The organism is Pseudoalteromonas sp. CNC9-20 (assembly GCF_022347875.1).
Lineage (GTDB): Bacteria > Pseudomonadota > Gammaproteobacteria > Enterobacterales > Alteromonadaceae > Pseudoalteromonas > Pseudoalteromonas ruthenica.
Genome location: NZ_JAKRFS010000003.1, coordinates 461,372 through 519,042, shown reverse-complemented (window position 1 = coordinate 519,042; position 57,671 = coordinate 461,372). Strand labels below are relative to the sequence as shown.

At 44.0% G+C, this 57,671-nt stretch carries 56 protein-coding genes and 2 pseudogenes (2 of these 58 running past the window's edge); 35 read left to right on the top strand and 23 right to left on the bottom strand.

Features of this window, described 5'->3' with window-relative positions; translation table 11 throughout:
- Nucleotides 1-1,360 carry the 5' portion of a bifunctional [glutamate--ammonia ligase]-adenylyl-L-tyrosine phosphorylase/[glutamate--ammonia-ligase] adenylyltransferase gene (glnE, locus tag MHM89_RS09535; RefSeq protein WP_239408667.1) on the bottom strand. Its footprint begins 1,454 nt before the window's first position, so the window shows 1,360 of its 2,814 coding nt (coding positions 1-1,360); the start codon lies at nucleotides 1,358-1,360; the stop codon falls past the left edge of the window.
- 71 nt (nucleotides 1,361-1,431) lie between these two features.
- On the opposite strand from glnE, the gene MHM89_RS09530 reads away from it, so the two are divergent.
- The 6 genes from MHM89_RS09530 to ruvX are packed head-to-tail and all read left to right on the top strand — an operon-like array spanning nucleotide 1,432 to nucleotide 5,567.
- Nucleotides 1,432-2,322, top strand: a complete 891-nt coding sequence (locus MHM89_RS09530; protein WP_022946309.1) for a hypothetical protein — start codon at nucleotides 1,432-1,434, stop codon at nucleotides 2,320-2,322.
- A gap of 18 nt (nucleotides 2,323-2,340) precedes the next feature.
- Complete coding sequence (locus MHM89_RS09525; protein WP_138588413.1) at nucleotides 2,341-2,769, top strand: hypothetical protein; 429 nt, start codon at nucleotides 2,341-2,343, stop codon at nucleotides 2,767-2,769.
- Between the two features lie 37 nt (nucleotides 2,770-2,806).
- Nucleotides 2,807-3,541, top strand: a complete 735-nt coding sequence (gene rsmE / locus MHM89_RS09520) for a 16S rRNA (uracil(1498)-N(3))-methyltransferase (protein ID WP_239408666.1) — start codon at nucleotides 2,807-2,809, stop codon at nucleotides 3,539-3,541.
- A gap of 54 nt (nucleotides 3,542-3,595) precedes the next feature.
- The gene (gshB, locus tag MHM89_RS09515; protein ID WP_045979570.1) at nucleotides 3,596-4,549 is read left to right on the top strand and encodes a glutathione synthase; all 954 of its coding nucleotides are present in this window, start codon (nucleotides 3,596-3,598) and stop codon (nucleotides 4,547-4,549) included.
- Nucleotides 4,550-4,563: 14 nt separating this feature from the next.
- A complete protein-coding gene (locus tag MHM89_RS09510) occupies nucleotides 4,564-5,121 on the top strand; it encodes a YqgE/AlgH family protein (RefSeq protein WP_022946313.1) in 558 nt (185 codons plus the stop codon).
- The gene (gene ruvX / locus MHM89_RS09505) at nucleotides 5,118-5,567 is read left to right on the top strand and encodes a Holliday junction resolvase RuvX (protein WP_022946314.1); all 450 of its coding nucleotides are present in this window, start codon (nucleotides 5,118-5,120) and stop codon (nucleotides 5,565-5,567) included. Before MHM89_RS09510 ends, ruvX begins: the two co-directional genes overlap by 4 nt.
- Here the strand turns inward: ruvX and MHM89_RS09500 are convergent.
- The 3 genes from MHM89_RS09500 to MHM89_RS09490 are packed head-to-tail and all read right to left on the bottom strand — an operon-like array spanning nucleotide 5,527 to nucleotide 8,624.
- On the bottom strand, nucleotides 5,527-6,450 hold the full coding sequence (locus MHM89_RS09500; protein ID WP_239408665.1) for a hypothetical protein: 924 nt from the start codon (nucleotides 6,448-6,450) through the stop codon (nucleotides 5,527-5,529). The genes ruvX and MHM89_RS09500 overlap by 41 nt on opposite strands.
- A complete protein-coding gene (locus MHM89_RS09495) occupies nucleotides 6,428-7,561 on the bottom strand; it encodes a PilT/PilU family type 4a pilus ATPase (protein WP_239408664.1) in 1,134 nt (377 codons plus the stop codon). Before MHM89_RS09495 ends, MHM89_RS09500 begins: the two co-directional genes overlap by 23 nt.
- Nucleotides 7,562-7,574: 13 nt before the next feature.
- On the bottom strand, nucleotides 7,575-8,624 hold the full coding sequence (locus MHM89_RS09490) for a type IV pilus twitching motility protein PilT (RefSeq protein WP_022946317.1): 1,050 nt from the start codon (nucleotides 8,622-8,624) through the stop codon (nucleotides 7,575-7,577).
- A gap of 30 nt (nucleotides 8,625-8,654) precedes the next feature.
- Between MHM89_RS09490 and MHM89_RS09485 the strand changes: the two genes are divergently transcribed.
- From MHM89_RS09485 to MHM89_RS09450, 8 genes are all read left to right on the top strand, one after another.
- A complete protein-coding gene (locus tag MHM89_RS09485; RefSeq protein ID WP_045979572.1) occupies nucleotides 8,655-9,341 on the top strand; it encodes a YggS family pyridoxal phosphate-dependent enzyme in 687 nt (228 codons plus the stop codon).
- A 45-nt stretch (nucleotides 9,342-9,386) separates the two neighbouring features.
- Nucleotides 9,387-10,208 carry a pyrroline-5-carboxylate reductase gene (gene proC / locus MHM89_RS09480; RefSeq protein ID WP_239408663.1) on the top strand — a complete coding sequence of 274 codons (822 nt, stop codon included), beginning with the start codon at nucleotides 9,387-9,389 and terminating at the stop codon, nucleotides 10,206-10,208.
- 20 nt (nucleotides 10,209-10,228) lie between these two features.
- A complete protein-coding gene (locus MHM89_RS09475; protein WP_022946320.1) occupies nucleotides 10,229-10,762 on the top strand; it encodes a YggT family protein in 534 nt (177 codons plus the stop codon).
- A 104-nt stretch (nucleotides 10,763-10,866) separates the two neighbouring features.
- The gene (locus MHM89_RS09470) at nucleotides 10,867-11,304 is read left to right on the top strand and encodes a DUF4426 domain-containing protein (RefSeq protein WP_053910609.1); all 438 of its coding nucleotides are present in this window, start codon (nucleotides 10,867-10,869) and stop codon (nucleotides 11,302-11,304) included.
- Nucleotides 11,305-11,314: 10 nt separating this feature from the next.
- Nucleotides 11,315-11,899 (top strand): XTP/dITP diphosphatase, encoded by a 585-nt coding sequence (locus tag MHM89_RS09465; RefSeq protein ID WP_138590297.1) that lies wholly within the window; start codon nucleotides 11,315-11,317, stop codon nucleotides 11,897-11,899.
- A 3-nt stretch (nucleotides 11,900-11,902) separates the two neighbouring features.
- Nucleotides 11,903-13,048, top strand: a complete 1,146-nt coding sequence (gene hemW, locus MHM89_RS09460) for a radical SAM family heme chaperone HemW (RefSeq protein WP_239408662.1) — start codon at nucleotides 11,903-11,905, stop codon at nucleotides 13,046-13,048.
- A 44-nt stretch (nucleotides 13,049-13,092) separates the two neighbouring features.
- The gene (locus tag MHM89_RS09455) at nucleotides 13,093-13,611 is read left to right on the top strand and encodes a DsrE family protein (protein WP_239408661.1); all 519 of its coding nucleotides are present in this window, start codon (nucleotides 13,093-13,095) and stop codon (nucleotides 13,609-13,611) included.
- 101 nt (nucleotides 13,612-13,712) lie between these two features.
- Nucleotides 13,713-15,551: a DUF885 domain-containing protein gene (locus MHM89_RS09450; protein WP_138547971.1), complete on the top strand. Its 1,839-nt coding sequence runs from the start codon at nucleotides 13,713-13,715 to the stop codon at nucleotides 15,549-15,551.
- An 81-nt stretch (nucleotides 15,552-15,632) separates the two neighbouring features.
- On the opposite strand, the gene MHM89_RS09445 is transcribed toward MHM89_RS09450, so the two are convergent.
- Nucleotides 15,633-16,349: an SIMPL domain-containing protein gene (locus MHM89_RS09445; protein WP_045979577.1), complete on the bottom strand. Its 717-nt coding sequence runs from the start codon at nucleotides 16,347-16,349 to the stop codon at nucleotides 15,633-15,635.
- A 68-nt stretch (nucleotides 16,350-16,417) separates the two neighbouring features.
- Between MHM89_RS09445 and MHM89_RS09440 the strand changes: the two genes are divergently transcribed.
- On the top strand, nucleotides 16,418-19,093 hold the full coding sequence (locus MHM89_RS09440; protein ID WP_239408660.1) for a bifunctional acetate--CoA ligase family protein/GNAT family N-acetyltransferase: 2,676 nt from the start codon (nucleotides 16,418-16,420) through the stop codon (nucleotides 19,091-19,093).
- A 6-nt stretch (nucleotides 19,094-19,099) separates the two neighbouring features.
- A complete protein-coding gene (locus tag MHM89_RS09435) occupies nucleotides 19,100-20,047 on the top strand; it encodes an ion transporter (protein WP_045979579.1) in 948 nt (315 codons plus the stop codon).
- Between the two features lie 6 nt (nucleotides 20,048-20,053).
- Here the strand turns inward: MHM89_RS09435 and MHM89_RS09430 are convergent, their stop codons facing one another.
- From MHM89_RS09430 to MHM89_RS09420, 3 genes are read right to left on the bottom strand one after another with little or no spacing between them, the layout of a single operon-like run.
- The gene (locus tag MHM89_RS09430) at nucleotides 20,054-24,511 is read right to left on the bottom strand and encodes an EAL domain-containing protein (RefSeq protein ID WP_239408659.1); all 4,458 of its coding nucleotides are present in this window, start codon (nucleotides 24,509-24,511) and stop codon (nucleotides 20,054-20,056) included.
- Nucleotides 24,504-24,932: a GNAT family N-acetyltransferase gene (locus MHM89_RS09425; RefSeq protein WP_151173153.1), complete on the bottom strand. Its 429-nt coding sequence runs from the start codon at nucleotides 24,930-24,932 to the stop codon at nucleotides 24,504-24,506. The genes MHM89_RS09430 and MHM89_RS09425 overlap by 8 nt, the downstream gene beginning before the upstream one ends.
- Nucleotides 24,929-25,138, bottom strand: a complete 210-nt coding sequence (locus tag MHM89_RS09420; RefSeq protein ID WP_026111308.1) for a DUF3283 family protein — start codon at nucleotides 25,136-25,138, stop codon at nucleotides 24,929-24,931. The genes MHM89_RS09425 and MHM89_RS09420 overlap by 4 nt, the downstream gene beginning before the upstream one ends.
- A gap of 218 nt (nucleotides 25,139-25,356) precedes the next feature.
- On the opposite strand from MHM89_RS09420, the gene MHM89_RS09415 reads away from it, so the two are divergent.
- Nucleotides 25,357-26,064 (top strand): transporter substrate-binding domain-containing protein, encoded by a 708-nt coding sequence (locus MHM89_RS09415; protein WP_162197075.1) that lies wholly within the window; start codon nucleotides 25,357-25,359, stop codon nucleotides 26,062-26,064.
- Here the strand turns inward: MHM89_RS09415 and MHM89_RS09410 are convergent.
- From MHM89_RS09410 to zntR, 4 genes are all read right to left on the bottom strand, one after another.
- Nucleotides 26,059-26,307 (bottom strand): DUF1289 domain-containing protein, encoded by a 249-nt coding sequence (locus MHM89_RS09410; RefSeq protein ID WP_053910619.1) that lies wholly within the window; start codon nucleotides 26,305-26,307, stop codon nucleotides 26,059-26,061. The two genes, MHM89_RS09415 and MHM89_RS09410, sit on opposite strands and share 6 nt — an antisense overlap.
- 154 nt (nucleotides 26,308-26,461) lie before the next feature.
- Nucleotides 26,462-27,574, bottom strand: a complete 1,113-nt coding sequence (locus tag MHM89_RS09405) for a 1-acyl-sn-glycerol-3-phosphate acyltransferase (protein ID WP_022946335.1) — start codon at nucleotides 27,572-27,574, stop codon at nucleotides 26,462-26,464.
- 103 nt (nucleotides 27,575-27,677) lie between these two features.
- A complete protein-coding gene (locus MHM89_RS09400; protein ID WP_239408658.1) occupies nucleotides 27,678-28,844 on the bottom strand; it encodes an SO_0444 family Cu/Zn efflux transporter in 1,167 nt (388 codons plus the stop codon).
- Entirely contained in the window at nucleotides 28,828-29,241 is a 414-nt protein-coding gene (zntR, locus tag MHM89_RS09395) for a Zn(2+)-responsive transcriptional regulator (RefSeq protein WP_045979585.1), read from the bottom strand. The genes MHM89_RS09400 and zntR overlap by 17 nt, the downstream gene beginning before the upstream one ends.
- 165 nt (nucleotides 29,242-29,406) lie before the next feature.
- On the opposite strand from zntR, the gene MHM89_RS09390 reads away from it, so the two are divergent.
- On the top strand, nucleotides 29,407-30,351 hold the full coding sequence (locus MHM89_RS09390; RefSeq protein ID WP_239408657.1) for a D-2-hydroxyacid dehydrogenase: 945 nt from the start codon (nucleotides 29,407-29,409) through the stop codon (nucleotides 30,349-30,351).
- 139 nt (nucleotides 30,352-30,490) lie between these two features.
- The gene (locus MHM89_RS09385) at nucleotides 30,491-30,868 is read left to right on the top strand and encodes a DUF3192 domain-containing protein (protein WP_022946339.1); all 378 of its coding nucleotides are present in this window, start codon (nucleotides 30,491-30,493) and stop codon (nucleotides 30,866-30,868) included.
- A gap of 30 nt (nucleotides 30,869-30,898) precedes the next feature.
- Here MHM89_RS09385 and MHM89_RS09380 read toward each other — a convergent pair whose 3' ends face one another.
- Nucleotides 30,899-31,801 (bottom strand): diguanylate cyclase, encoded by a 903-nt coding sequence (locus tag MHM89_RS09380; RefSeq protein ID WP_022946340.1) that lies wholly within the window; start codon nucleotides 31,799-31,801, stop codon nucleotides 30,899-30,901.
- A gap of 170 nt (nucleotides 31,802-31,971) precedes the next feature.
- Nucleotides 31,972-32,229 (bottom strand): annotated as a pseudogene (locus MHM89_RS09375) (PhoH family protein); the annotation flags it as partial.
- Between the two features lie 85 nt (nucleotides 32,230-32,314).
- Between MHM89_RS09375 and MHM89_RS09370 the strand changes: the two are divergent.
- The 7 genes from MHM89_RS09370 (at nucleotide 32,315) to MHM89_RS09340 (ending at nucleotide 40,358) form a co-directional block, all read left to right on the top strand.
- Complete coding sequence (locus tag MHM89_RS09370; protein WP_016708217.1) at nucleotides 32,315-33,805, top strand: site-specific integrase; 1,491 nt, start codon at nucleotides 32,315-32,317, stop codon at nucleotides 33,803-33,805.
- Nucleotides 33,789-36,560 (top strand): hypothetical protein, encoded by a 2,772-nt coding sequence (locus MHM89_RS09365; protein ID WP_074988938.1) that lies wholly within the window; start codon nucleotides 33,789-33,791, stop codon nucleotides 36,558-36,560. The genes MHM89_RS09370 and MHM89_RS09365 overlap by 17 nt, the downstream gene beginning before the upstream one ends.
- Nucleotides 36,557-38,641, top strand: coding sequence for a hypothetical protein (locus MHM89_RS09360; RefSeq protein ID WP_016708219.1), 2,085 nt, complete (start codon nucleotides 36,557-36,559; stop codon nucleotides 38,639-38,641). Before MHM89_RS09365 ends, MHM89_RS09360 begins: the two co-directional genes overlap by 4 nt.
- Complete coding sequence (locus MHM89_RS09355; protein ID WP_016708220.1) at nucleotides 38,638-39,102, top strand: hypothetical protein; 465 nt, start codon at nucleotides 38,638-38,640, stop codon at nucleotides 39,100-39,102. The genes MHM89_RS09360 and MHM89_RS09355 overlap by 4 nt, the downstream gene beginning before the upstream one ends.
- Nucleotides 39,103-39,324: 222 nt before the next feature.
- On the top strand, nucleotides 39,325-39,702 hold the full coding sequence (locus MHM89_RS09350; RefSeq protein ID WP_016708221.1) for a MerR family transcriptional regulator: 378 nt from the start codon (nucleotides 39,325-39,327) through the stop codon (nucleotides 39,700-39,702).
- Nucleotides 39,703-39,762: 60 nt separating this feature from the next.
- Nucleotides 39,763-40,152, top strand: a complete 390-nt coding sequence (merC, locus tag MHM89_RS09345) for an organomercurial transporter MerC (protein WP_016708222.1) — start codon at nucleotides 39,763-39,765, stop codon at nucleotides 40,150-40,152.
- On the top strand, nucleotides 40,140-40,358 hold the full coding sequence (locus MHM89_RS09340) for a GDCCVxC domain-containing (seleno)protein (RefSeq protein WP_119854000.1): 219 nt from the start codon (nucleotides 40,140-40,142) through the stop codon (nucleotides 40,356-40,358). Before merC ends, MHM89_RS09340 begins: the two co-directional genes overlap by 13 nt.
- A gap of 1 nt (nucleotide 40,359) precedes the next feature.
- Here the strand turns inward: MHM89_RS09340 and MHM89_RS09335 are convergent.
- The 7 genes and pseudogenes from MHM89_RS09335 to cadR form a co-directional block, all read right to left on the bottom strand.
- Nucleotides 40,360-40,921, bottom strand: a pseudogene (locus MHM89_RS09335) (manganese efflux pump MntP family protein).
- Nucleotides 40,922-40,972: 51 nt separating this feature from the next.
- Nucleotides 40,973-41,704, bottom strand: a complete 732-nt coding sequence (gene qatD, locus MHM89_RS09330) for a Qat anti-phage system TatD family nuclease QatD (protein WP_016708224.1) — start codon at nucleotides 41,702-41,704, stop codon at nucleotides 40,973-40,975.
- The gene (qatC, locus tag MHM89_RS09325; RefSeq protein ID WP_239408656.1) at nucleotides 41,701-43,035 is read right to left on the bottom strand and encodes a Qat anti-phage system QueC-like protein QatC; all 1,335 of its coding nucleotides are present in this window, start codon (nucleotides 43,033-43,035) and stop codon (nucleotides 41,701-41,703) included. Before qatC ends, qatD begins: the two co-directional genes overlap by 4 nt.
- Nucleotides 43,028-43,915 (bottom strand): hypothetical protein, encoded by an 888-nt coding sequence (locus tag MHM89_RS09320; protein WP_016708226.1) that lies wholly within the window; start codon nucleotides 43,913-43,915, stop codon nucleotides 43,028-43,030. Before MHM89_RS09320 ends, qatC begins: the two co-directional genes overlap by 8 nt.
- 1 nt (nucleotide 43,916) lies before the next feature.
- Nucleotides 43,917-45,677: a P-loop NTPase fold protein gene (locus tag MHM89_RS09315; protein WP_082079326.1), complete on the bottom strand. Its 1,761-nt coding sequence runs from the start codon at nucleotides 45,675-45,677 to the stop codon at nucleotides 43,917-43,919.
- 11 nt (nucleotides 45,678-45,688) lie between these two features.
- Nucleotides 45,689-46,264, bottom strand: coding sequence for a recombinase family protein (locus tag MHM89_RS09310; RefSeq protein ID WP_062566150.1), 576 nt, complete (start codon nucleotides 46,262-46,264; stop codon nucleotides 45,689-45,691).
- 131 nt (nucleotides 46,265-46,395) lie between these two features.
- Entirely contained in the window at nucleotides 46,396-46,785 is a 390-nt protein-coding gene (gene cadR / locus MHM89_RS09305; RefSeq protein WP_016708229.1) for a Cd(II)/Pb(II)-responsive transcriptional regulator, read from the bottom strand.
- 82 nt (nucleotides 46,786-46,867) lie between these two features.
- Here cadR and MHM89_RS09300 point away from each other — a divergent pair, with 82 nt between their 5' ends.
- The 7 genes from MHM89_RS09300 (at nucleotide 46,868) to MHM89_RS09270 (ending at nucleotide 55,042) form a co-directional block, all read left to right on the top strand.
- Nucleotides 46,868-47,521, top strand: a complete 654-nt coding sequence (locus MHM89_RS09300) for a cation transporter (RefSeq protein WP_016708230.1) — start codon at nucleotides 46,868-46,870, stop codon at nucleotides 47,519-47,521.
- Nucleotides 47,522-47,533: 12 nt separating this feature from the next.
- Nucleotides 47,534-48,262 carry a transglutaminase family protein gene (locus MHM89_RS09295; protein WP_016708231.1) on the top strand — a complete coding sequence of 243 codons (729 nt, stop codon included), beginning with the start codon at nucleotides 47,534-47,536 and terminating at the stop codon, nucleotides 48,260-48,262.
- The gene (locus MHM89_RS09290) at nucleotides 48,255-49,154 is read left to right on the top strand and encodes a cation diffusion facilitator family transporter (RefSeq protein WP_016708232.1); all 900 of its coding nucleotides are present in this window, start codon (nucleotides 48,255-48,257) and stop codon (nucleotides 49,152-49,154) included. The genes MHM89_RS09295 and MHM89_RS09290 overlap by 8 nt, the downstream gene beginning before the upstream one ends.
- Nucleotides 49,155-49,199: 45 nt before the next feature.
- Entirely contained in the window at nucleotides 49,200-49,562 is a 363-nt protein-coding gene (locus MHM89_RS09285) for a hypothetical protein (RefSeq protein ID WP_016708233.1), read from the top strand.
- A gap of 69 nt (nucleotides 49,563-49,631) precedes the next feature.
- A complete protein-coding gene (locus MHM89_RS09280) occupies nucleotides 49,632-50,960 on the top strand; it encodes a TolC family protein (protein ID WP_029216105.1) in 1,329 nt (442 codons plus the stop codon).
- Between the two features lie 2 nt (nucleotides 50,961-50,962).
- Nucleotides 50,963-51,877 (top strand): efflux RND transporter periplasmic adaptor subunit, encoded by a 915-nt coding sequence (locus MHM89_RS09275; RefSeq protein ID WP_239408655.1) that lies wholly within the window; start codon nucleotides 50,963-50,965, stop codon nucleotides 51,875-51,877.
- 54 nt (nucleotides 51,878-51,931) lie between these two features.
- Nucleotides 51,932-55,042, top strand: coding sequence for a CusA/CzcA family heavy metal efflux RND transporter (locus tag MHM89_RS09270; protein ID WP_016708236.1), 3,111 nt, complete (start codon nucleotides 51,932-51,934; stop codon nucleotides 55,040-55,042).
- A gap of 91 nt (nucleotides 55,043-55,133) precedes the next feature.
- Here the strand turns inward: MHM89_RS09270 and MHM89_RS09265 are convergent, their stop codons facing one another.
- Nucleotides 55,134-55,274, bottom strand: coding sequence for a cupredoxin domain-containing protein (locus MHM89_RS09265; protein ID WP_229677580.1), 141 nt, complete (start codon nucleotides 55,272-55,274; stop codon nucleotides 55,134-55,136).
- An 874-nt stretch (nucleotides 55,275-56,148) separates the two neighbouring features.
- Between MHM89_RS09265 and MHM89_RS09260 the strand changes: the two genes are divergently transcribed.
- Both MHM89_RS09260 and MHM89_RS09255 read left to right on the top strand, forming a co-directional pair.
- Entirely contained in the window at nucleotides 56,149-56,670 is a 522-nt protein-coding gene (locus tag MHM89_RS09260; protein WP_008109672.1) for a DUF305 domain-containing protein, read from the top strand.
- Between the two features lies 1 nt (nucleotide 56,671).
- On the top strand, nucleotides 56,672-57,403 hold the full coding sequence (locus MHM89_RS09255) for a glutaredoxin (protein ID WP_016708238.1): 732 nt from the start codon (nucleotides 56,672-56,674) through the stop codon (nucleotides 57,401-57,403).
- 216 nt (nucleotides 57,404-57,619) lie between these two features.
- On the opposite strand, the gene MHM89_RS09250 is transcribed toward MHM89_RS09255, so the two are convergent.
- Nucleotides 57,620-57,671, bottom strand: the final stretch of a protein-coding gene (locus MHM89_RS09250) for a hypothetical protein (RefSeq protein WP_062566151.1). Its footprint extends 299 nt past the window's final position; the window shows 52 of its 351 coding nt (coding positions 300-351); its start codon lies beyond the right edge, outside the window — the gene reads right to left on this strand; it ends in the stop codon at nucleotides 57,620-57,622.

Genomic DNA, 57,671 nt, shown 5'->3' with positions numbered 1-57,671 from the left:
CGTTATGCTCCCACGCCAGGGTATAGCTGTCATCCAAGTCATCACCCTGCTCTGGCTCAAAGCCAATGACTTGTTCAAACTCATCGCGTATGCGCCCCATCGCCGCCTCAATAACTGCACGACTGTGTTCTTCGTTAGCTTGATTGAGCAATGTATTTAATCGCAGCCAATCACGTTGTGACTGCGGTAATTGCTGGGTCTGCTCATCATTAAAGGCTTGCAGATATTGTTCTATCTGGCGCAGCAACGCATAGTCTTGCCATAGTTGCTGCTGTTGCTCGTCAGTAAAAACCCCGAGCTCTGTCAGTGCAGTCAACGCTTTAGCTAAGCTTTGAGTTTGTAGTTGCGGCTCTCGACCTCCTCTGATCAGCTGTAGTGCCTGAACAATAAATTCCACTTCTCGAATACCACCAGCGCCCAACTTAATATTGTCTTGTAAGCCTTTACGGCGCACCTCTTGGGCAATCAGTGATTTCATTTTGCGCAATGACTCAATCACTGAGAAATCAATATATCGGCGATAAACGAACGGTCTTAGCATCTCGTTAAACTCATGCACATAGTTACATGGCGCGTGAATGAGTCGGCCTTTGAGCATAGCGTAGCGCTCCCACTCTCGGCCTTGCTCTTGATAGTACGCCTCCATAGCCGAAAAGCTCATGACTAAAGGACCACTGTCACCAAAGGGACGCAGACGCATATCGACGCGGAAAACTCGCCCATCTACGGTATGTTGGTCTAAGGCAGCAATCACTTTTTGCGCCACCTTAGTGTAAAACACCTGCGCTTCAATACTGCGCCGCCCACCTTGGGTGGGGGTGTTAAGGGGGTAAGTGAAGATAAGGTCGATATCGGACGAGTAATTAAGCTCCTTTCCGCCCAGCTTGCCCATACCTAAAATCATCATGGCGATCGGGTGGCCGTGTTCGTCCACAGGTGCGCCATTAACTTTAGCTACCTGAGCGAAGGCCCATCGATTGGCTGCGTCTATCAGCGTATCACTTAAAGCAGACACATAAGCCATGGAGTCAGCGATGTCGTTGCCGCATACCAAATCGAGATAAGCAACCTTTAGCCAATACTGCTGGCGGTAACGACGCAACATGGTTAATGCCTGAGTTTCTGACACATCGCCTAACTGCTGTGGCAAAGGATCCGGCACCGCACGACACTGCTGTTGCTCGGGGTCAACAAGCCACGCTCCCCACTGTTTATGGGTACTGAGTACATCGTAGGCAAAGTCGCTAAGCGCTAGCAGTTGCAACAAATCGTTATCTATTTCCGTGTCGCCATATATCTGTTCATAGCGATCTTTACCAAGTTGCTGTAATTGCGAATTAAAACCAGAAGGTGCAGTCATAGATACCGCTCTCTTTTAAGTTAGGGCCAACCGTACTAGAATGAAAACAAAGTTCCTTTTCGGCTGCCAGTATGACGTATTTTTCTTTGTCAAACGAGTCCTTATATACCTTTGCTATTAGCTTCGTAGCTATTGCTGCGGTGCTGTTCGCACTGCGTATTTACACCCAAGTCAGAGCGCGGCAGGCCTTAAAAGAAGAGCTCGCCCAGCGTGATAACTTTGCGCTGGGAATTAGCTATGCCAGTTACCTGCTCTCGTTAGTGCTGATTATCGGCTACCTAGTGGATGACTTTTCACTGACGGTGATGCGCGAAGAGCCGTGGAAAGTGCCGCTTTTGCTAATACTGATGCTACTTTTTACAAAAGTTGGCCAAGCTATTCATCGAAAATGGATTCTCAGTCGTTTTAATGAAGAGAAGGCTATTTTAAAGCAGAATGTATGCGCCGCCTTAGTCGACTCGGGAATGTTATTAGGAAATAGCATTGTGGTTATAGGTTTGGTCAGTTGGTCTCAAACTAACAGCATGTATTCTTTGCTTGTGGTGTTTGTAAACTTCTTATTTTTGCAGGGCTTATTTGCCCTAGATAGCAAAGTGCGTGAAGCTCGCTTTGCTAAGGTAAACCAAGGCGCATCGCTGCAAAGTAACTTTAACTTGGAAAATACCTCAATCGGTATTCGTTACGCAGGCAAATCTGTAGGTATGGCTCTGGCCCTTTACGCAGGTCTAGCCAGCGCCAATTACTACAGCGGCAAGATGGTAGAAAATGTCTTTACATTGGCTGTACACTGCGGTCTGATGTGGTTATTGGTCAATGCCATGGCTCGCGCCGTGTTGTTGATCGTACTTTATCGTGTCGACACCGGGGTCGAGGTTGATCACCAAGATAATGTTGGCATTGCTGCTGTGGTGTTTTCTGTATACTGTGCCATGGGCTATTTGTTGATTCAGTTTTTCGCCTAGTGGCAACGGAGAGAATGAATGGATAAGGATCTTAGCAACTATTTACTCATCGACAGCGATCCGCTGTTGAGCCGAGCCTTTTGCGCTAATCCCTATGCGCACACAGTGATAGTTGCTGGAGCGAACACCCGTCATATGGTTAAGCTTATGTTTGACCAGCAGGTAAAGGATTATTGTTATTGTGACTTTGATAACGAAATCAGTGTGGCTGAATTATCAAGTTACGCCTCGCGACACCATAGCGTTGCTGGCGTGCTGGTGTTTGCCTGCGCCTATGAAAGTGCTAGCAATTCCTTTAAATGGGTCATTGATTCGTTACATGAAAATCGGTTATTAATTAATAAGCAAGGCGCTGATTACCACCTTACACCACTGACTACGCCCTATCACCAAAATCACCTCAGCTGTAATCAGGATCCTGATATACTTGCGCATTTAGGCGACTAGTTTAGACTGTCGCAAAATCCTGATGATGGACAGCGTAATGAGAATTCCGCATATTTTCGAGCCGACCATAGGCGCTTTAGGTACAGACTTTAATTTAAGTGATGATGCAGCTGGGCACGTAGGCCGTGTGTTGCGCATGCAAGTTGGCGATCAACTGCGGCTGTTTAACGGCCACGGTGGTGAGTATCACTGTGAAATCGTTGATAGCAGCAAAAAATACGTGACTGTTCGCTGTATAGAGTTTATCGATAGTGAATGTGAATCTCCCCTCGCTATCCATCTTGGGCAAGTGATCTCCCGTGGCGATAAGATGGACTTTACCATTCAAAAGTCGGTGGAGCTCGGGGTGGCCGAAATTACCCCGCTATTTAGTGAGCGCTGTGGGGTTAAGCTCAATGGCGAACGCTTAGCAAAGAAGCATCAACAGTGGCAGAAAATCGCTATCGCCGCAGCCGAGCAATGTGGTCGTAATCGTATTACCACCATTCACCCGCCAATCGCTCTGGAGCAATGGCTAACCCAGCCGAGCGACGCCACTAAGCTTACGTTACATCCTCGCGCGCAGCACAGCATTAAAACTATGCCGGCGCCAAGTGCGGGTGTGCGCTTTTTAGTTGGCCCTGAAGGCGGCTTTACCGATGCAGAGATCCACAGCAGTCATGAGCATGGCTTTATGGATATTCGCATAGGTCCACGCGTCTTGCGCACAGAAACGGCGGCTTTAACGGTCTTAAGTGCGTTACAGATGCAGTTTGGTGATTTAGCGAATTGAATTTACTGCGCGCCAACCCCATAAAATAATTAGATTGATTAAACGAGTAGAGCAATGGCAATTAAACTGGGCATTATCAGCGACCCAATTTCTGGGTTTAATATTAAAAAAGACACCGGCTTTGCAATGATGCTGGAAGCCGAAAAGCGCGGCTATGAATTGTATTATATGGAAATGGACGATCTGTTTCTGCGCCAAGGTGAAGCTTTTGCTCACGCTGCTCGCGCCCATGTGTTTGATAATGCCGAGAAGTGGTATGACTTAGCGCCGCAACAGGACATTGCCTTGGGCGATCTCGATATTATTTTAATGCGCAAAGACCCACCTTTTGATACCGAATACATCTACGCCACCTATATCTTAGAGCGCGCAGAACTGGCTGGCGCCTTAGTCGTTAATAAACCGCAAAGCTTGCGTGATGCCAACGAAAAGCTTTATACCGCCTGGTTTAGCGAATTTACCCCAGACACCTTAGTGACCCGCTCGGCGAAGCAGATCCGCGCCTTCTTGGCTGAACATGGTGATATCATTATGAAGCCACTCGATGGCATGGGCGGCGCCTCTATTTTTCGAGTCAAAGAAGACGACGCCAATATCGGTGTGATCATCGAGACCCTGACTGAGCATGGCAAGCGTTATGCTATGATCCAAAACTATATTCCCGCCATTAAAGACGGCGACAAACGAGTGTTAGTCGTTGATGGCGAAGTGGTTCCCTACTGCTTAGCGCGTATTCCTCAAAAAGGCGAAACGCGAGGCAATCTCGCCGCTGGTGGTCGCGGTGAGGTGCGCCCTCTTACCGATGATGAGCGCCGTATCGCTGAGACACTGGCGCCAACGCTAAAGGCCAAGGGACTATTATTCGTGGGTCTGGATATTATTGGTGACAAACTCACTGAAGTGAACGTTACCGCGCCAACATGCGTTAAAGAAATAGAGGCTGAGAGCAACTTTTCTGTCACCGCATTGTTTTTTGACGCGCTTGAGCGCAATTTAACAACTTCTTAATCGTGGAGATGTCTATGCAGTCATTAACCAACCACTTTTTGGTCGCCATGCCCTCGTTACAAGAGCCATTTTTCAAACACGCAGTGGCCTATATTTGCGAGCATAACGACGAAGGCGCCATGGGTTTGGTGATTAACCAACCTATTGATGTTACGGTGGGTGAGTTATTAGACAAAATAGACATCGACAACGATAAAAACCAACAAGCCGCTGGGCGCCAGGTGTTTGCTGGCGGACCGGTGAAAACTGACCGAGGCTTTGTGCTACACACGCCCAAGCCGGGCTACGCGTCATCGCAAAGTTTAAGCTCCGAGATAATGATCACCACCTCCAAAGACGTGCTTGCGAGTCTCACCACCGAGGATGCGCCGGAGCAATTTATCATCACCTTAGGTTATGCCGGTTGGTCTGAGGGTCAGTTAGAGCAAGAGCTGTTGGAAAACTCGTGGCTAATTATGGAAGCCGACCCCGAGGTTATTTTCAATACCCCCATCAACGAGCGCTGGCATAAAGCCTTAGAACTTATGGGTATTGATGCTAATAAGCTTAGTTTGGAGGCGGGTCACGCATGAGTGAGTCCTCAAGCTCTAAAATGGGCCAGCGCAGTGTAATGGGCTTTGATTTTGGTACCAAGAGTATTGGCGCCGCCATCGGCCAAGAGTTAACAGGTACTGCTAATGGCCTGCGCGCTATCAAGGCTCGTGATGGTATTCCTAATTGGGATGATGTTCGTACCCTGGTCGATGAATGGCAGCCAGACTTGTTAGTGGTAGGCTTACCACTGAATATGGATGGCAGCGAGCAAGAGCTCACGCGCCGGGCACGTAAGTTTGCCAATCGCCTGCACAATCAAACGGGGTTGCCAGTACAAACCCAAGATGAACGACTAACCACGGCCGCCGCCAAGGAGCAGCTATTCGCCGAGGGCGGCTATCGAAACCTAAGTAAAGGCAATATTGATAATGCCTCTGCGGTGCTTATTCTGGAGAGCTTTTTTGCCGCTCAAGGGGGCTATTAAGCACTGCCATCTGCGTTAAATCAGGAATAAACCCCGCTTGCTCGTAAGCTGCTCGAATTCGGCCCTGCTCGCGCAGTTTGGCCAGCCCTTTTTGGAGTGCTTTAAAGGCCTGCTGACCTTGGGGGTGATTACGAGACACTACGAAGTGACGGCTGTCTTTTATTTGCACAACAAAGTGCGGATGCGCCTTCAGTGATATGTTATCCAGCTGGTAATGGTTATTATACTGAGGCATCAGTGGCATCAACATAAAGTCGACCCACTGCATCGACACCATGCGCGCTTGCGATAACCATTCATCTTCCTTAATGATGCGTTTTAACGGCAGTGCCTGCAAGGTGCGCCAATCACTGCGCCAGCGCGGCGTAGATACAGCGGTGAGTGCGGTCATATCGGCCAGCGATGTTATACTCTGCACCCGCGTGTTATCTGGGTGACTATAAATACCCGCATAATACTCACCTTGACGGATCACCGCATCGCTGACAAAAACCGCCTCACTGAGTATTAGCGCATCAGCACGCCAATAGGTATCAAAACTAATTAATAATTTACCTTGTTCCAGCAACCGCGTATTACGAAAATTAATCTTGCCGACACGGTAGTTAAAAGTGTACTCGAAGCCGCCTAGACGCAGCGCTTGCTGCGCCACTATCATATCGACCACATCCCGACGCACACGCTTACCGCTAAAGTCGCTAACGGCTAAGGGCGAGCGCCCAGCCAGAAAGGCCACATAATCGGTATAAACATCATCACGCAAATAGATGTCAATGCTTTGCTCCCTGCCCTGAGCAGGCAGTAGCACGGTGAGTATCAGCGCGTAAAAAAACGCCCTGATACTTTTTACGCTTGAGCGTTTAGCTATCGCTATCGTCGCCAAGGCCGTCCACCGTTACCCCTTGTAGGAAGCCTGCACCTTGTTGTTCGTTGTTACGAAGTTTAATCATCAAACGAAGATCGTTCGGTGAGTCAGCGTGGTGCAGTGCATCGGCGTAGTTGATGAGGTTTTGCTTGTACAGATCAAACAGCGCTTGGTCGAAGGTTTGCATGCCCATTTCTTTGGACTTGGCCATCACCTCTTTGATGGAGCCGATTTCGCCTTTTTTGATCAGCTCGGCAATCATCGGTGAGTTTAGTAACACCTCAATCGCTGCCACACGACCATTACCATCTGTGGTAGGGATCAGCTGCTGAGCAATAATAGCGCGCAAGTTAAGGGCCAAATCATATTTGAGCTTGTCGTGCTTTTCCTTAGGCACCAAGTGCATAATACGGTCAATGGCTTGGTTGGCGTTGTTGGCGTGCAAGGTAGCAACACACAGGTGGCCAGTCTCAGCGAAGCTTAACGCATATTCCATGGTTTCTTGCGAGCGGATCTCACCAATGAGAATTACATCCGGGGCCTGACGCAGCGAGCTCTTCAGTGCAGCCTCAAAACTCTCGGTATCAAGTCCAACCTCACGTTGGGTAATGATACTTTTGTTATGCTCGTGTACGAATTCAATTGGATCCTCAATGGTAAGGATATGGCCTTTTTGGTTGCGGTTACGATAACCCAGTAGCGCCGCCAATGAGGTCGACTTACCGGTGCCGGTACCACCGACGAACAACACTAGACCACGTTTTTTCATGATCACATCGGTAAGCACTGAAGGCAGACCGAGTTCATTAACGTCGGGTATGGTGGTAACGATACGACGAATAACCATCCCCGCCTGATCACGTTGCCAAAATGCCGAAATACGGAAACGTCCCTCATCGGTGGCAATGGCAAAGTTACATTCTTTAGAGTTATGAAACTCATTGATTTGTTTATCGGACATTGCCGACTCTACCAAGGTCAATGCCTCATCATCACTGAGTATATAGTCATCAAGGGGGGTGAGCTCGCCATTCACTTTGGCACTCACCGGCAAATGCGTAGAAACAAATAAATCCGATGCCTGCAAGGCGATCATCTTCTGCAAATAATGCGCTAAAGGTTGTATCATGGTGTTAATCCTACTACTGACCCGACATGCCGAATTGGGTCTTATCATGGGCTTTCGCCTGTGCAGCCTGTGTGCTGATAAGGCCACGGTTTAACAAGTTTTGTAAGCACTGGTCCATGGTCTGCATACCATGCGCAGCGCCAGTTTGAATCGACGAGTACATCTGCGCGATTTTATCTTCACGAATAAGGTTTCGTATCGCTGGGATACCTATCATAATCTCGTGCGCCGCAATTCGCCCGCCCGACACTTTTTTCAACAGTGTTTGCGAGATAACCGCGCGCAGTGATTCTGAAAGCATCGAACGTACCATGTCTTTTTCTTCACCGGGGAAGACGTCAATGATACGGTCAATGGTCTTTGGTGCTGAGGTGGTGTGCAAGGTGCCAAACACTAAGTGACCTGTTTCTGCTGCGGTCATCGCTAGGCGAATGGTTTCTAAGTCCCGCAGCTCACCGACCAAGATAACGTCGGGGTCTTCACGCAACGCACTGCGCAAGGCATTGTTAAAGCTGTGCGTATCACGGTGAACTTCCCGCTGGTTAATCAAGCTAAGCTTGTTTTGGTGTACGAATTCTATCGGGTCCTCAATGGTAAGGATATGGTCGTGACGTGACTTATTGATGTAATCAATCATCGCCGCCAAGGTGGTTGATTTACCCGAACCTGTTGGCCCAGTCACCAACACCAGACCACGGGGGTTTTCCGAGATGGTTTTAAATATCTCCGGCGCGCCCAAATCATCCAAGGTCAGCACCTCATTGGGGATGGTACGAAACACCGCTGCTGGGCCTCGGTTAGAATTAAAGGCGTTAACACGAAAACGCGCCAAGTCAGGAACCTCGAACGAGAAATCCACTTCTAGGTTTTCTTCGTATTCTTTGCGCTGTTTATCGTTCATAATGTCGTAGACAAGGCCGCTGACTTCCTTGGCCTCAAGCACGGGAATGTTAATACGGCGCACGTCGCCGTCGACACGAATCATCGGCGATACACCGGCTGAAAGGTGTAAATCCGAGGCCTTGTGTTGCACACTAAAGGCCAATAATTCAGTAATATCCATAACAGGACTCCACAACTAACTGATAACTTTATGGTTACAATAGCAGAACGACTCGATGCCGCCTACGCCCGAATCGCTACGGCGGCAAAAAAATGCAATCGCGATGAAAAAGACATCACTTTAATCGCCGTTTCTAAGAAAAAACCCCTAGAAGATATTTTAGCGGCTTTTGATCATGGTCACCGAGAATTTGCTGAATCCTATGTCCAAGAAGGTGTTGAGAAGGTGCAGGCACTTAACGACCATAAGACAATAGTATGGCATTTTATAGGCCCCATTCAGAGTAATAAAACCAAAGCGATTGCCGAGCACTTCCACTGGGTGCAAAGCGTTGATAGGGAAAAAATTGCTCGGCGTTTAAATGAGCAGCGCCCCACGAATATGAAACCGCTCAATATTCTCATTCAAGTGAATATTGATAACGACGACAATAAGTCTGGCTGTTCAGTAGCACAATTGCCGCAGTTGGCTGAACTCGTTGACAATAGTCGACAGCTGCACCTGCGTGGATTAATGGCAATCCCAGCAAAAACCGACAGTTTCGATGCGCAACTGCAATCTTTCGAGAAATTAAAGGCTTGCTTTGATAAACTACAGACCCAATATCCACAGCTAGATACCTTGTCCATGGGCATGAGTGCTGATGTGGATGCGGCCATCGCCGCCGGTTCAACCATGGTCCGAGTGGGCACTGCTATATTTGGAGAGCGCAGCTAGGACGTTGAATCGTATATTCTAATAACACAACAAGTTGAGGTTTATATGTCACAAAAAACCATCGCGTTTATTGGTACTGGAAACATGAGCTACGCCATTATTGGCGGCATGGTGAAAAACGGTTTTGCGAAAGAACGCATTATTGCTACCAACCGTAATCAGGAAAAACTCGCGAAGGTCGCCGCTGACTTTGGTGTACAAACCACCTCGGATAACGTTGAAGCGATTGAAAAGGCCGATGTCATCGTGTTGTCGGTTAAGCCACAAATGATGGCGGATTTAGCGCAAAGTTTTATTGATGCTGGTGTTGATTTTAGCGGCAAAGTGTTTATTTCCGTGGCGGCGGGCATTACTGTTGCGCGCTTACAAGTAATGCTCGGCCAACCAGTGAAAATGGTGCGCTGCATGCCAAACACGCCTTCATTATTGGGCCGTGGTGTATCAGGCCTGTATGCTGAAGGTATCAATGAGCAAGAACGTGACTTTATTCAAAGTGTATTTGAATGCACCGGTATCGCTGTATGGGTTGATGAAGAGGCGCAAATTAACAACATTATAGCCGTCACTGGCTCTTCACCTGCATACTTCTTCTTGTTTATGGAAGCCATTGAAGAAAAAGCTAAGGCACTAGGCTTTGATGAGCAACAAGCTCGTGCACTAGTACAACAAACAGCTTTGGGTGCAGCGGAGATGGCCTTGTCGCAGGACGATATTAGCATTTCGCAACTGCGTGCTAACGTCACCTCTAAAGGCGGTACCACCCACGCTGCCGTTGAGCACCTAAAAGACCAAGGCCTAGTACAGACTGTTGCCGGAGCCATGGATGCCTGTATTGCCCGTGCCCAAGAGATGGAAAAAGAAATTTAACTTGCGAAGAGACTAAGCTCATGAATGCCATGCAATTTCTTGTTGGGATCGTATTCGATCTATTTTTAATGGTGGTGCTGTTGCGCTTTTGGCTGCAGGCTGTGCGAGCGGATTTCTATAATCCGCTGAGTCAATTTGTGGTGAAGGCCACCAGTTTTGCAGTGAACCCATTACGTAAAATCATCCCCGGTTTTGGCGGTTTGGATATCGCTTCACTGGTGCTGGCATTCATTGTTGCCTTTGCCAAGGTCAGTGTGCTTCTGATGATGTTCCACGGCGGCTGGAGTGCCCCTACGGTGCTTATCTCCGGCGCTCTAACGGTAGTTAAAGAAGGTCTCAACTTACTGTTCTGGGTGCTCATTATTCGTGCCATTTTGAGCTGGGTCAGCCAAGGGTACAATCCCATAGAAGCGATTTTCCATCAACTTACTGAACCCATGCTAAGACCGATACGCAAGGTGATCCCACCCCTTGGTGGCTTGGATCTTTCTATCCTTGTCTTGATTATCGCCTTACAGTTCTTACAAATTTTGTTTATGGACTTTATCGGCTAACCTGAACTCGCAGCAAGCCCCGGCTTTGCTGTTCTCCGGTACACTTAAGGGTAAAGAGTGCGTTGGTCGAGCTAAGGCCAACGCCTAACCACAGGAGTCATATTATGAAAACCCTGTTCACTGCATTGCTGTTATGCATACTCAGCATCTCCCCCAGCTATGGCGAGCAAGCCGAAGTTCAAGGAGGTCAATTTAAAAACTTGGGTCACTGGCAAGTACACTATATTGCCTTTCCCTCAACATCCGTTCCCGCAGAAGTTGCGCGTAACTATGACTTAGAACGGGCTGGCGATAGAGCCCTAATCAATATTTCGGTATTACAAAATAACCAAGCCCAAGCCGTCGATATTCAAGGCAGCGCCAAAAACCTCATTGGTCAAACAGAACAGTTAACCTTTAAAGAAATTAAAGAAGGCGAGAGCATCTATTACATAGCCCAAATGCGCTTTGATAACGAAGAAGTTTATCGCTTTGAAATAACCTTAACGCAAGGAAATACAGTTGAAGTGCTGCGTTTCCATCAAAAGTTGTACGAACATTAAGAGAGAATACATGACCACTTGGGTGCTAGCCACAGGTAACAAAGGCAAAGTTGCTGAGCTCAGTGCGCTGTTAAGCGAGCTAAATATTGAAATAAAACCACAAAGTGAGTTCCAGGTAAGCGATGTTGCAGAAACTGGCACTACCTTCGTTGAAAACGCCATTATTAAGGCTCGCCACGCCAGCGCCGAAACGGGTCTCCCTGCAATCGCCGATGACTCTGGATTGATTGTTGATGCCCTTGATGGTGCTCCCGGCGTCTATAGCGCTCGCTATGCTGGGGCCAATGCCAACGATGACGACAACATAGATAAATTACTCGCGGCCATGCAAGGTAAAAACCAACGCAGTGCCCGCTTTTGCTGTGTGTTAGTGCTGGTGCGCCACCAACACGACCCATTGCCATTAATCTGCCAGGCCACTTGGGAAGGAGAAATCACCTCAGCGCGCAGCGGTGCCCAAGGTTTTGGCTATGACCCGGTATTCAAAGTAAACGGTTTGGAAAAAACCAGCGCCGAGCTAAGCAAGGAAGAAAAAAATCGTCTGAGCCATCGTGGACAAGCATTACGCCACTTACTCAGCGCGTTAAAAGGCTAAGCAGTGCAACACCTTCCACCTTTGAGCTTATATATTCACATCCCATGGTGTGTCCAAAAATGCCCTTATTGCGACTTTAATAGCCATGCGCAAAAAGGCCAACAAATCCCTGAGCAAGAATATGTCCAGCATCTGCTTGGCGACCTGCGCAATGACGCGCCGCTCGCCTGCGGACGCCCTATTCACAGTATTTTCATTGGCGGTGGTACGCCAAGCTTGCTCTCCGGTCAGGCTATGCAACAATTGCTTGACGGTGTAAGAGCGCTCATTCCCCTACAGGAAAATGCCGAAGTGACCTTGGAGGCAAACCCAGGCACAGTTGAGGCGGGGCGTTTCAGTGAGTATGTCCAAGCCGGCGTCAATCGCATCTCCATCGGGGTGCAATCAATGCAACAAGATAAGCTGAAAGCCTTGGGCCGTATTCATAGCCAAGAAGAAGCCATCAATGCGGCAAAACAAGCCCATGATGTTGGCCTTCGCAGCTTTAACCTCGACTTGATGCACGGCCTCCCCGGCCAGTCTATTGATGATGCATTAGCAGACTTAACACAAATCATCGCGCTGCAACCCCCGCATATTTCTTGGTATCAGCTTACTATTGAGCCTAACACGCAATTTTACTCCAAGCCCCCGACCCTGCCAGAGGATGACACCTTATGGCAAATCCAAGAAAGGGGGCAAGCACTGTTGGCCGAAGCGGGCTACCAGCAGTATGAAATTTCTGGCTACGCAAAGCCGGGGCATCAGTGCCAACACAACTTAAATTATTGGCGATTCGGCGATTATTTAGGCATAGGCTGTGGCGCTCATGGCAAAATAACCAAGCCTGATGGGCAGATCGTGCGCACCGAGAAGGTCAAGCACCCGCGCGGCTATATGGATTTAACCAAGCCATATTTGTATCGCGACTGGTCAGTCAGCGAACAAGAGCGGCCATTTGAGTTTATGATGAATCGCTTGCGGTTGATGGAGCCTTGCCCTATCGCTGAATTTGCCCAGCTGACCGGCTTGGCGTTATCGCATATTGAGCCGCAGCTGCAACGAGCGCAGCAACTAGGGTTAGTGGCATTAGATAATACCCAACTAACAGTCACAGCTCAGGGTCATCGTTACCTTAATGAGTTACTTGCGCTCTTTGTTGACGATTAAACTTCGGCTTATAGAGTAGCCACAAACACAGAAGGATAAGCACAATGAGGTGGGTGTTTTTGCTAATAACACTGTTGGCTGGTACGGCGCACAGCGCCACTAATGAGCCGGTCATTAAAGACTTTGGGCTCTTTTATCCGGTACCCGACAGTGACCCTATTGGCCAGGACGTGCGCTTTAAAATTGCCTTTGACGTGGCCTCTGGGGCACCGGTTGGTGAGCAAAATAACCACATCAACTCATTAGCCCGATTTATAAACATGCATGTGGCCCATGGCGTGAACCCAAAAAATATAGCATTGGCACTGGTGGTTCATGGCGATGCGACCCAAGATGTACTCAAAAGCAGTGAATACCAAGCGCGATTTGCCGCTGATAATGCCAACGCTTCGTTAATTCGCCAACTGCTCGCAAATAATACCCAAGTGTATGTGTGCGGCCAATCGGCAAAGCACAACAACATCAGTGCTAAGCAGTTGTTGCCTGGGGTCCGCATGGCCCTTTCAGCCATGACCGCCCATGCACAATTACAACAACAAGGGTATACACTGAATCCATTTTAGCGATATAGCAGCCAATAGCGCAGTCCTGCATTTAGCCTAACGACTGTGATACTTGGCGCTATGTGCAATATTAAAACAACAAGTGAAATAGGTATCTAACTATGCGTAAGCTCACTCTAATCGCGGCCACTGTCAGTGCCGCACTACTGGCTGGCTGCCAAGGCACCCCAGCAAATAACAGCACTGCTAACAGTGCGCCAGTACAGCAGCAAGTGGTGCAATCGGAAGTAGCAAAGGCCAATGCATTTTTCGAAGAGGTCTTTAACCGTAATGTGATGCGCAGCCCTGTGTACCAAACCTACATGGGCATTAAAAAAGACTATGACAAATGGGACGATGAAAGCGAAGCACGCGCTAAAGAAGATTTAGCGTTAGCGAAAAAAGATCTCGCCACGCTGGCGACCATAGATCGCGCTAAGCTCGATGCGAATACCCAAATCAGCTATGACCTAATGCAACAAAACTTAGAGCAAAGCATCGCTGATTACCAATGGCGCTACCATAACTACCCAGTTAACCAAATGTTTGGCACCCACTCTATGGTGGCGGCATTCCTTATCAACCAACATCAAATCAGCACTGTTGAGGATGCCAAAGCCTATATTGCTCGTTTAAATGGGGTGCCTAAGCTATTTACACAGCTACAAACCAATTTACAAACTCGCGCAGACAAAGGCATCATTGCCCCGAAGTTTGTATTCCCACACGTCATTGAAGCCAGCCAAAACATCATTAAAGGTGCCCCCTTCGGTGGTGATAAAGACTCTACTTTATTGGCCGACTTTAAACGCAAAGTCGACAAGCTAGATATCGACAATGGCGATAAGAGCGCCTTAATTGCCGAAGCCACCGAAGCGCTACAAGTCTCAGTCAAGCCAGCATATAACGGCTTAATCAGTTACCTACAACAACTTGAAAAACGCGCCGATAACCGTGACGGTGCTTGGAAGTTCCCTGATGGTAAAGCCTTTTATAACACCATGCTGGAGCGCACCACCACCACCGATTTAAGCGCGGAACAAATCCACGCCATCGGTCTTGCGGAAGTACAGCGTATTCATGATGAAATGCGCGCCATCAAAGAAAAAGTCGGCTTCGAGGGCGATTTAAAAGCGTTCATGGAGTTTATGAAAACCGATGAGCAGTTCTATTACCCCGATACCGAAGCCGGTCGCGAAGCATACCTAAATGAAGCTATCCGTGTGATTGATGATATGAAGGGACGCCTCGATGAGCTGTTCTTAGTAAAACCTGAAGCCGGACTAAAAGTAAAACGTGTTGAAGCATTCCGCGAAAAGTCAGCGGGTAAAGCCTTCTATCAACAGCCGGCTCCCGATGGCTCACGCCCAGGTGTCTACTACGCTAACTTGTATGACATGGAAGCCATGCCCACCTACCAATTGGAAGCCTTGGCTTATCACGAGGGGATCCCAGGCCACCACATGCAAATCGCCATTGCCCAAGAGCTCGAAGGCGTGCCTAACTTCCGTAAATACGGGCGTTTTACCGCTTACACCGAAGGCTGGGGACTTTACTCAGAGCTGCTGCCAAAAGAAATGGGGCTGTATCAAGACCCTTACTCTGACTTTGGCCGTTTAGCGATGGAACTTTGGCGCGCATGCCGTTTGGTTGTAGATACCGGTATCCATGCTAAACGTTGGACGCGTCAACAGGGTATCGACTACTACGTCAATAACACCCCTAATGCAACTTCGGACGCAGTGAAAATGGTAGAGCGTCATATCGTTATGCCATCACAAGCCACCGCTTATAAGATTGGTATGCTGAAAATCGTTGAGCTGCGTGAGCAAGCTAAAAAGGCGCTAGGTGATAAATTCGATATTCGTGAATACCACAATATCGTGCTTAAAAATGGCCCAGTACCACTGAACCTACTTGAAGAAATGGTTGCCGACTGGGTCGCTAGCAAGCAGGCATAAGGCAAGAGAAACAGTAGCCGTAACAAGCAAAAAGTTTGTTACGGCTTTTTTATGTTCGCACTAAAGCCCGCTGCCTTGGGGCTAATCCACCAAGTAATACTCAATGGTGCTCACCACCCTGACCTTTTTTAAATGCGGCGAGTTGGAATCGCGGCTGCTAATGCTAAATTGGCCTTGGCGCGCCGACTTAATTTTGCCGAGCGTTGATTGCGAATCATGGGCAAATTTAGTCGCCACTTCACGGGCATTATGAGTTGCCTGTTCAATCATCTGCGGTTTTAAGTCATTCAAGCTCGTGAATAAATACTCAATACGATTGCTGTAGCTATCGCCACTGACAGCAATTCCTTGCTTCGCCAGTTCACTGATCTGACTGCTCGCATGACGAACTTTTTCGGGGTCTTGGCTGTACACCGACATATTCGCTGTCACCAAGTACCTTAACCCCACTTGCTCTGGACCATATTGCTGAGCTTTCTTATCTACCACCGCAACCTGGCCGAGGGATATTTCTTCATCACTGAAACCGTGCAGTTTTAAAAAGGCCACCACTGCCGCTTGCTTTTTCTCCACCGCCGCCATCACATCATCGAGTTTATCCCCCGCCTCGGTAAAGGCAATGGGCCAAATGGCGGTATCGGCAGGCACTTGCTGCTCGGCCAAACCTTTAACCGTGACCGTTCTGTCCATGGCTTTAAATTGCACTATGGCGCTGTGTAGCAAAAAGCCAATTGAGGCCAGCCCCAAAGCCAACAAAAATGCCGGTAATATATTGATGTGCGTTATACTTTTGTGCATTGGTGCTTTCCTTTTGCAGCAAGTGTGAGAGTATATTTCAGTGATCAGTGTACCAAAAAGAGTGAGCTATGAGCGTAAAACGCATTAGTCAGTTCTTCAACCCCCAATCGATTGCCGTTATTGGCGCCTCTAATAACCCTTCGCGCCCTGGTTACATCGTGATGCGTAACTTGCTACAAGGGGGCTTCAATGGCCCCATAATGCCAGTCACACCGAAATATGAAGCGGTACATGGGGTACTGGCCTATGCCGATATTGCCAGTCTGCCACAAACACCCAGTCTCGCGGTGATCTGCACCAATAAACAGACCATTGCGGGCTTACTTAGTGAATTAGCCGCTCGCCAATGCCGCAACGTTATTATTATCGCCGCAGGGCTTAGCAGCGAGCAAAAACACAGCCTCACGCAGCATTGTAAGGCGCTGGGAATGAATTTACTGGGGCCCAATTGCTTGGGATTGATGATCCCCCATTTAGGCGTTAACGCCAGCTTTTCACACACTGTCACCCGTCCGGGGAGGCTCGCTTTTATCTCCCAATCGGCAGCGGTGTGCTCAACCATTTTAGACTGGGCCGAACACAAAGATATTGGCTTTTCTTACTTTGTCTCTGTCGGGGATTGCCTCGATATCGATTTTGGCGAGCTACTTGACTTTCTCGGTCGCGACGCGCGCACTAAAGCGGTATTACTTTACATTGATAACCTCAAAGACATTCGTGGCTTTATTTCTGCGGCGCGTGCTGCCGCTTTTAGTAAACCGGTGATTGTTATCAAAACCGGACGTACCGAGGCCGGCGCCCAAGCTGCTTTCGCTCACACCGGCGGCAATACTAGCTCAGATGCGGTATACGATGCCCTTATTCAGCGTGCCGGTATGCTCAGAGTTGCTGATTTACGCGAGCTATTTGCCGCCACGCAAACCCTGGCGCTGCACCCTAAACTGCTTAAAGTCGAACCGCTGTGTATTCTTACCAATGGCGGCGGCCCGGCGGTAATGGCTGTGGACAGCCTGCTGCAGAGCTCCGGTAAACTCTGTGAGCTCAGTGACGAGACCTTGGCGGCGCTCAATGCGGTGATCCCACAATCAGAAGCAGCCGCTAACCCGGTGGATATTTTCGGCGACTCCGACCCGGGACGCTACCAACAAGCCTTGAAAATATTGCTCGAAGCCAAAGAAGTGGAGAACTTATTAATTATTCACACTCCTTCTGCACTGGCGCCGAGTACTGAGTATGCGAAAATCATTGTCGATACCGTGGCCCAAGTCGATAGCCGTCGTCGTCCTTTTGTGATGACCAATTTTATGGGTGAAAATGCCGCCTATGAAGCGCGCAAGATATGCGCTCAAGGGGGCATTCCCACCTACCGCACACCAGAGGGCGCAGTGGGCGCATATATGCACCTAATTAACTATCGCCGTAACCAAAAGCACTTAACGCAAACCCCTGAATCCATCGTTGATGAGTTAGCAATTAACGCCCAAGATACCCAAAGTGCTATTGATGCTCATTTAAGTCGCGGTGAAACCTACCTCAGTACTCATCAAGCGGCACCTTTGTTGGCCTATTATGGTATTGATACGGTGACTACCCATATTGCCACCACTCCCAGCGAAGCTGCTGAGGTGGCCAGCGAATGTGGCTTTCCGGTGGTGTTAAAGCTGATTAGCCCTGACATTGCTAGCAAATCTGAGGTCGGAGGCGTACTGCTCAACCTCAATGATGCACATGAGGTTGAGCAAGCCGCGTTTGCTATCTTGCTGCGTATCAAGCAAACCTACCCACAGGCAAATATTCATGGCTTTTCCATCCAACCTATGGTGCCGCGCGCCGGTACTCATGAGCTGCGCATTGCCATTAAAACCGATCCCCAATTTGGGCCAGTGATCCTGCTAGGTGAAGCCGGGAGCGCCCTTGATTTTTCACAAGCGGCAGTCGCTCTGCCGCCGTTAAACATGAATTTGGCCAAGTACCTGATTGCCAGCGCCCAAGATAAAGGCGTACTCAAGGAGCGGACGCTACCAGAAAAAGTGGATAAGTATCGACTCTGTGCACTGCTCACTCGGGTGTCACAACTGATAATCGATCAACCGGATATTCATCACTTGGAGCTAAACCCACTGCTTGCCACCCAAGGCCAGTTTTTGGTGCTCGATGCTTGTATTGAAATCAGTCACTATCAACGCCTAGCGCATCGTAAGCGTTTGGCCATTCGCCCCTACCCTAAAGAATGGGAGCGCTCGGTGACACTCAAAGACGGCTCTAAAGCCTTACTACGCCCTATCCGCCCCGAAGATGAGCAAGCACACCGTGAGTTTGATGAATCTTTGTCGAAAGAGGATCGTTATCGCCGTTTTTTTGGCGAAATGCCCCATTTTAGCCATGAACAATTAGCGAAAATGACTCAGATAGACTACGACAGAGAAATGGCGTTTATTGTCACCCGTAAACACCATGCTAAAGACTGCACTTTAGGTGTATCACGGGTACTTATGGACCCAGATAATGCCATAGCGGAGTTTGCCATTGTCATTGGCTCGCAGTATCAAGGTTTGGGCCTAGGCCGGCTGCTCCTACAAGCGGCCATTGATTACTGTAAAGAGCAAGGGGTTGCCAGCGTTCAAGGGACCACCTTGTGGGAGAACACCGGAATGATTGAGTTGGCACGCAAGCTCGGATTTACCGTGCGTCGCGACTTTGAAGAAGGCACGATAGAGATGATCTTGCCGCTGAATAATGAATGAGAAACGATGATAAGAATAAGAAATACCTTAGCGCAAGTATTTGAATCTCGGGGCCGGGTACGCCATTACGGCTACGCCTTTGACGCTATTTTAGTGGCACTGATCCTCGCCAATGTCATTGCTATTGTTATTGAGTCGGTGCCCAGTGTTGCTAAACAGCACATTGGCTTTTTCGCTTATTTTGAGCTTATATCGGTGAGCATTTTTACCCTTGAGTATTTAGCTCGGTTGTGGACTAGTGTTGATTTGGAGCGCTTTGAGAACAGCACTTTGAGTGATACGCAACGGCGCCTGCGCTACCTTTGCTCGCCCATGGCGATTATCGATTTGTTGGCTATTCTGCCCTCTCTACTGGTGTTCTTTGTGTCCTTCGACTTGCGCTTTTTGCGGGTTTTACGACTGCTGCGTATCTTCAAACTCACACGCTACTCGCGGGCCATGCAGTTGCTGCTGCAAACCATTCGAGAAGAAAGTGGCTCTTTGTTTGCGGCCTTCTCTATTATGGCGGTGATTTTAATCGTCGCCGCCAGTGGCATTTACTTATTGGAACATGATGTCCAACCCGATAAGTTTGGCTCTATTCCCAAGGCCATGTGGTGGGCGTTGATCACCCTGACGACCGTAGGGTATGGCGATGTCGTGCCGATCACCGGGTTAGGCAAGGTATTCGGTGGCATCATTACCATTTTAAGTATGGGGATGGTGGCCATTCCCACTGGTTTATTGGCATCTAGCTTTTCCGACCAACTGCGCCAACGTCGTGATAGATACAGCGAAACAGCTTACCAACTGATGGAAGACGGAGTGATTTGTGTTGATGATCGTGAACATCTCGATGAACTAAGAGTAGAGCTGGGTCTGAGCAAGCAAGAGTGCGCGCAAATAGAGCAACAAGTACGGGAAAAACATCCTTTAAAGCGCTTTTGCCCACATTGTGGGCATCACCTAAATTAGCTGCGGTTACTTAAGCAAACTAGCAATGCTGTCGCCCAAGGCTGGGCGCTGCATGTGAAACCCTTGTATCGCGGCACAGCCGATGTCACGCATCAGCTGTGCTTGGCGCTCAGTTTCCACGCCAACGGCAATTACGGTCAGCTCCAAGGCGTTAACCACCTTGAGAAAACGAGTGACTTTAGCTTGCACCGACATATCCATACAAATTTCAGCAACTAACTGCGGACCTAACTTCACTGCGCTGAGCGTATCACCACACAGTTCAGGGACACAAAAGTCATCACCACGATTGACCTGCAGAGCTATTTTTACACCCTCTTGCTGAAGCATTTGCAATGCTTGTTTGGCTTGCTCGTCTAACTGCAGCCAATCATTCACATGTATCTCCAACATCAGCTGCGCGAGGGGAAAGTTAAAACTGCGCAGCAGGTGAGTAATATCGCCGGTACACCCAGGTTGGCTAAACTCGCGCCCGGACAGGTTCATGTTTATAGTCAGGTCATGACGCTGGCGCAACCAAAGCTGACTCTCTAGTATCGCTCGCTCTAGGGTTTGTAAAAATAACTTAGACCATAGTTCGGGCTTGCGCACATGAACTAAAAATTCGTCAGGAGCAAGTAATTGCTGCTGCTTTTGCCAGCGTAATAACACCTCAAAGCCGATAACTTGCTGACTCTGCGCTGCAAAAATGGCTTGATACTGATTGACGAACTCACACTGCTCGTAAGCAGATGCCACTGCTTTTTCGGTGTCTATACGCCGTTGCACATAGGCGTTCATTTCCGGCTTAAAGAACTGACAGTGGCTCCCGGTTAGACGCTTTGCCTGATACATCGCCAAATCAGCACACTTTAATAACTCGTCACTGCGTTGCGCGTCTTGTGGGAAAAGCGCGATCCCAAGGCTAACCTCAACCAGCGGTTCCATTACCCGCTGCTTGAACGGCTGAGTTAATACATCGCGTACTTTTTTACACACAGTGACGATGTGTTCGACATCGTCCATATTCTCCAACAGCAATGCAAACTCATCACCACTCGCACGCCCTAGACTGTCTTGCGAACGCACCGTACGCTGTAGCCTATAAGCGAGGCTAAGTAACAGCTGATCACCACTTTCGAAGCCACGCGCACTATTGATTTTATTAAGATTGGCAATATTAATCAGCACTAATGCACACTGGTTTTGTTGCCGCGCTGATTGCTCCAGCGCATGTTCCACTCGGTCCATAAAAAGAGCCCGATTAGGCAAGCCCGTTAAACTATCGTAATGGGCATGCTCACGCTTACTGGCGAGAGCGTTTTTAGGCGCGCTGATATCGGTAAGGATAATGATATAGCTGGTGAGGTGGTGCTCAGCATCTGCCACCGCACTCATTTTCAATAGTACCGGTACCTGCTCACCGTTTTTAATAATGACAACTTCCTCACTCTGATAATGCTCACCCACATTGAGGTCATTCAAGATACGTAAGTAGTTAATACGGGTATTTTTGCTCAACCCAAGAGTGAGGTGTCGACTTGAGCGTGTACTTGGTGAATAGTTAAAATGCTCCCGTAACGCTTGGTTAGTGGCACGGATACGCAATTTATGATCAAGAATAATCACCCAATCACTGGTTTGCTCAAACGCTGCACCAAATAGCCGTGCATTTTCTTCAAATACCAACTCCCGGGTCATATTGGTATAGGTACCAGCAACTTGCATAGGCAAATCGTCTTGCCACGCCATGACTTTGCCAAAGTCCTTATACCAGCGCCATAAACCGTTGCTGTGACGCAGGCGATACACACAGTTGAAGTAACCCTTATCTGTGGACAAGAACTCTAACCACTCAATACGGAATTTTTGCCGCTCATCAGGATGAATAAGTGCCAGATAATCATCTAAGTGGCAGCTATCGTAGTCATAACCCAGTTCCTCGCGCAGACGCGGTTGGTATATTTGGCTCCCCTCTTGTCGCCAATCCCATACCCCAGAGTGACTGCCGTCCAAGGCGAGTTTCAGCCGAGCTTCTGACTCTTTACTCTCATTGTGGGCAGCAATAATCATACGCTGAATCTGATTACGGCGGTACAGCCACAAGCCCACCAGGGTCGCCCCCAGCAGTACATATAAAGTCAGGTAAAAAGGTGAGCTCCAAGGCGGATAATCGACCTTGATTTGCAGCTGCGCGGGATCAGTAAATTCGCCTGTGAATGGGTCCTGTGCCCACACCTTGAGAGTATGCAAACCTGGGTTAAGCTTTGAAAATACCACCCGGTTATTATCTTTGGTATGTGCTTTGGGACTGTCGCCAAGCTGATATTGAAAAATAATACGGTCTTGATAGTTATATATCATTGCCGCAAAAGACACCTCTAAGCCGATATCATCATGCTCTAGATGCACTCGCTCTAACGGGCTAAGTTGTTTATCTAACTCCCGATAGGCGAGCTGCGCGGAAGTAATATTGACGCGCTTAAGTAACGCTCGCTGCGGCTGGTTCTGCTGTGGGTAAAAAAGTGTTGCGCCTTTAACGGAACCATACACCACTCGACCATCATCAAAACGGCTAAAAGAGCCGCCATTAAACTCATTCGTGGCCAATCCTTCTTCGGTGGTATATTGCTGAAAGTGCTCAGTCAATGGATTAAAACGCCAAACACCTTTGTGGCTACTCATCCAAATCATGCCATGCTCATCCAGCACCAAATCATACATTAAGGTCCCCAGCCCTAGTTTCTGTAAATCGATGCGTTTAATCAGCTCGAATGTGCGCGCATCCAGCGCCACTAGTCCAAAGTTAGAAAACGATAGCCACAAAACATTTTGATGGTCGACGACATAGCTGTTGAGATTCACCGCCAAGTTTTCATGGGACTGAGGTACTTCGTAGAGCAGCTGTAATTTTTGCTGCTCGCTATCAAGGCGTAACAACTGACCACCACTGTAAAATAAGGGTTGGTTCGGCTTATCAGGCAGTGGTTTGTTGAAGCCGAGCGCAAGGAACGGGTCAAACTCATCAAGGTCGCCGTGCAGCGGCGTGAGCACTTTCGTATCTAAGTCGAAATAGAAGAATCCTTGGTCTTGGTTCACTCCATATACGCGGTTATCTGGGGTTTTGTATAGGCCATGTAACCAGCCTTGCAAATACTGTTGCTGATCATTGTTGGTAGCAATAACACGATGTAGCTCAGTACTATCAATATCGAAATAGAATAAGCCTCGTGTAGTATTTAACAGTAACTGATCAGCAAAAGGAATGAGCCTGTAAATACTAAAGGCATTATCAAGCTGATCGCTCAAATAGTTTTTGTACAAAATTTGGCTGCTATTGTGCTGTGTATCGACAATAGTAAGGCCATTGTGAGTCCCCAAATAAAGGGTATTATCGACCACGGTGGATGCCCAAATATTGTGGTGCGACAGGCCCTCACCACGTAAATTCTGTGCTGTTAGATTATCAAATTGAAAATGCTTTTTCGGTAAAAAGAAGGCGCCATCACTTTTGGTTCCCACCCACAAATCCCCTTGCGGCGTCTCTTGCATAGCGATAATACTGGCGTCTGACAAACTGTACTCGCTGTCGATAAGTTGGCGACGTTTACGCAGAGCTCGGGTGGAAATATTAAATTCAAATAAGCCTTTATCAGTGGCCAACAGTACGGTGTCTTCGCCTAACACCTGCATTTGCCATATATTCAAGTCAGCTATTAACATTTCGCTAGCAGGCGAATGTGCATCAGCGGCGAGCGAACCATCGGCGTTAATATCAAGCTGATACAGACCTTTTACCGTGCCAACCAACAAATGTTCAGCGTCTATCACCGCGAAAGACTTCACATTATTACGGTGAATCCCACTGATGCCTGCGGGAAGGTGTGCCAAAGAACGGACTTTCTTAGTCTGCAAATCATAGATATAGGCACCCGAGCTAGTACCGACATAGACCTGCTCGCCGAATTTAAACATCTGCCTTACTAAAGAGCGCTCATCTTTACTCTCCAGCGTGAACAATGAGGTAACTTCGCCGGTCTCTATATTCAGGCTCGCCACATCCTCACCACGACCAAGCCAAAGCTCATTGGGGCCAATAGCCAGCATAGTAAATACCGCTTTAGCGAATGTAACGTCGTCGCTCTGTGGCGGCCCCAGCACTTGCTCGGTGCGCCCGGTATCAGGGTCAAAACGATGTAACCCAGCGAGTAATGAGGCTATCCAAATATGACCTTGTTGGTCTTGATAGAGAGCGTCGATCATCGCCTCATCAAGCTCGCCGTTGTCTCCGGCCACAGCAATGACCTGATAACCATCGTAGCGATTCAAACCGCTTTCGGTGCCCAACCACAAATAGCCGTATTTATCGATCAACATATTACTGACATAGCTTTGCGACAGCCCTTCATTCGGCGACAGTCGTTGTACTTTGGCACTCACTGCACACGCAAAGAAGCAGCAACACACTAGCAAAGCTCTAAGCATGGTTTCCTCGATTCAGGCAATATGCCAAGATATCGCGTCCTTGGCGCTGATAGGCATTAAATCGCTGTTGTAATTCGTCGGGCAAATCGGGCTCGGGCTGAAACCCTAAGCTGAGGTAAAAAGCGGCTAAATGGGCGTAAATAAAACTAAAAACGGGCTGCTTTTGGTGTTGGCACACAGTACTGATTAACTCCCGAGCAACCCCGTTTTGCCGCCACGGTGGGGCAATAAACACGCCAACGAGTAGCAAGTTCCCCGACAAGTGCAGCAACCGTGCTGCACCAATGATGCCACTATCGGCTCTGGCTACCCAAACCTGGTCTGCCTTAGAGGCACGACCTCGAGCCCCATAAGCCTGATAAAACTTGTTAACTAATGGGGTGGCGATGTCAGCAAGGCGCTGCACATCAACGTCGCTCATCGCGATGCACTCATCAATGCCAAATAATGTTCAAACTGTTGCTTGAGATAATTTTGCTCAGAGACAGGACGAATATTAATCGCCTCATAAACTTTGTCGCGGGCATTTTTACCGCGCACTATTTGGTAAGCCCAAAATGAGGCCTCGTAGTCTAGCTGAATACGGTACTTTTCTTCGCGAGGCAGTAGGCACAAATTGAAACTCATCGCAGTTACACTCAGGTTGGTGTTCATATCCTGACTATACTATACCAAATCCGACCTAGGGCAAAAGTAGATAGTTTGTTGCTTAGTTGCGACAAGTGCTAGAAAAACCTAACTAACTTCCCTAGAATGGTGGCGAAATTTAACGCGTATTTTACATGGGTAACGGAGTAAGCCCAATTGCAAAACAAGGAAGTGCCACGCATAAACTATGGTATAGCATGCTTAACTCAACCTTGTTACAACGCACCATCCTCTATGTTACTTCGCTATGGCTGCTGAGTGCGTCTGTTGGCGCCTATGCATCATCTAACATGACCTTTAACAAGCCTGTTGATACGCCACAAGCTCGCTATGTTATTGAACTTATGGATTTAGCCTATGATCAGCTTGGATATCAGCTTGAGTTGATAGAGTTTGACCAGCCACAAGCGTTACGCGCTGCCGACGAAGGAACTTTAGACGGGCAATTAGGGCGCATTGCTGCAATTGAATCTCGTTACGCTAATTTGGTTCGCGTTGATTTTCCATTGTTTAAGTTTGAGTTAATCATGCTTACGCGCTGCGCCGAGTGCCAACTGAACGATCTCAATAGCGTGGTGCTGCGCAGCGGTTACCCGGTAGCCGAACAATATCTCGACAGCCAGAATTACCAAGGTCGGCGGCTAAGCCTAAAAAGCGTCTCGGCGCAATTAAATCTCTTAGCTCAGCGACAAGTTGATGGCATTGCCATCTTAGACTTTCACCTCAAACAGGCTTTCGACAGCCATAGCAACCCCAGCTATCATCGCCAGCATCTTAACGATTACTACAGCTACCACTATGTGCATAAACGCCATGAGGCGTTGATCCCTGAGTTACTTGAGGTGTTAAACACCCTTAAACAAAATGGCGTTGTTGACTACCTGAAACAAAAGCACGGCTTATAAATCAAGCTCTCCCTGCCCCGCATCAGGTGTGTTGATATCACCCTGTTGTTGCTTACGCTGCATTGCTCGCTTATAGCGCTGATGACAAAGTAGGTTAACGTGACGTTTTTGCTCATCACTGAGTTGGTTCCACATAAAACGCTCATCACGAGAACGAAAGCAGCCTAGGCAATAACCACGGTTATTGACCTGGCATACCCCTTTGCAGGGGCTATCAATAGAAAAGATTTCCAGCTGCTGCATGTACGCTCTACCCAGTGTGATTAGGCCATGGTCCAATGCTGCTTGCAGCGCATAACGCCGAGCGCATTGACTACCCTAGCCTTTGTTACCCTTGGTGTGTATTAAAAACCAACCCTAGGTATAACGTTAATGCCAAAGACTCTGAATTACCAGCCTAGGTATCCATTTCTTCCTTGCGCAGTACTGGGCGCGCATACAAGGCCGTAACGAGATCGCGTAGCTCTTCGGGAATCGCACGCATACGCTCATCAAACTCCTTCACATCAACGGACTCGGAATCAACTACCGCATCACCGTGCTTAGCGGCAATGTAATTGCCTGGGTGCAAATAAAAAGATTCAACAATCTGCTTATCGATGGTTTTTGCAAGATCCTCTGGGGTATCACAGCCACTTTGCACCGGTTGACCAAAAGCGAGGTGGACATGGCCTTTATTGGTCGTAAAGCCCTCCACTATACTACTGATATCCTCACCGGCAGATTTTATATACTCGCCGTGGTGCTTTTTATGATAGAGCTCCTTCGCTTTGGATATCGCACACGGTTCATATTGATAAGAAATGGACACCGGCACAATTTTTAGCTCACGTACATACTCGGCAAACTCTTTCTTTTGCTTGCGCCCATTCAATTGCAACATTTTTAATAACGCCGGATCGGTTTGATCAAAACCGTCTTTGGTACGCCCTTCGCGCTGGGCTATCCAAATACTGTGGCCATCCTGCAACGAGTCATAAATATAGGCTGAGAGCTGTGATAACGCTTTAAGCATTTCTTTCGGTGCTTTTGCCGAGCGTTTTACAATAAAACTTTTGTTTAAGCGCATCAGCTCAGTGATGTATGGGATCTGTAACAGATTATCTCCAATGGCAATACGCACGGTATTCATATCATGTTGGTGCAAGCCAAAATTCACCAACGCGGGATCAAGCACGATATCACGGTGATTGGAGATAAACAGATATGCTTGGTTTTTATCGAGCTTGTCTAGCCCTGAATAGGTGACCTCAGAGGTGGTGTTATGGATGATGCGCTCAAGATAATGCACAACTTCAAGCTGGACCTGGCGTACTGAGTTTACTTGGCCCCACTTACGTTTCAGGCTCGCACGCACCAACGGGCGAGATAGAAAGCGCATACCGGCAAGCCAACCGGGCAAATTATGCTTCGCTATCAAATCAACAAAGTCATTATCTGCTACCAACCGGGCAACAGCATCTGCTACTTCGTCGTCATTATAGGGTCTTATGTCTGCATACTTATCCACGATTACACCTTATTACCACAGGCAAAAAAACGGCGCTTATTGTATCGCGCCATTTACGTATTCGCTAAGTTTATCAACTCTTACCAGTAAGGGATACAACCCTTTATGCATTATCATGGTGCTGCGCAGGTGCTTGCCATGCGCGCAATTTCAGCCATACCAAGCGTAATAACAACAGCAGTAAAATCACGGCTAAGCTTTGCGATAACCACGGTGCCATAAGCTCGTGCTGATGCCCAACTAAAGGGCTCACTGCAAAGCCGAACCGTACCACTAGCCAATCCGTTAAATACCCAAATGCTAAGGCTACACCAATGACAGCACTGAGATAGGCAACAATCGCGCGCTTGCCTAACTCCTTACCAACAACACCGAGTGTGGCAATGTTAGTCGCAGGTCCTGCTAGCATAAATACCAATACCGCGCCTGGCGATACTCCAGCAATGAGCAGTCCAGCGGCAACTGGCGTAGATGCCGTGGCACAAATGTACATTGGAATACTGATAAGCACCATCACCGTCATCGCCAATAATCCGCTGCCCCACTGGCTTAAGTAAGAAGCAGGCACATAAGTTTGCACTAACGCCGCGAAAAACAGACCAATCATTAACCACATGGCGGTATCGTTTAACAGTTTCGTGGTACTAAAGTGCACCGCTTGCTTAAACTTAGCCATGAAACTGGGCTCTTTTGTAGCTTTAGAGCGGCTACTGCAGCATGAGGCCGGCGCTGTATTATCAGGCTGTTGTGCCTGCGTGGGAGCTTGGGATGCTGGCGCTTGTTGCTTATTGGTGCAACATGAAGTGCTCGGCTGTGGCGTTTTTTCGGCGCAGCAACTCGGCGACGATGGCTGTGTTGGGGTTGCCTCGGGCTTAGACTCTTTACCTACTAGCACACCTGCGGTAATGGCACTGGTAATTGCGGCAATAGGACGAATAATAGCCATAAAAGGGCCCAGTAAGACATAGGATACGGACACTGAGTCGACACCAGTTTCAGGCGTGGAGACTAAAAAGGACGTAGTCGCACTTTTCGAAGCGCCTGCCCGTCTGAGCCCAACGGCAGCAGGGATCACACCACAAGAACATAATGGCATGGGAGCGCCAATAAAAGCCGCTTTCACAGTTGTCCAAAAGCCTTCTTTACCAAGGTGGCGTTGCAAAAAGTTAGCAGGAAGGTATACATTGATGAGCCCAGCTAAAAACAGCCCCAGCATCAGCCAAGGTGCAGATAGCACAAACAGTTGCCAAAAATTAGTTAGTAAGTCCATCAACGTCCTCCAATGCGGTCAAAATTGAACAATGCTCTGCCGGTAACTCTGTGCCACAACACTGCTCCGCCAATTGTGAAAGAGAGGCATAAAAGCGTTGCAACTCAGCGATACGCTCTGCCACAAGTGCCTTTTTACGCAGCGTAAGTTGCTTCACTTCATGACAGCTATGCTGCTGTTTCTCAAAGTTAATCTTCAATAACTCAGAGATTTCTTGCAAACTAAAGCCGACGTCTTTAGCGCGACGAATAAAGTTTAATTGCGCTAAATGGGCGTGCGTATAATCCCGGTATCCTGCTGCAGTGCGATTAGGCGGCTGTAATAGCCCTTGCTGTTCGTAGTAACGAAGCGTATCGGGACTCATGTCCACCTTTTTTGCTAACTCTGAAATTCGCATTAGTTTTTCTCGCAGTTATTTAACTGTTACTGATTGTAGACCTTAGTGTTAACTCCAAGGTCAATGTTTTTTTTTGCGTCCGCCAGGTCACCATGAAAGACTAGTGCTAAACCACCGTATTTTAACGCCTACTTTGTCTAACTGGCCAAATGAGAGAAGAGAGTTATGAACATAGTACTACTTGATGCAAAAACTTTAGGTGACAATAGCTTAGCCCCACTGGAGCAACTCGGAGACTTCCACTCTTATGAGCTAACTGAGCCGCAGTCCGTTGTTACTCGTTGCCAAGATGCCGAGGTTATTATTAGCAATAAAGTAGTGATAAATGCTGAGCACATGCAATCGCTACCCAAGCTTAAATTGATTTGCGTTGCTGCCACCGGCACCAACAATATCGACTTACAAGCCGCTGCCGAGCAAGGCATCACAGTATGTAATGTTGCTGGCTACTCTACCGCCTCGGTGGTGCAGCACACCTTCGCCCTACTCAACGCCTTATTAGGTAACATTCATCGCTACATTAATGACTGCCATCACGGTGCGTGGCAACAAAGTGATATGTTTTGTCGCTTGGATTATGCCATTGAGGAGCTTGCCGATAAAACCCTTGCTATCATCGGCTATGGCGAGTTAGGTCAGGCGGTGGCGCGCGTTGCAGAAGCCTTCGCTATGAAGGTCATTGTTGCGGAGCGTAAAGGACAGCCAGTACGAGAAGGACGGGTTAGCTTTGAACAAGCACTGCAAAACGCTGATGTGGTCTCTATTCATAGCCCTTTAACGCCACAGACTCAGCAACTATTTAACGCCGACGCATTCGCTTTAATGAAACCAAGTGCAGTGCTCATCAATACAGCTCGTGGCCCTATTATTGATGAACAAGCGCTCGTTGCGGCCCTAGAGCAAGGTGATATAGCCGGTGCGGCGTTAGATGTGCTTACACGTGAACCTGCCACCGCAGATAATCCATTAATTGCCTATCAAGGCCATAACTTATTGTTAACGCCACACATTGCTTGGGCCTCTCGCCAAGCCCGCGACCGCCTCATTGAACAATTGGCGAAGAATATTATTGGGTTTGCCAATGGTGAAATCCGCAATCAGGTTAGTTAGATTCACTAAACTATGGGTTTCTAGGCCTAAGAGACACCTTGATAATTTAATAACCTAATGATAATAAAGACAAATAAATATTGGCATTAAATTTGTTATCTTACCTAGGTGTTAACAATACTTAATAACGGATATAACAATGAAAAAAACACTTATTGCCGCTTTAGTCGCCCTTCCTTTACTGGGAGGCTGTGTTGTCTCAGTGAATGATGGCGATGCTGATGCTCGCTGGGCTGGCAGTGATTGGCAGCAGCAACAAAAAGACAACCGCACATATATTGCTGACTTGCAGCTAGGTACGGGGTTTGCGCAAGTGAAAAATTCTTTGGGAACGCCAGATTTCAGTGAATCTTTCCGTCATCAACAAGACAACTACCAAGTGTTATTTTACGCCACGCAAAGTAAAAAGTCTGATGGCAAAATCTCAAAGGACGAATGCACTCCTTTGGTTTTTGCTGATGGCGCCTTAGTCAGTGTAGGTGACAGCGCCTACCAAGCGCTTATCAATAAGCTATAAACGTTCAGCCACCCACAGGGGTGGCTTTTCTTATGCGAAAAATACAATGGTGTTGCGCCCTTGTTGCTTCGCTTTATAAAGACCCTTGTCAGCGCGCTCAATAAGCTGTGATTCCGATTGCGCGTCACCAAAACCTGGATAGGTGGACACCCCTATACTGAGAGTGACATGGTCAGCAACAGGCGAGTCTATATGCGCCACGTTAAGCTCTTCTATAACGCGTTTTAGCTTTTGTGCCAACGCCATGGCCGTCCCCTCTTCACTCCCTGGCAGCACAGCAGCAAATTCTTCACCGCCATAGCGAGCGACGAAGTCACTACCACGTTGACAATTGGCCACCAAGGTTGAAGCCACTTTCTTCAAACACTCATCACCGCGTTGGTGGCCATAGTGATCGTTGTAGCGTTTAAAAAAGTCAATATCAATGAGCACCACAGACAACGGCAGCCCAGCACGGACACTACGCCGCCACTCCCGCGAGAGCTGTTCATCAAAATAACGGCGGTTGGGGATTTCGGTTAAGCCATCGATACTGGCCAGCATCTCTAATAGGTCGTTCTTTTGCTTGATAGTCAGCTGGTTTTTAACGCGCGCGCGCACTATGGCACTACCAAAGGGTTTGGTTATGTAGTCCATGGCTCCGAGCTCAAGGCCTTTGGCTTCATCAACGAGAGAATCATTGGCGGAAATGATAATGACAGGAATAGGCTGTGTGCGCTCATCATGCTTAAGCTTACGCAGCGCTTCGTAACCATCCATACCGGGCATGACGATGTCCAGCAAGATCAGATCAACACTGTTGGTCGCTAACCACTCAAACATGGCCTCAGCACTTTCGACACCAAACACTTTGTGCTTGGGGCTCAGCGTTTTCTCCAAAACCACCCGATTTAACTCGTCATCATCGACAACAAGAATACGTGCTGACCTCATTTATTTGCCCTAGTTTGTCTTAACTGCTTGCAGAACCAATACAAAAGAATGAATTAGGCTGCAATTTACCCGCTATTTAACGTATTTACCCAGTTTAGACATAAATACCTAACAATTCACTGAATATATGGCAGAAATTAGCCACATACACAGTGAATTAGCTTGTATGCTTAGAGGTTTTCTTCAGCAAATGAAGCAAGGCGACTGCGCACCACACCGTTTAGATTTACGGTGGCACTGCCCTCAAAATGCTTAAAGCGCTCAACGATATAGGTCAAACCCGATGTCACTGGGGTCAGATAGTTACTGTCTATTTGCGCCAGATTCCCCGAACAAATCAATTTAGTGCCCGCCCCGCAGCGCGTGATGATCGTTTTCAACTGTGAGGCTGTTAAATTCTGACTCTCATCAAGCAACACCCCCGAATTGATATAATACTATCATACCCTTAATAAACTTGAACAAAAAAGCTTTTACACACATACTCTAGCTAAGAATCAAAGGTGAACGAAAATGATACTTCGAAATACAACAAAAACTAAAATAATTAAAACATCAGTCAACTTTGGAAAAGGAATGTCTTTTCATCTCGATAAATCAGGGCAACCTATTAAGACTGAAAAAGGCATCAGAACTCACTCATATAGGCACGATAAAATAGAACCTAATTTTCCAGTGCTATATCACCCGACTCGCTTCACCGAATGCCAAGAAATGAACTTATTTTTAATGCACCGCTTTGAAGGTCATTTCAGTCTCAAAAAGAATCAAATAGACAATGAGGCTTTTAGTGACGCTTATCATGCCAGCCAACCGGGAAAGCCATTAGATGTTAAGTCTGTTTGCAGTATAGCTAAGCACTTAAAAGCTTTCTTAGATTGGTTGGATAAAGATGATGCATCCTATTTTGAAGTAATAGCTGCACCACTTTCAAAACAATCTGTAGATGATGATATTTCTAGGTTACCTGTGTGGAGATATCACAAACATTTATGTGAAAGAGTCGAAACCAAAGATAAGTCTAAACGCATAAGCTTTAACAGCGCTCAAGAACGAATTAGAGCTGTTAAAGCATTCTATATATGGAGCCATAAGCGCGGGGCTATAGATAGCCTCCCCTTCTCACTTGAATACAAACAGGTACGTATTAAATCGAAAGCTAAATCAAGTGTAAGTTCATTGTTTCAATTACCTACTAGCAACACACGTTCTGGAGGCTTATGGAAGTGGGTTAGTAATTTGAGCATTCCAAATACATTGAAACAAAAGGAAGACTCACCCGAAAAAGATCTACAACCATATTCTCCAAAAGAACTTAAACAGTTGCTGGAGACGGATACGGCTCAAAAAGAGACTTATAAGCTTTATTTGCAATGTGCTTTGCTAGGTGGACTTCGTTCTTTTGAGATTTCAGCCATCGACCAGAAAGACCTTTTTGATCCTGATGAAAAAGAAAACGAGAAACGTATTCCAAAATTGAACATTGTACGAAAAGGACATAAGCCAGTGAGATTAACAATAGCGCGAGTTCTAATGAAGCTTTTGTACAATCACACTTTGACAATTCAAAATATGAAGCGACGTACCAAACATGAGACTAATCATGGTATGGACAATAGTGAACATCCGCTTCCTTTGTTTATGAATAGTTCAGGATCGCGGATAAGCGAAGATACACCGGGGAATACTATTTCCATAGTTAGAAAAGAACAAAGGAAGCAGGGATTAGAAATACTATTACGCACATTCCATGACTTACGCGCTACCTTTGCTACTTATGTCGCTAAATACCTAATTGACAAAGGTGAATCGGAGAGTTCCATCAGACAGACACTAATGACCTTGATGAGTCACGAAAGTTTTAAAACAACCAAACGTTACATCGACTTTGCCAAAAGTGTAGCAGTGGATGCATACGGAGCAATGTCAGAGTGGGTGAAAGATATCTACGGTGATGTTGACGAATTACTGATGCGTGAGGCTGAAGATGCAGCAGCAAGTTAAAACGCGGAAGTCCAATCGTATTCCTGCTAGATTTAAACCTCATTCAATTGTTCTAGCCAAACAGTTAGACGTTTTATTTAACAGGGCATATGACAAAGAAAACAATATTAGCGCAGATGACGACACTGCTATTTCAATGAGTCGCTTGCGGAATGCTTGTGTCAGTTTACAACATACTCTTCCTCTAGCCCTTAATAAGGTTAGTACAGATACTGCGACATCAATTCAAACTTCGGGATTAAATGCTCTATCAGACTTTGAAATTTGGCAAGAACTGGAATACTTTTGCATTAACGAAATAAATGATGTCAAGCTACCTAGTTATGCTACTCGTATAGAAGAAGCCTTAGAAAACTTAGCTAAGTTTCATTTTTATGATAACGCTATCAACGCTCCTTTTAGGCTAGTAAATGGGGCTACTTCAATCGACATAACTAAATTATTCGAACTTGAATTCCATCAAGTAAAAGAGATTCGTAAATTACTAAATAAATATCTGGACTATCTCGTCCTTCCAGAATTAAGCCTCAAAGATTCTTCTATTAGGGACAATATCCTCAAAACTGCGACAGCTATTATAAATCTTTGTCTACATGATACTTTTAAGAATACTGAACGCGTCAAACTGCCATTATTGGCAACATTACAGGATAGGGAATTCGTTTCATCATTTATATGCAATCACAACTTCCGTACTTTTTTAAAATTTATACTACCCGATGTGTGGGGTAAAGCTAGAGTCAATCAATTTAAAACTGAAGCCGAAGTAATAGGGTATGCACAAAGCATATCATCCAAATTTGGCAATGAAGTTGATGCTTTTTTGAAAAATCAGATAGCAAGCGCTTCGGAAGCTAATACAACAAGAGTTAGATCCTCAACTTTATCATTTCCAAGGTGGTTGAATAGTGCTGGTAGCGTAGCATCACCAATAATTAAGCTGCTTAGTGAGCGTGGAATTCAAGGGTTTGCAGAAAATGGCCTTCAGGGATTTAAATACCTTTATAAGCATTACCAAGAAGAAACTCAAAATAACCAGCAGTTTTTACTGCTACTAAACGCTGCATTGGACCTTTACCACTTTGTTACGGGTGAAAAAATCGCAAAGGAAAGTTTATTACCCTACTCATTGGGCTATTACCTTAAAGAAAGTGACACTACCGAATGGCAGAAGCATGAGTGGGTATATGACAATGCCTATAAATTTTATCAAAACCTAGTCGAATACCATAAAGTTTTTACAAAGCGAATTGATGGCGAGAGCATAGGTATCGTCACTCTCAAAGGTTACATAGGTAGTATGGCTAGAGCATTGAAAGAAAATGCATCATCATTAACAGATGAACAAATGAAGCTTATTGCCAGTCATGGGGTTCATGCTTTTGTTGAAAATAACTGTGAGATACTAAAGGCTATAAGAGAGGCAATTCAACTAAAATCAAAACAAGGCGATTTGTCGGTTTTTGTTGGTAATCAATATCAGAGCGCTATCGACAAATTACTATCGTTTTATGGTCTAGATACTATTAAAAGCTTTCCGGTCAACACCGAATTAACTGCACAACATCAAGAGCAACTATCTCAGAATCAAGATAAACTCTACTCATATAGAGAAGTAGTAGAATTAGCATATTACATAGAAAAAGGGCTTTCTGAGACCTTACTCACAATTAAAGACAAAGTTACACTTTATGCAGCAAAAGTCATATTGAAAACTGGTTGGAATTCAACTCCTACGCTAGAGCTTGATACTGACGACTTATTTTTCTTTAACACGCCATTACATTCAAGTAAAACTCCTGCTCTTCGTTTATTTAAACGCCGAGCTAATTATCAAACTCAATGGCATAAATTTGAAATTAAAGCCGAAGATCTAGAAAAAGAAGGCGTCTTATACGGCGACGTTGTCGAACCAGTAATATTTGATATTAAGGCTGCGACTAGACTTACGTCTATTTACCGCCCTTCTATTGAGAACCTATCAAAAAGAATTTTTGTTTTTCCCAAAGTAAATAGTATTGGAGAAGTAAAGATTCAATTATTAACAGCATCACGTTTCAAGACCTCTATAGATAGGATATTGACTGAGCTTGGGTGTGATATCGTATTTAATTCGCAAAAGATCAGAAAATCAGGGCTTAACTACATTTACCGAAAAGTTGCCAAAGAATTTAAGTGGTATCAAAAAGCTGGCAAGCACTCTTATGAAACGTTCTTGCGTCATTATTTAATGCAAGATAACAAAGATGTTGCAATGACAATCAACAGAGCGACAAAAACAATGGCAGACTATTTTGTTCGCGATGTTACCGACAAAGTAATCATTTTGCAGACTCCACCAGAAGACGGTAAAAAAGTCCCGAATGGCACATGCATTAACTCAAAAGATAAATCCGCAGTAGTGGCATTCGAATCTCAAAACAGGAAATTATTAGACCAGCGAGATACAAACGAGCATGCATGTGCCGACTTTAACGCATGCTTGTGGTGTCCGTTCTATCGCTGTGTTGCTGACGCATTGCATGTTTGGAAACTTTTGTCATACCGGGATTTTGTTGTTGCTGATATGGAAAACTCAGCCGCAACATTTGACTCTGTAACAGAGCAACTGGAAAACATAGAGCAGTTGAAAAATAGAGTTAACGAAATATTAACTGATATTGCCAAGCTTAATGCTCAAGCTGTGATTGATGGAAAAGAATTATTGAGAACAGAGGGTATTCATCCTCATTGGAAAAACACAGGTTTGCTATGACCAAAGAGATAACTAAAACAAAACTACTTGATATCGCTGTTGTAAAAACACATACAGGTCAAATCACTATAAAACCTTTGGTTCAGGTGTTAGAAGATTTTAAAGTTGATGATACTAGCGCTTTTAATTCGATTGCTTTGTGGGAAAACAGAGCATTGAATATTGCTAAACATGGCACTATTCACTTTGGCGATGACACTTGGATAAGCTATGAAGAAACGCAAAGAAATGTGAATTTTAAAGGTGTTGATGAATTAGCATATCAAATTCGAATTTATTCACTAATTAAACTCACACATGGTGATGTTGTAGGCGGTAAACCTCTAAAAATCTCTACACTTCAAAATGATGTAACGTATCTAAATTTAATTGCAGCCTTCTTAAGACAAAGAGGTTATCACTCATTTCATGAGTTGGAGTTCAAATCTGACTTAGTTATTAGGAATCTCATAAAAGACTATTTATATGAAGTCGGGAAAATAGCTATTTACAGACAATCACACTCATTTACTAAACTATTTGACGTGCAACGAAGCTTTCGTCTTTTTGGCCCTAAGGTGTGTAGTGTTTTTATTGATGTGCTTAACCAACTAAACGAGTTACACCATCCGAGACCAGTCACTTATTCGCACCCTGTCATTCCTACTAAAGTAATGAAAAAAATTCTGAAGTTTGCAGAAAAAATAGTTGAAAACTCTAAGGATAAGATAGAACGATGGCTAGAATTAAATGCACGCTTAATAGATAGTTTACATGAAGGCTCCATTGAACCACCGCCCAAAATGAATACAGGTGAGCTAATAGCAAAACATGTAAGAAACTTACCCAATGAAGAGGAATTCATTCAATTATCCGAAGAATTAGAAGATTTAAAATTAGCCACATACATTAATATCTTGGCCTATACAGGTATGAGATATAACGAAGTACTTACATGCAAGGTTGGCTGTGCCAATTACAAAGATGATATTTATTACATTACGGCAATTATGACCAAAACCGACAACAGTAAGGTTGAGATGGAATGGTTTTCAAACGCTGAAGTACATGAGTGTGTTGGTATTTACGAAAAATATGTGATCGGTATGCAAGAAAGGGCAAAAGCTGTACTTTCTTCATGCAGAGCCAATATAACAAGTAGTCAAGCACACAATTTGAAAGAAGGGTTAGAAAGAAACCGTCTTTTCGGGGTTTCACATAGTAGCTGTAGTGTTAGTTTTAGCGATACTGGGCGATTCACAAAATTTGAGGTTAAAAACAGTGAAAACATTGAGCTTTTTGACTTAACTCTAGACGATGATGATATAGCAGAGCTTGAACGCCTTGAATCTAACTACAAAGAAGTTAGAGGAGAGAATAGAGGTGTCCCATACGAAGAAGGCGATACGTTTAGATTAACCGCTCACATGTTTCGACATACGTTGGCCTACTTTGTCATTGCCAATAAATTAGGTGAGCTTGATGATATTAGATATCAATTTAAACATTTAACTAGCCTAATGACGTTTGTTTATACTCGAAGAGCATTTTTGGCCTCAACAACTTTAATTAAAACTACTGAAGAGTTTAATGAGATTTTAATTGACCGTGTTGCAGAAGAGTTAATAGATGAAGCCGAGTCACAATCACTTAAAGGTGGTGCTGGTGAGCAAATTAATAAAACATCTAAAGATCTGATAATAGGTATTACTGATAGTCAAAGTAAAGATTCGACTGTGATTAAGCAGATCCATTTCAGTTCAATTGAAGAACTGAAAAAATTTCTCGTCAAAAATATTAAAAACATACGTGGCTTACCTACGGGGTACTGCACTGCGGGAGAAGCTTGCAAGATAAAAGGAGCAGGAATCCCTAGTGGCTGTGTGTATTGTGGTAGTAAAATCATTACCAAACGCCACAAGGTCAATTGGCAAATAATAAAAAAAGAAGCAACGCAGAAACTAGAGGCATATGCGGCATTAACCAAAGAAGAGCAAGAAGATTACGAGCTATTTGCTATTCACTGGAAAAATAATATAGCAGCAGCTGACTATGTATTAGATGAAGGCAAAGCGCATACAAACCAAGGAGAACAAGCATGAGTAGCGCATACGATGATATAAAACGTGCTTTTGAAGAGATGAAATCTGATGGCAGCAAGATAACCAAAAATGCAGTAGCAACGAGAGCTAAAAGAAATATTGCAAATCTATCTAAAGAAGAAGAAAAATGGGTAAAGTTACGAGAAAATATTGAAAAAGCTCAATTAACTTGGGAAGAAAAAAATAAAGATAATTTAATAAAACAACTCAGAACAAAGGTAGCCGAACTAAAAAGCAAGCTTGCTAAAGAAAAGCAAAAAAACGAGATTGACCCTAAGGAAATCGATAAGGATTTTGAAAAGCTACTGGTGCGATTACAAGAAATGTACGCTGAAATAGATAAGCTCAAACTGATTAATGCTGATTTAAAAAATCAACTTCAGCACTCAGGGCAACATACAGAAATAAGAGTGGATACGTCTACTGGTGAAATTATTGAATTAGTTTCAACGAAACAATAGATTAGATGTAGTAGCTCATATCTCATCTTACAGTTTTGTTGATTAGGTTTAGACTTCACCTGACAGGCAGCAAGAGCGAACAAGAGACGGTCAGAGTGATCTGGATATGTGAACTTAATTCTACAAAGCGGACGCTTAGCGACCCCGTTCATGCAATAAAATTGAGTTTAGGCAATCCGCATTAATTGTATAATGATGTCTCTGCTTCTAAAGAGTATGTTTATGAGAACCATTGGAAAACTGGCAAAAGATTTAGATATCAATGTTGAAACGATCCGCTTTTATGAGCGCCAAGGTTTAATAGAGCAGCCTCCAAAACCCGAATCAGGTTATCGAAAGTATGACGAGACACACGCTAATCAACTCAAATTTATTCTGAAAGCTAAAGCATTAGGGTTTACGCTGAAAGAAATTGAATCACTGATGTCACTAAGTAGCAGTTGCGCTGATATAGAATCGATGGGATTGCAAAAACTTAATCTCATCCGTAATAAAATTGCTGATTTACAGCGGTTAGAGAAAGTAATTCAAGATATGACAGATTCTTGCAAGGCCAATCAAGACCCTCAATCCTGCCCGGTAATAAATTCACTTAAATAGCTATTGACCCCGTACTTATGTACGGAGTTTATACTACCTTAAAAATTGAGGTAGATAGTTATGATCAATAAAATTCTAGATAAAGTAGGTTCTGGTGGCGTTTGGCTAGCCGCCCTTAGTTGCACAGCATGTTTTCCTGCGCTCGGCTCATTGGCATCTGCGCTTGGGTTAGGTTTTCTTTCACATTTTGAAGGGATAGCGGTGAACACCTTATTGCCATTATTTGCTTCACTAGCGTTGTTAGTTAATTTCTATAATTGGTATCAACATCGAGAGTCATTAAGAGGCATTTTAAGTGTCATTGGCCCAATTGCAGTATTGCTGACCCTTTATCCTTTATGGCAATACGACTGGAGCACTTACTTATTTTACTTTGGGATCATTTGGATGGTCGTAATGTCTATTTTAGATATTGTTAAGCCCATTAAGGAACCAGTATGCAAGGTATAGAATTAAAATCTAAGATAACTTGCCCTGAATGTGGATTTAGCAAAGTTGAAACCATGCCTACAAACGCTTGCCAATGGTATTACGAATGCGAAAGCTGTAAAGCACTACTTAAACCGTTCAATGGTGATTGTTGCGTTTACTGCTCTTATGGAACAGTTAAGTGTCCTCCTATTCAAGAAGGCAATGCATGTTGCTCAGGTAAGTAGCCTAGTATTCGGTGGTTCTGTGCCAACCAAGTAATATCTTAAATGCGATTGCGATTAACACTAAACCACCAAATAGTTCAGCTTTAGACTCCAGCCATACGCCACTTCTTTCGCCGATATTCACACCAATCTAGCTAAAGGCAAACGTCGTGACGCCTATTATCAAGCAAGCTACGGCTATGTCTACCTCAAGCAATGTGATTGCATAACCTGCCGCCATTGCATCAATACTGGCGGCAATAGCAAGAACAAATAGCACACGATGAGTAACATTAGCAATATCTTCTTCAATTCCTTCAGATTGGGACTCATAAATCATTTTTGCCACCGATAAATAATAGCAAAATAAAAGCTATCCAAGGTGCATAATCTTCAATCCAAGATGATCATCCTTTACCGCTGTAATAGCCTAAAAGAGGTATAAAGCCTTGGAAAAATCCAAAATAAGCAACGGCTTTAATAAAGAGTTTTTCAGCATTTGCTACTTTTTTAGAACCTAAGCCTATGGATACTGCAAACACGTCCATACTGAGTGCTATAGCTAATACAAATACTTCAAACAAATCGATTAAACCTGAATAAAATTGTTATAAGATTACGTGACGTATAATTAGTTACTTGACTGATGTTAAACACCTAAGGTTTGCTGACAGTTGCTCAATTATCGAAGCCTTATTTTTACACCAAATTTCAGCCAGATATTCAGTAACAGTGCCAACACTTGAAGGAAACAGAATATTCCCCGCCACTTTGGCGAAAGGGCCATCAGTTTCGAGTAAAATCCTATCTTGAGGTATCCACGATATTACTTTTTTAGCTCTGGCTGAAGTAAGCATGGCTGGCCCAATAGAAAAGAAACAGCCTAGCTCGACGGCTTCTAGAACTTGCTTCTTAGTACCTAAAAACCAATGAAGAATAGAAGTACCAGCATTGGGGTATAACTTAAGTTGTTCAAGTACTTCACCTGTCGCATTAAGACTATGGATAGTTAGTATTTTGTTATCAAAGTCTTCACATTTTTTCAAAATATGCGTGAAAACCTCTAATTGATCATCAAAGTAATCAGCATAACCTTTTGAGCCATCCAGCCCAATTTCTCCAATATATCTAGTTCTATCAACTAGCTTATCGAATAGAGGTAGTTCATTTTTCCTTAAATGAGCAAGTTGAGGGTGAAGCCCCAAAGCCGTTTTACAGTGTTTTATGCCACTTGTTAACTGAACAGTACCTTCAAAAGCTGAAGGCACCGTAGTTACTGATAGCACGTAATAATTACTGCTTTTTATGTCGTTCAATACCTCTTTATGATCTGGATATAAATCAACATGGCAATGAAGATCCATCATGATGATTTATCCGCTTGGAGAAATAATTCAACCTCTGCTAATCCTCGCTTAATAGTTGATTCTAGTTTTTCTCGTATATCTTTATCTTGTGGTATTGGTCCTGACTTTCGAAGCCAAGAACGATAATTGTCAGTCTGTTTCAACCGGATAATGGCAGTTTGAACCGCTTGGAGATCATCGCGAGTATCTTTTTCTTTAATAAGACCTCTCAACCGCTTTGTCTTGTATGGCGCATCTTGTGTAAAACCAGCATGAAAAACTGACGCTCTTCGAATAAGGCAAGGTACACAATGCCCACACTGTTTATGCTCTCTGTGCCAATGACTACAAGAAACACTCAGAGGAACTGCTTTTCTAATTGCGTCTTGATCAACACATTCCGCTAACATTTCACCTTTAGTTTTGAATTGATAGGGGTTTACAAATTTGACATGAAACCCAGTGTCTCTAAGCAAAGATTCAAGCCTGCTTAGAAAATTAGGATGAGTAGTTCTAGTACTATGGCTACCAATCCGTCTTCTGGTAAGCGGTGGATTTATAGAAATATAGCCATTCTCAGGGACGACAATAGTTTCAATACTGCTATCGCAATTAGCATTTCTTAAGGCTGATATACCAAGTACCGCCATAGCTAGGAAGTTGAAGCTTCTTCCCCTCATGCTAATGTCAGTTTTACCTTCTAACTGCTTGATAATATGAGGAGACATTGAATAGGACAATTCGCCGAATGGCGGGGACAATAATTGCTTAATATCTTCCTGTTTTGCGCCATCACCACGATAAGCGTGACTAACCAAAAGCGGTTTTAAGGCTGACTCTCCGTTTAAAATGTCAATTGCACCAACTGCGCTATCAAGACCTCCTGAAAAAAGGCAGACTGAGTTGAGTCCAATTAATGATTTTGCTTTTGCTTTCGCTTGCTCACTTGTTTTAGGAGTCGGCATCGGCATAGTTGTTTTTTCAAAAGTAAACTGCCATTGATCGCCCGTTAGAAAGTTGAGCAAAGAACTTAGTTCAGGCTCAACAGTATTCCACATATCCTCATCGGTAACAGGAACATGCAAGTGCATTTTTCTAGCCCATGCATTTTCTGCATTATCCCTCAATTCAAATGTATCAGCGGCGGTAACGGCGGTTGCAATTGTTATCAGATCTATTGCATCAGCATCTACATGCAATCCTAAATCACGAACTGTTTGTAGTAGTTGTTTTGACACTAAGCTGTGCTTAGTGATGTCATTTTGATGCGTGTGAAACATTTGGACAGGATGACAGTCTTCAGAAAAATCAGGCAAGTTAGCTGGGTCATGGTTAAAATAAAAATTAGTCATCAAAACTCTCCCATTCATCCACTGTCATTGCAATTGCATCAGCTTGAATTTTAGTAATATTTTCCTTGCTAATAGTACTAGGGTTGCCATTAGTTACTTTGTCTAACTGCTCTTGTGTGATCACTTTTATTAATTCCCTTAATTCTACTTCCATTTGATGATGCTTACTTGCAGGCTCAACATGAAACCAAGCTCTGCCCATGCCTTCAACCACATCCTGAAAAATAAGATCTGTTAAATAACAGCCTATGGCTTCTTGAATAACTTCGTCAGTAAAACTGTTTGGGTCAAATTCTTCTGTATCGGGTAATGCTTCCTCTAGTGCGTAATCCAACGCAACTCTTACAGCATCCGAATCGGCATTATCAGGTGCCAAATGACTAGCAATTTTGTCAATTGCTTGGTCAGTCGATAACCCAGTTAGATCACCTAATGATAAGCTTTGATTATTAACCGTTACGGTGTCGCCACGCATGACACCAAGCAATCCAGAACCAGCCGTTATACCGCTTGCTAGTCTCCGGCTTGTGCTTTTACCTCCGCCAGAGCCTTTTCTAGAGTAACTTTTTAATGAACGCCTTAGATCTGAGGTTGAGCCACCTGTTTGTGCATATTTACCAAATGCTCTTCTGGCGCTGGCAAACCTATTTGGAGGTGGCGTTGCTGTTGGCGAACCACCGATTTCTTGTTGAACCTTGTCATTGTCAATATCGTTGGTATGGTCATTCTGATCATCAGATTGATTGTTATCAGAACCAGTTTGATCATCCCCATCAGTACCTGATGCAGGCTCTATTGTGACGGGATCTCCTTGCTCTGCCCAAGATGGAATTAGCGGACTCTTGTTATTCGGTCCTGTAGACGATGCGGACGTACCCATATTACTTAATTCCCTCTAGTTCTTTTAAGATTGGATTGAGCCACCTTTGACGAGGCAAGCTTTTTAAGAATGTAAGAAGACTTAAGCAACATTTATCATCCTGCTTGGCAAGTAACACGGCTCCATAGATGCCTGTTGGTTTTTCGGTCCAATCACCAATCAACTTAAAGTTTTCAATCAAACCATCCATGACTGACATGTACTCTTCCTTCGGAGTTGTGGTAATCGCAGTAGAGTTAACGCCACTGACCCTTACCTTTTGCTTCATTAATTCTTCTACAAGTTTTTGAGCAGCTCCCGACATTACCGCATTAACAGCACCCATTGGAATGCTTTCTCGGCTAAGGTATGCCGCTGGGGTCAAATCCATCTCAGTAAACATTGGAGGTAATTTTGACCATTTATCAATAAAAGCTAGGTCGAGTTTCCACTCTTCAGGTAACTTTATTTCATCAAATTCAACTTCTGAATTTTCGAGATCCGCTAAAACTTTTGGATATCCGTTTTCCTTATCAATTAATTCATAAAGCTTGTTAGTAGCCTGAGTGCCTAAGCACCTCTCAAAAATTACCAGCTTAGTGATAGTTTTCTCGTCAAGCTGCATTCCTCGACGGTGAGCCGTTTTCTTTCTCATCTTAACTTGATTGAGTAATCGCTTAACTATGCGAGGGTTACCGTTAATGTTTGTGGATTCAGCTAATAGTGGAGCTAACTGTTCAGCAACTACAAATTTGCTTCTGAGTCCTGAATGCTTTTCGATATCGTGATCCTGAAGAAGCTCATCAACGGTAATTTGTGGTTGTTTCCAAGAAAGCCTTAATGATTCTTCAAGGGCACATCTTATCGCTTCTAACTGAGCATCTGTCACTCCGTGGTCTTGAGCGGTGAGCATCATTAAATATGCCCTTATCTCAAGAACACCGGGCCTTGGTACATGCACAGGAATTTGAATAAGCTTGTCTAAATAATCAGTTTGATGTCGTTGAGATGCACCTTTGTGATATTCAGGTACTGCCAAACGGATCATGTCTTCATCGGCGGCAATGACAAATGCGGTATTTGGTAAAAATAGAAATAATCTGATCGCCTCAAGTGTTGAAATGGCATTAAATGGAGAGCAGCGATCTAAATTATCGACATAGACAATAAGTGGCTTATCAAACTCCTTTAACAGATCAGAATATGCTTTTCGGAATTCTTTAATTTCTTTAGGAGGTGAGAATGATTTCTTATCTTTGATCAAACCTTTGTTTTTCTTCGCAACATCCTTAGCGCCATCGACAGCACCTTTTACATCATCAACATCAAGTTCACCATCGTCACCACCACTGAATAGTCCCATGATCTTCTGTATACCACCCATAGTCGGTATACCAGCTAATGCTGCACCACCATCCATTAGCAGTCCCATCAGTCTGATCTTATCTATTCGTCCAGCAAACTCTATTGCTTTTGCACTTAGATTTTTATCGTCTGCTGCTTTTTTTACTAAAGTAGATGCAATTGTTTCTAATAGCGCTGCTTTAGCGTCATCGTATCCTTGGAAAGTCCATGCATCGAAATGCACTTGTATATATTCTTGTTCATCAGTTTCCAAAGATGCTTTGGTAAGTTCAAGAATCGTGGATTTTCCAGCGCCCCAATCACCAAAGACACCTATACTAATAGGCATTAATTCCTTTTCAGTGATAAGATCTTTAATCGACTCAGCCGTTTCATTAAAGTTTAAGAAGTCAATTTTTGACTCTTTATCAGACCACATAACATCTCCTTTTATTTATTATTTTTTTGTTCCATTCTTTCAATAGTTCGATGAACCGTCGGGCGGCTAACAGAATATTTCTTCGCTAATGCAGAGATCGATTCACCATTTAATTTATCTTTATATAATTCTTTCGCTTGTTTGTCTGATAAAGCAGGCAACCTACCCATATGTTTGCCTTTAGCCTTCGCTTCTTCGCGACCTTCTGCGGTTCTGGCTTTTATAAGATCCCGCTCAAGTTGAGCGAATACTCCACATAGGTTGATCATGGCGGTGGCAAACGGATTATCATTTTTAGTATTGAGAGAGCCGTCGATAATATTTAAACAAGCCCCCTTTTTGTGGATACTTTCAATAGCCTCAAGAATAGACTTTAATGATCGGCCTAGCCGATCAAGGCGAGTAACAATTACCTCATCACCCTCCCTGATAAAATCGATGAGTTCCTTTAGCTTTTCTTCATTTCTAATGGAAGCACCTGACTGTTTTCCTTGAAATATTTTTTCACAGCCATGAGCGTCCAACTTGGACAGTTGAATATTTAAATCTTGCTCTTTAGTTGAGACTCTTGCAAAACCAACTTTCATATGTACGAAACCTGTAACTTTCGTACATCTTAACAATCAAGTGAACGAAAGTACATTAAATAAATTTCGTACATGAACGTAATAAAATATAGTTATTCGTACACAACACGGATAGAAAATGAATGACAATTCTAACTATCAAGTGACTTAATTATTCCACACGCTTCAATGGTGTTTTCAGTTGTACACAAACTTGCCATTTGTTGAAGCTCAGCTTTTAGTGCTTTGAGTTCTCTCATTCGATTGTTAACTAAGGCCAATTGTTGAGCAATGAGCTTATTAACACTTGCACAGCTTTCTTCTGGCTTATTTTTCAGTTCCATAAGGCGTTTAACATCTGTTAGAGGGATATCCAAACTTCGGCAATGCTTTATAAACTCTAATTCTTTTAAAGCCCGTTCACCGTATAACCTGTAATTCCCTTCAGTACGTTCAGGAGTTGAAAGCAACCCTTCTTTCTCGTAATACCGAATTGTTTGTATCGAACACCCTGTCGTTTTTGAAAGTTCACCTATCTTCATAAAACTTTAGTCCTAAATCTTGACTCTATAGTCACTATAGACTTTATAGTTAAGTTATCAAGCAAATAACTAAGGCCGTGCAATGAGTGGTTGTGGTTGCGAAGTCGAACTAAAAGATGCGAAACAAAAACATGTGCTGTATTGGTTGCTAGGTATTAATGCGGTTATGTTCTGCGTTGAGATTACTGTGGGCCTATATGCAAACTCAACGGCTTTGATAGCAGATTCAATGGATATGCTGGCTGACGCAATTGTCTATGGTATTGCTCTATATGCCGTGAGCCGATCTTTAAAGCATAAAGCCAATGCAGCCCTTATCAGCGGTTACTTTCAGCTGACACTCGGAATACTGGTAATCTTTGACATAGTAAGAAGACTCGGAGAAGGTGAGCCTCACTCTTGGTTCATGATCGGCTTTGGTTTTGTAGCATTAATAGCAAACGTCATTTGTTTAGTTTTAATCAGAATGCAAAGCAATGGTGAAGTCCATATGCGTGCAAGCTGGATATTTTCAGCCAACGATGTGATCGCAAACTTGGGGGTCATTGCTGCTGGTGTTTTAGTGATGCTACTTGATTCTCGCTGGCCTGACATTGTGATTGGTAGTGTGATTGCAACCCTAATTTTAAGAGGGGCTTACCTGATTATTACTGATGCGAAGAAAGAGCTGAGCAACGCAGAGTTAACAAGCGAAAACAATAGCTGTAGTGGAAGTAAATCAAAATCATGTTCTTAAAGGAGATGGATAATGAGTGCTAATTATTTAGAGAAAACACAAATATTAGACTTAGATGATCACAGCATCCAATCTCTAATAGCAGATCGGAATTGGAATACAATGGATGAATACAACACAATAGGAGCTGCTTACACCTTTGTTAAAGATGAGATTCAGTTTGGTTACAACCGCAGCGATGATATATCTGCGAGTGAAGTTTTAGCGGATGGCTATGGACAGTGCAATACCAAGGGAAACTTGTTAATGGCTCTATTCCGAGCGCTTGGTATTCAGTGCCGATTTCATGGTTTCACGATTGACCAACAGCTTCAGAAAGGCGCTATTCCTTCTTATGTATTTTGGCTTGCCCCAAAATCCATTATCCATAGCTGGGTAGAAGTGCTCTATGAAGGTAAGTGGATCAATTTAGAAGGCTTCATTCTCGACGAAGCTTACCTAAGTTCAATTCAATCCAAATTCAGTCAAGCTAAAGATAATTTTTGTGGTTATGGAATAGCTACTACCTGCATAAGTAACCCAGAGACGAACTGGGTTGGTAAAGATACTTATATTCAAAAAGAAGGCATACACGACGACTTTGGCTTTTATGACTCACCCGATGAATTCTATGCTGAGCAGGGAACCAATCTAACGGGTATTAAACGTTGGGCGTACCAAAACTTTATCCGTCATATCATTAATTGGAATGTACAAAGGCTTAGAAGAAAAAATGTAACCGCCGAGGCTCAACATGCATAACCACTCTCACGGTCATGATCACCCTCACAATGATGAGGACGCTTCGAGACGCATTGGCTGGGCTTTTTTTCTAAACCTCACGTTTACCATCATCGAATTTATCGGAGGTTGGTTAACCAATAGTACGGCAATCATGGCAGATGCTATCCATGATTTAGGAGATAGCATCTCCATAGGCACCGCATGGGGATTAAATAAGCTCAGTAACAAGCCTGCCTCTAGCCAGTTTTCATATGGTTACAAGCGCTTTTCATTGCTTGGCGCATTGATTAACGGTTTGGTATTAACTGTTGGTTCTGTTTTTATACTAATTGAGGCCATACCAAGATTAGCTAACCCCGAAATGCCTCAAGTCGAAGGAATGCTTTTATTAGCTATTTTTGGCATGGTGGTAAACGGTTACGCTGCCTATAAGCTAAGTCATGGAAAGACCTTAAATGAACGAGTTTTAAACTGGCACTTGCTTGAAGACGTTTTAGGTTGGATAGCTATATTTATTGTATCAATCGTATTGATGTTTGTTGAATGGCCCATACTCGATCCTATTTTATCAATTGGGTTTACCCTTTTTATTTTATTTAATGTTGTAAGAACACTGAAAACGACACTTATGCTCTTCTTGCAAGCGACACCAGATATTGATCTTATTGAAAATATTAAATCGAAAATAGTTTCTAAAGCCATTGTGGGTGAAGTACATCACTTACACATCTGGTCACTTGATGGTGAACACAACGTTTTAACCGCCCATATTGTTTTAAACACTGAAATATCTAACGAAGAGCTGAAATCGTACAAGCTAGAGTTGCGACAGGAGCTTAAAGAGTTTGATTTTGCTCATACAACAATTGAAATAGAGTTCATAGACGAGCAATGTCGTGACGCAAGCTAAACGATAGTGTTAACATTGGCATAACTAAGAGATAGTTGAAACGAAATGAATATTAAACAATTCCCTGCATACATCATGATAGTGCTGATATTACTTCAGTCATTTTCTGCTGTGGCAAAAGTTGCTGATGTTCATATTGTTGATTCCGAGCATATAAAAACCGAGCATGTTCATGCTTTAGATGACCACATTTCTTCTGAAAAATTAATACAATCATCAGCAGATAATGACCAACACAACCCCGCTGATTGTCATCATTGCGGACACTGCAATGGCTCGCATGTACAGTTTGCTACGCATGTTTACATCAGTAGAGACATTGATTTCAAATCAAGTCAGGTATTTGATTATTTAAAAGTAGTCATTGAAGCTCCCCCTTCCAGATTACTTCGACCTCCCAAAAGTTAGTCCTTTTATTTAATTGGCGCGTTAGGCGGTGAAGCCAACGCTCGTTTCATAAAATAAACAGGACAAAATATGAATATGTCTTATTTTAAGGCCCCCGTACTTGCTTGGAAGAAAGTAAAACGGTTGCTTCTGTTGTCGTTTTTAGTGACAACTAATAATGTATTTGCAAATGACTTAACTGTTGATTCAGTTTCATTGTCAGAGGCAATACAACGAACACTTGCAAACAACCCACAGCTAACAGCTTTTAAATACAAACAAAAGCGTTTAGACGGCGAGTTAGCTACCGCAGGGTTAAAACCTGAATATAACGTCAGCGCTGAATTGGAAAACTTTGCAGGTACAGGTGATGTATCTGGATTCAGCGACGCTGAACTTACCTTATCAATATCTTCCGTGGTGGAATTGGGAGATAAGGTAAATAGCAGAAAGCTTTATGTTAATGCCCAACAGCAAGCAATAGCTGTTGAAAAAAGAATACAAACACTCGATATTTTGGGTGAAGTAGCAGCTCGCTATATCGATGTTTTGACGTTACAGCAAATCATGCTCGTCAATGAAAATGCAGAAAAGCTAGCACGAGAAACCTATCAAACTGTCTCCAAAAAAGTTCGTGTTGGTTCGGCACCGTCATCAGAGCAAAAACGAGCTGATGCAGCTTTAGCAACAGCTCGACTAAAGACGCTAACCATTTCCAAGCAGTTAGAGGCCAGTGTTCGTAAGTTAGCTATTATGTGGGGAGAACAATCACCGCAATTCTCTCGTGTATCAGGCGATTTATTTGCACTTCCCAAAACAATATCACTCGAATACATCATGGCTCAACTTTCTCAAAGTCCTCATATATTAGCTTATGCAGAGCAATCGAGAATTCAGCAAGCTCAATTACAATCAATCAACGCACAAAGCCACGCTAATATAACGTGGAGCGCAGGTGTGAAAAGACTTGAAGGTAGCAATGAGACTGCGTTGGTTGCAGGAATTAGCGTCCCTCTGTTTACGAGTGATAGAAATAGAGGCAGCTATCAATCTCAAAAAGCAAAACTCGATGAAGTTGAGCAGCAACGGAAAGCCAGTGAGCGAGCAATTTACAGCCAATTAGCGACATTTTATGCGGCTCAGGAAGAGGCTCGCCTTACGGTTGAAACCTTACAAACCAGTATTATTCCGCCTCAAGAAAGTGCTTTGTCATTAGTGCAAAAAGCCTATTCGGACGGGCGCTTTAGTTATTTAGAGCTAGTTTCAGTTCAAAAAGAGCTTATTGAGATGCAATATGCGCTTATTTTTGCCGCAAGTGAGGTTCACAAACAAAGCGCCTCCATTGAGTCCTTATCAGGCATTCCATTAATTTCTTCCGGCAATACAGAAAGCCAACTTTCAAGCTTTATTGAGAATTAATCATGAAAAAGAAAAATATATTAAATTCACCAATCAGCCTTTTCAAATTAATGCTTGTTGCTGTAATTGGTTTCACCTCCATCACGACCTCAGCCAGTGAAGAACACAAAGATGAAATAGTCTCTATGTCTGTTGAGATGGCTAAACAAAACAGCATTGAAACAGTAGCAGCAACTAGCGGTGTTATTCATAACGAAGAAGTTGTATATGGAAAAATCGTTGCCGATCCTGCCTCACTTGCGCACGTTAACGCTAGATTCGATGGTGTTATTAAGGAAGTAAAAGTCAATCTCGGCGAAGAGGTCAAAAAAGGTGAAACGTTGGTAGTGATTGAATCCAATGAGAGCTTAAATCAATATTCGATAAAAGCACCAATGTCTGGGCGTATAGTCGCTAGGCAAGCCAATATTGGCGAGCTTACAAATGGTGAAAACTTGCTGACAATAGCCAATTTTGACGTGGTTTGGGCACAACTATCAGTGTTTCCTACTCAGCTAAGTAAGGTTAACGCTAACCAGCAGGTGCTAATTCATAGCACTGAATTTAATCAAAGTGCGCAAATTAGCTATTTAACACCATCACTAAACGGCAAGCCATACTCATTGGCATTTGTAAAATTGGATAACAAAACCAACAAGTGGCCGCTTGGCACTGTAATTAAAGGTGCGGTTACGACCAGTCAACACTCTGCTCCAGTTGTTGTGCCAAAAGGAGCCATTCAAGAGTTTGAAGGCAAAGATGTTGTTTTTATTAAAGAAGGCAATGAATACCACCCTAGCGCCGTAAAAACTGGCGCTTCAGACGCTATCAATATTGCTATCATCGACGGTTTGAACGTCGGCGAAAGTGTGGTTGTAAAGAACAGTTATCTGCTAGTTGCTGATCTAAAAAAATCGGAGGCTGGACATGAACACTAATCTCCGACCTTTTTGTCCTCTACATATTGGCTTCAGTATTATCGAGGTGAAAATATGATCGCTTGGATACTAGAATTATCTATCCGTAGACGTGGTACTATGTTGCTTATGGCCTTGTTTATCATCGCTTTAGGAATATGGAACTATCAGAAGCTACCTATTGACGCTGTGCCAGATATAACCAATGTACAGGTACAAATAAACACGCAGGCTCAAGGTTATTCACCTTTGGAAACAGAGCAACGGATTACGTTTATCGTCGAAACGGGCTTGGCAGGTTTACCTAAGCTGGATTATACCCGTTCACTTTCTCGATATGGCCTGTCGCAAGTGACTGTTGTGTTTGAAGAAGGCACAGATTTGTATTTTGCCAGAAACCTAATCAATGAGCGACTTAGCGCAATTAAGGAGCAACTACCGTTTGGCATTGAACCAGAAATGGGACCAATTGCTACGGGCCTCGGTGAAATATACATGTACAGTATAACTGCCGACGAAAGTGCAAAGCAGAATAATGGCTTACCCTATGATGCGATGGCGTTAAGGGAGATCCATGACTGGGTAGTGAAACCACAACTTGCATTGGTTAAAGGGATTACGGAAATCAATGCAATTGGTGGCTATAAAAAGCAATACCATATCAATCCCGATCCGTTAAGGATGTTGCACTTCGGTATTACCAGTGAAGCACTATCAAATGCAATAATGCGAAATAATGCAAATCAAGGGGCTGGATTCATCGAAAGAAGCGGACAGCAAATTCTTGTTCGTTCACAAGCTCAGTTGCAATCTATTCAAGACATCCAAAACGTCATTATAAAAAGCGACGACGGCACACTTGTAAAAGTTAAAGATGTCGCCGAAGTTGCGATAGGAAAAGAGCTAAGGACAGGAGCTGCATCACTGGAAGGCAAGGAAAGTGTGATTGGCACCGCAATGATGCTGGTAGGAGAAAATTCACGCTCGGTGGCATTGGCTGTTGGTGACAAGCTTAGTGAAATCCAAAACAGTTTACCTCAAGGCGTGTCCATAGTTCCCTTATATGACAGGACAACTCTGGTTGATAAAGCAATTAGCACCGTACAGAAAAATCTTATTGAAGGTGCATTACTGGTTATCTTCGTATTGTTCCTATTACTGGGTAACATACGCGCCGCTTTGATTACCGCCGCAGTAATTCCTTTGGCAATGTTGGCAACAATCACGGGCATGGTTCAAAGCAAAGTCTCTGCGAATTTAATGAGTCTGGGAGCCTTAGATTTTGGATTGATTGTCGATGGCGCGGTAATAATCGTTGAGAACTGCATTAGGCGGTTAGCAGAAAGCCAAAAACGAAATAGTTCTGTCATTTCCCTGAAAGAACGCCTAGACATTGTTTATTCTGCTACCAATGAGGTTATACGACCTAGTGTTTTTGGCGTATTGATCATAACGATTGTCTATTTACCTTTGTTTACCTTATCGGGTGTCGAGGGCAAAATGTTTCATCCGATGGCCGCAACGGTGATAATCGCTCTATTGTCTGCAATGGTATTTACCTTCACGCTAGTCCCCGCTGCGGTTGCTTTATTCTTGAAAGGCAAAATCAGCGAAAAAGAAAGTCCAGTAATTGTCGGCGCTAAGTCAGTTTATAGTCCTGTTTTGAAGTGGGCTTTAAAACTACGTTGGCTAGTTGTTTGCGGCGCTGCTTTACTTGTGACATTTAGCATATTACTTGGTAGTAAATTAGGATCTGAATTTGTTCCTCAACTTAATGAAGGTGACATTGCACTGCACGCGATGCGTATTCCGGGCACGGGTATTGACCAAGCTGTAGAAATGCAGAAGGTACTTGAACAACAAATTATGAAATATGATGAAGTTGTTACGGTGTTTTCAAAAACGGGCACAGCAGAAGTTGCGACAGACGCGATGCCGCCAAATGTGACTGATACTTTTCTGATATTAAAGCCGAGAGAGCAATGGCCCGACCCTAATTTAACGAAAGAGGATTTTGTTGAAAGGCTGGAAAAAGATCTCAGCTCTATTCCCGGCAATAATTATGAGTTTACTCAACCAATTCAGATGCGATTTAACGAATTAATTAGCGGAGTAAGAGCTGATTTAGGGATTAAGCTCTACGGTGATGATCTATCCCAACTTGTCATTTCTGCACAAGAAGTTTTGGCTACACTCAATACAATTTCAGGTGTTGCTGATGCGCGGCTCGAACAAGTTGATGACGTGCCTATCTTTACCGTTAACCCCAAGCCTGAAGCATTAGCGCTATACGGGTTGGATGCAAGCGACTTACAGTCTTGGTTAAAAACAGTCGTGTCAGGTGAAGGCGCAGGGTTAATATTCGAAGGTGATCGTCGATTTGAAATTGTAGTTAGATATCCTGAGCTGTTGAGAGCCAACCTTGATCAGCTAGGTAATTTGCCAATCGCGACAGAAAGTGGTGAGTTTGTACCTGTAAGCGAAGTTGCAGAGTTAAATTATACGACAGTTCCAAGTCAAATAAGCCGAGAAAATGGTAAGCGACGAATTGTAATTACAGCAAATGTTAGAAACCGAGATCTAGGCTCATTCGTACAAGAGGCACAGCAAAAAATTCAACAAAATGTTGAATTGCCTGCTGGTTATTGGCTTGAGTACGGCGGAACATTTGAGCAACTTGAGAGTGCAACGCAAAGATTATCCATCGTAGTACCTGCCACATTGTTTGTAATTTTGACACTGCTTGTCATAGCATTTAGTTCAATAAAAGATGCCCTGATCATATTTAGTGGTGTGCCTTTAGCACTTACAGGCGGCGTATTGGCTTTGTGGTTAAGAGACATGCCTCTTTCAATTTCTGCTGCTGTTGGATTTATCGCTCTTTCAGGGATAGCTGTATTAAATGGACTGGTGATGCTGTCATTCATTAAACAGCGATTACTTGAAACAGGAGAGCTAATAAACTCAATTATCGAAGGTGCAACTATCAGGCTTCGCCCTGTATTAATGACCGCTTTGGTTGCTAGCTTAGGTTTCATTCCTATGGCATTAAACGTCGGAACTGGGGCTGAAGTTCAGAGGCCATTAGCAACGGTGGTAATTGGAGGGATTATTTCCTCTACTTTACTTACTTTAGTTGTTTTGCCTGTTCTATATAGAATTGTTTACAGTAAATACAAATCTTAACTTTAATTTAGAGGCTTCTCGTAATGTTTTCGAGAAGCCTTTTGTTAAGTTACTTTTGCTCGTTCAGGTGTGTAAAAAGACCTATTTAAAACTAAATTACTTTTAAGACGCCGCGATACATTTGTATCTGACAATGAAACTCATGCTCTCCCTGTGACAAGTTTAATAAGGTAATTTGAGTAATTTCATTTAACTTAAGCTGTTCGCTTATATCCAATGAAGGAATAAGCATTATTTCAGCGCAGGGGGATTGCTCTTTATGACCGTTATGAACGCACGTCATTATTGCTAATTGCGCAGATTATGAATGAAACTGGTAAACGGATTATCATTTTTTGTACTGACAGAACCATTAATAATCTTTGAACAATCGCCCCGTTTGTGAGTACTTTCAATGTCCTCAAGAATAGACTTTAATGATCGGCCTAGCCGATCAAGGCGAGTAACTATTACCTCATCACCCTACCTGATGAAATCGATTAGCTTCTTTAACTTTTTTCATTTCTAACCGAAGTACCAGACACATTGCCTTATAATATTTTTTTACAACCATAATAGCCCAACTGAACAGTTGAGCATTCAAATCTTGTTCTCTAGTAGATACTCTTGCAAAACCACTTTCATGTGTAGGAAACTTTTAGCTTTCGGACATGAACGAGATAAAAGATCAATATTCGTTCATTTAAAAAGTGAAATAAATGACAACTCTAACTATCAAGATTAATTCTTCCACATGCTTTAACTGTGTCTTCACTTGTACACGAGCTTACATTTGTTGAAGCTCAGCTTGTAGTACTTTGAGTTCCCACATTAGATTGTTAACTAAAGCCAATTCCGCCTGTGTCTATCACAAGTTCAAAACTCAAACTCTAAATATAAGCTGATTTGATCTCCTTCAAAGAAGATTTTTTGCCCATAAACTCTTACACCGAAATGTGTAGATTAGTACTGATTCACAATAATTGCGCTGAAATTGAGTCAATCGTATTACAAATACTCTTATTGATACTGGCTCATTACTTGCAATTTTTCGAGAACATGACCACATGTAGAGAATAATAGGCTAACAGTGGGAAATATTTACACTATCAATGTAAGGATTACTTATGAAATACTCAAGATTTGCTGCAATGATCATCACCTCAACCATTGCTATGTTTGTCATGATGTATCTCAACACTTACGCAGTATCACATATATGGTTTAGTGAAACGCGTATCTATATGGCGTTGTATATGGGAGCAGGTATGGCAATGATCATGCTGGCCTTTATGCTTGGCATGTACAGTAACAAGAAGCTCAACATGGCTATTTTTCTATTGGCGACAATACTGTTCGCCATATGTCTTTATCTTGTTCGCTCTCAAAGCACAATTTCTGACACTGCCTACATGAAAGCGATGATTCCTCATCACTCCATTGCTATTCTTACTAGTGAGCATTCAACTTTGGAGGATGTACGCGTGCGTGAATTGGCAAATGGTATTATTAAAGCCCAACGAAAAGAAATAAAAGAAATGGAATGGCTGATTAAGGATATTTCTGAAAATGGAAAGGTCAGCTCACAAGCTCAGGCTGAGCAACGACCGCTCCCAAAGTTTGAAGGCACACTGAACAAAGGAGACTAAGATGACTAAGACAGCTACCCTGTACAGAATGGTCACTGACGAACATATCTGCCCCTATGGTTTAAGGTCGAAAGATTTGCTGGAGAGGCAAGGGTATGATGTAGAAGATCATAAGCTCACGTCAAGACAACAAGCTGATGACTTCAAAGATAAGCATGATGTCAAAACTACGCCACAAACCTTTATTGAAGGAAAGCGTGTCGGAGGATACGATGACTTAAGAGAGTATTTTGGTAAAGATGAAGCAGGTCAAACTGGCACAACCTACACGCCAGTTGTAGCCATTTTCTCGATAGCTGCACTTCTTGCTGTCGCATCTCAACATTTTGCTTCCGGCTCATTTATCTCCATCAGAACACTGATGCTATTTATAGCTTTTTCAATGACGCTCTTAGCGGTGCAAAAACTGAAAGACCTATACAGTTTCACAAATTCGTTTATTACTTATGATTTACTAGCGATGAGATGGATAAGATATGGTTATATTTATCCCTTCATTGAAGCATATGCAGGTATTGGTATGGTTGCCCAACTACAGCCTCTCGCAGTGGCACCATTTTCATTGTTTATCGGCACAGTTGGAGCAATTTCAGTTTTCAAAGCCGTTTACATTGACAAACGCCAGTTAAAGTGTGCCTGTGTAGGCGGCGATAGTAGTGTGCCACTTGGATTTGTATCGCTATCTGAAAACTTATTTATGATCGCGGGAGCATTGATTATGCTGCTGATGTAAAGGTATAGCTCTATTCGGCGGCTCCTTAACTGTTAAGATTAGACCTAGGATGCCAGCCCACACCTTTCTAATCCATATGTAACATTTTTTCTGTCGTACTGGCATCAAGATAACCAGAACTGAGCAAACAATCTCAAAGGTTGTACAAAATAACACTAAAGCTTTTTCATTAAGTTTTATTGTTATGCTCTTGTGGTGGCTTTCGCCACCACTTTATTAGTTTTCAAGTTCCACCATATCTTTCGCTGCAATGTCACCAGACACTAGC

Bases quoted from the DNA above. Each gene is read 5' to 3' on its own strand.
- MHM89_RS09510 (WP_022946313.1), top strand. From the start codon at position 4,564: ATGCAGTCATTAACCAACCACTTTTTGGTCGCCATGCCCTCGTTACAA.
- proC (WP_239408663.1), top strand. From the start codon at position 9,387: ATGTCACAAAAAACCATCGCGTTTATTGGTACTGGAAACATGAGCTAC.
- cadR (WP_016708229.1), bottom strand. From the start codon at position 46,785: ATGAAGATAGGTGAACTTTCAAAAACGACAGGGTGTTCGATACAAACA.
- MHM89_RS09300 (WP_016708230.1), top strand. From the start codon at position 46,868: ATGAGTGGTTGTGGTTGCGAAGTCGAACTAAAAGATGCGAAACAAAAA.
- MHM89_RS09370 (WP_016708217.1), top strand. From the start codon at position 32,315: ATGATACTTCGAAATACAACAAAAACTAAAATAATTAAAACATCAGTC.
- merC (WP_016708222.1), top strand. From the start codon at position 39,763: ATGATCAATAAAATTCTAGATAAAGTAGGTTCTGGTGGCGTTTGGCTA.
- qatC (WP_239408656.1), bottom strand. From the start codon at position 43,035: ATGACTAATTTTTATTTTAACCATGACCCAGCTAACTTGCCTGATTTT.
- MHM89_RS09350 (WP_016708221.1), top strand. From the start codon at position 39,325: ATGAGAACCATTGGAAAACTGGCAAAAGATTTAGATATCAATGTTGAA.
- qatD (WP_016708224.1), bottom strand. From the start codon at position 41,704: ATGATGGATCTTCATTGCCATGTTGATTTATATCCAGATCATAAAGAG.
- MHM89_RS09485 (WP_045979572.1), top strand. From the start codon at position 8,655: ATGGTTACAATAGCAGAACGACTCGATGCCGCCTACGCCCGAATCGCT.
- MHM89_RS09525 (WP_138588413.1), top strand. From the start codon at position 2,341: ATGGATAAGGATCTTAGCAACTATTTACTCATCGACAGCGATCCGCTG.
- MHM89_RS09400 (WP_239408658.1), bottom strand. From the start codon at position 28,844: ATGGACTTACTAACTAATTTTTGGCAACTGTTTGTGCTATCTGCACCT.
- MHM89_RS09470 (WP_053910609.1), top strand. From the start codon at position 10,867: ATGAAAACCCTGTTCACTGCATTGCTGTTATGCATACTCAGCATCTCC.
- MHM89_RS09465 (WP_138590297.1), top strand. From the start codon at position 11,315: ATGACCACTTGGGTGCTAGCCACAGGTAACAAAGGCAAAGTTGCTGAG.
- MHM89_RS09275 (WP_239408655.1), top strand. From the start codon at position 50,963: ATGAAAAAGAAAAATATATTAAATTCACCAATCAGCCTTTTCAAATTA.
- MHM89_RS09420 (WP_026111308.1), bottom strand. From the start codon at position 25,138: ATGAGTTTCAATTTGTGCCTACTGCCTCGCGAAGAAAAGTACCGTATT.
- MHM89_RS09445 (WP_045979577.1), bottom strand. From the start codon at position 16,349: ATGCACAAAAGTATAACGCACATCAATATATTACCGGCATTTTTGTTG.
- MHM89_RS09475 (WP_022946320.1), top strand. From the start codon at position 10,229: ATGAATGCCATGCAATTTCTTGTTGGGATCGTATTCGATCTATTTTTA.
- MHM89_RS09430 (WP_239408659.1), bottom strand. From the start codon at position 24,511: ATGCTTAGAGCTTTGCTAGTGTGTTGCTGCTTCTTTGCGTGTGCAGTG.
- MHM89_RS09490 (WP_022946317.1), bottom strand. From the start codon at position 8,624: ATGGATATTACTGAATTATTGGCCTTTAGTGTGCAACACAAGGCCTCG.
- MHM89_RS09360 (WP_016708219.1), top strand. From the start codon at position 36,557: ATGACCAAAGAGATAACTAAAACAAAACTACTTGATATCGCTGTTGTA.
- MHM89_RS09270 (WP_016708236.1), top strand. From the start codon at position 51,932: ATGATCGCTTGGATACTAGAATTATCTATCCGTAGACGTGGTACTATG.
- MHM89_RS09255 (WP_016708238.1), top strand. From the start codon at position 56,672: ATGACTAAGACAGCTACCCTGTACAGAATGGTCACTGACGAACATATC.
- MHM89_RS09310 (WP_062566150.1), bottom strand. From the start codon at position 46,264: ATGAAAGTTGGTTTTGCAAGAGTCTCAACTAAAGAGCAAGATTTAAAT.
- zntR (WP_045979585.1), bottom strand. From the start codon at position 29,241: ATGCGAATTTCAGAGTTAGCAAAAAAGGTGGACATGAGTCCCGATACG.
- MHM89_RS09315 (WP_082079326.1), bottom strand. From the start codon at position 45,677: ATGTGGTCTGATAAAGAGTCAAAAATTGACTTCTTAAACTTTAATGAA.
- MHM89_RS09450 (WP_138547971.1), top strand. From the start codon at position 13,713: ATGCGTAAGCTCACTCTAATCGCGGCCACTGTCAGTGCCGCACTACTG.
- gshB (WP_045979570.1), top strand. From the start codon at position 3,596: ATGGCAATTAAACTGGGCATTATCAGCGACCCAATTTCTGGGTTTAAT.
- MHM89_RS09410 (WP_053910619.1), bottom strand. From the start codon at position 26,307: ATGCAGCAGCTGGAAATCTTTTCTATTGATAGCCCCTGCAAAGGGGTA.
- MHM89_RS09320 (WP_016708226.1), bottom strand. From the start codon at position 43,915: ATGGGTACGTCCGCATCGTCTACAGGACCGAATAACAAGAGTCCGCTA.
- MHM89_RS09285 (WP_016708233.1), top strand. From the start codon at position 49,200: ATGAATATTAAACAATTCCCTGCATACATCATGATAGTGCTGATATTA.
- MHM89_RS09365 (WP_074988938.1), top strand. From the start codon at position 33,789: ATGCAGCAGCAAGTTAAAACGCGGAAGTCCAATCGTATTCCTGCTAGA.
- MHM89_RS09435 (WP_045979579.1), top strand. From the start codon at position 19,100: ATGATAAGAATAAGAAATACCTTAGCGCAAGTATTTGAATCTCGGGGC.
- MHM89_RS09280 (WP_029216105.1), top strand. From the start codon at position 49,632: ATGAATATGTCTTATTTTAAGGCCCCCGTACTTGCTTGGAAGAAAGTA.
- MHM89_RS09380 (WP_022946340.1), bottom strand. From the start codon at position 31,801: ATGAGGTCAGCACGTATTCTTGTTGTCGATGATGACGAGTTAAATCGG.
- MHM89_RS09385 (WP_022946339.1), top strand. From the start codon at position 30,491: ATGAAAAAAACACTTATTGCCGCTTTAGTCGCCCTTCCTTTACTGGGA.
- MHM89_RS09260 (WP_008109672.1), top strand. From the start codon at position 56,149: ATGAAATACTCAAGATTTGCTGCAATGATCATCACCTCAACCATTGCT.
- MHM89_RS09495 (WP_239408664.1), bottom strand. From the start codon at position 7,561: ATGATACAACCTTTAGCGCATTATTTGCAGAAGATGATCGCCTTGCAG.
- MHM89_RS09455 (WP_239408661.1), top strand. From the start codon at position 13,093: ATGAGGTGGGTGTTTTTGCTAATAACACTGTTGGCTGGTACGGCGCAC.
- MHM89_RS09295 (WP_016708231.1), top strand. From the start codon at position 47,534: ATGAGTGCTAATTATTTAGAGAAAACACAAATATTAGACTTAGATGAT.
- MHM89_RS09265 (WP_229677580.1), bottom strand. From the start codon at position 55,274: ATGCTTATTCCTTCATTGGATATAAGCGAACAGCTTAAGTTAAATGAA.
- MHM89_RS09530 (WP_022946309.1), top strand. From the start codon at position 1,432: ATGACGTATTTTTCTTTGTCAAACGAGTCCTTATATACCTTTGCTATT.
- MHM89_RS09440 (WP_239408660.1), top strand. From the start codon at position 16,418: ATGAGCGTAAAACGCATTAGTCAGTTCTTCAACCCCCAATCGATTGCC.
- ruvX (WP_022946314.1), top strand. From the start codon at position 5,118: ATGAGTGAGTCCTCAAGCTCTAAAATGGGCCAGCGCAGTGTAATGGGC.
- MHM89_RS09355 (WP_016708220.1), top strand. From the start codon at position 38,638: ATGAGTAGCGCATACGATGATATAAAACGTGCTTTTGAAGAGATGAAA.
- MHM89_RS09290 (WP_016708232.1), top strand. From the start codon at position 48,255: ATGCATAACCACTCTCACGGTCATGATCACCCTCACAATGATGAGGAC.
- MHM89_RS09415 (WP_162197075.1), top strand. From the start codon at position 25,357: ATGCTTAACTCAACCTTGTTACAACGCACCATCCTCTATGTTACTTCG.
- MHM89_RS09390 (WP_239408657.1), top strand. From the start codon at position 29,407: ATGAACATAGTACTACTTGATGCAAAAACTTTAGGTGACAATAGCTTA.
- MHM89_RS09425 (WP_151173153.1), bottom strand. From the start codon at position 24,932: ATGAGCGACGTTGATGTGCAGCGCCTTGCTGACATCGCCACCCCATTA.
- rsmE (WP_239408666.1), top strand. From the start codon at position 2,807: ATGAGAATTCCGCATATTTTCGAGCCGACCATAGGCGCTTTAGGTACA.
- MHM89_RS09340 (WP_119854000.1), top strand. From the start codon at position 40,140: ATGCAAGGTATAGAATTAAAATCTAAGATAACTTGCCCTGAATGTGGA.